General features: G+C 70.4%; 51 protein-coding genes, 1 other RNA gene and 2 pseudogenes. 39 read left to right on the top strand and 15 right to left on the bottom strand.

The genetic code is table 11. The features are described from left to right. Window positions 1–146: pseudogene (locus tag IEY73_RS33485) on the bottom strand (UDP-glucose 6-dehydrogenase); the annotation flags it as partial. A gap of 115 nt (window positions 147–261) precedes the next feature. Between IEY73_RS33485 and IEY73_RS10080 the strand changes: the two are divergent. Continuing rightward, window positions 262–1,416 (top strand): acyl-CoA dehydrogenase family protein, encoded by a 1,155-nt coding sequence (locus IEY73_RS10080; protein ID WP_189078871.1) that lies wholly within the window; start codon window positions 262–264, stop codon window positions 1,414–1,416. 67 nt (window positions 1,417–1,483) lie between these two features. Here the strand turns inward: IEY73_RS10080 and IEY73_RS10085 are convergent, their stop codons facing one another. After that, the gene (locus IEY73_RS10085; protein WP_189078872.1) at window positions 1,484–2,734 is read right to left on the bottom strand and encodes a hypothetical protein; all 1,251 of its coding nucleotides are present in this window, start codon (window positions 2,732–2,734) and stop codon (window positions 1,484–1,486) included. A 191-nt stretch (window positions 2,735–2,925) separates the two neighbouring features. On the opposite strand from IEY73_RS10085, the gene IEY73_RS10090 reads away from it, so the two are divergent. Next, window positions 2,926–4,869, top strand: a complete 1,944-nt coding sequence (locus IEY73_RS10090) for an acetoacetate--CoA ligase (RefSeq protein WP_189078873.1) — start codon at window positions 2,926–2,928, stop codon at window positions 4,867–4,869. A gap of 3 nt (window positions 4,870–4,872) precedes the next feature. Here IEY73_RS10090 and IEY73_RS10095 read toward each other — a convergent pair whose 3' ends face one another. After that, a complete protein-coding gene (locus tag IEY73_RS10095; protein WP_189078874.1) occupies window positions 4,873–5,616 on the bottom strand; it encodes a TIGR03089 family protein in 744 nt (247 codons plus the stop codon). Window positions 5,617–5,794: 178 nt separating this feature from the next. Between IEY73_RS10095 and IEY73_RS10100 the strand changes: the two genes are divergently transcribed. Continuing rightward, complete coding sequence (locus tag IEY73_RS10100; RefSeq protein ID WP_189078875.1) at window positions 5,795–6,949, top strand: glycosyltransferase family 4 protein; 1,155 nt, start codon at window positions 5,795–5,797, stop codon at window positions 6,947–6,949. A 25-nt stretch (window positions 6,950–6,974) separates the two neighbouring features. Beyond that, window positions 6,975–8,153, top strand: a complete 1,179-nt coding sequence (locus IEY73_RS10105) for a mannose-1-phosphate guanylyltransferase (RefSeq protein WP_189078876.1) — start codon at window positions 6,975–6,977, stop codon at window positions 8,151–8,153. A 538-nt stretch (window positions 8,154–8,691) separates the two neighbouring features. On the opposite strand, the gene IEY73_RS10110 is transcribed toward IEY73_RS10105, so the two are convergent. From IEY73_RS10110 to cofD, 3 genes are read right to left on the bottom strand one after another with little or no spacing between them, the layout of a single operon-like run. Next, window positions 8,692–9,252 (bottom strand): NUDIX hydrolase, encoded by a 561-nt coding sequence (locus tag IEY73_RS10110; protein ID WP_189078877.1) that lies wholly within the window; start codon window positions 9,250–9,252, stop codon window positions 8,692–8,694. Next, window positions 9,249–10,307 carry a coenzyme F420-0:L-glutamate ligase gene (locus IEY73_RS10115; RefSeq protein ID WP_189078878.1) on the bottom strand — a complete coding sequence of 353 codons (1,059 nt, stop codon included), beginning with the start codon at window positions 10,305–10,307 and terminating at the stop codon, window positions 9,249–9,251. Before IEY73_RS10115 ends, IEY73_RS10110 begins: the two co-directional genes overlap by 4 nt. Further along, entirely contained in the window at window positions 10,304–11,266 is a 963-nt protein-coding gene (cofD, locus tag IEY73_RS10120; protein ID WP_189078879.1) for a 2-phospho-L-lactate transferase, read from the bottom strand. The genes IEY73_RS10115 and cofD overlap by 4 nt, the downstream gene beginning before the upstream one ends. Before the next feature lie 117 nt (window positions 11,267–11,383). On the opposite strand from cofD, the gene IEY73_RS10125 reads away from it, so the two are divergent. The 3 genes from IEY73_RS10125 to IEY73_RS10135 all read left to right on the top strand — a co-directional run bounded on the left by IEY73_RS10125 (window position 11,384) and on the right by IEY73_RS10135 (window position 15,493). Beyond that, on the top strand, window positions 11,384–12,376 hold the full coding sequence (locus IEY73_RS10125; protein WP_189078880.1) for a hypothetical protein: 993 nt from the start codon (window positions 11,384–11,386) through the stop codon (window positions 12,374–12,376). A gap of 89 nt (window positions 12,377–12,465) precedes the next feature. Next, window positions 12,466–14,958, top strand: coding sequence for a bifunctional FO biosynthesis protein CofGH (locus IEY73_RS10130; RefSeq protein ID WP_189078881.1), 2,493 nt, complete (start codon window positions 12,466–12,468; stop codon window positions 14,956–14,958). A gap of 277 nt (window positions 14,959–15,235) precedes the next feature. Beyond that, the gene (locus IEY73_RS10135; RefSeq protein ID WP_189078882.1) at window positions 15,236–15,493 is read left to right on the top strand and encodes a WhiB family transcriptional regulator; all 258 of its coding nucleotides are present in this window, start codon (window positions 15,236–15,238) and stop codon (window positions 15,491–15,493) included. Here the strand turns inward: IEY73_RS10135 and IEY73_RS10140 are convergent. After that, a complete protein-coding gene (locus tag IEY73_RS10140; RefSeq protein WP_373292771.1) occupies window positions 15,490–15,975 on the bottom strand; it encodes a metallopeptidase family protein in 486 nt (161 codons plus the stop codon). The two genes, IEY73_RS10135 and IEY73_RS10140, sit on opposite strands and share 4 nt — an antisense overlap. A gap of 184 nt (window positions 15,976–16,159) precedes the next feature. Between IEY73_RS10140 and IEY73_RS10145 the strand changes: the two genes are divergently transcribed. The 5 genes from IEY73_RS10145 to IEY73_RS10165 all read left to right on the top strand — a co-directional run bounded on the left by IEY73_RS10145 (window position 16,160) and on the right by IEY73_RS10165 (window position 20,856). Beyond that, window positions 16,160–16,528 (top strand): DUF3499 domain-containing protein, encoded by a 369-nt coding sequence (locus IEY73_RS10145; protein WP_189078884.1) that lies wholly within the window; start codon window positions 16,160–16,162, stop codon window positions 16,526–16,528. A 243-nt stretch (window positions 16,529–16,771) separates the two neighbouring features. After that, window positions 16,772–17,998: a polyamine ABC transporter substrate-binding protein gene (locus IEY73_RS10150; protein ID WP_189078885.1), complete on the top strand. Its 1,227-nt coding sequence runs from the start codon at window positions 16,772–16,774 to the stop codon at window positions 17,996–17,998. Then, on the top strand, window positions 17,998–19,131 hold the full coding sequence (locus IEY73_RS10155; RefSeq protein WP_189078886.1) for an ABC transporter ATP-binding protein: 1,134 nt from the start codon (window positions 17,998–18,000) through the stop codon (window positions 19,129–19,131). The genes IEY73_RS10150 and IEY73_RS10155 overlap by 1 nt, the downstream gene beginning before the upstream one ends. Beyond that, entirely contained in the window at window positions 19,128–20,036 is a 909-nt protein-coding gene (locus IEY73_RS10160; RefSeq protein ID WP_189078887.1) for an ABC transporter permease, read from the top strand. Before IEY73_RS10155 ends, IEY73_RS10160 begins: the two co-directional genes overlap by 4 nt. A gap of 28 nt (window positions 20,037–20,064) precedes the next feature. Further along, the gene (locus IEY73_RS10165) at window positions 20,065–20,856 is read left to right on the top strand and encodes an ABC transporter permease (protein WP_189078888.1); all 792 of its coding nucleotides are present in this window, start codon (window positions 20,065–20,067) and stop codon (window positions 20,854–20,856) included. 18 nt (window positions 20,857–20,874) lie between these two features. Here the strand turns inward: IEY73_RS10165 and IEY73_RS10170 are convergent, their stop codons facing one another. From IEY73_RS10170 to IEY73_RS10180, 3 genes are read right to left on the bottom strand one after another with little or no spacing between them, the layout of a single operon-like run. Beyond that, entirely contained in the window at window positions 20,875–21,261 is a 387-nt protein-coding gene (locus IEY73_RS10170; RefSeq protein WP_189078889.1) for a DUF779 domain-containing protein, read from the bottom strand. Between the two features lie 9 nt (window positions 21,262–21,270). Beyond that, a complete protein-coding gene (gene exaC, locus IEY73_RS10175; protein ID WP_189078890.1) occupies window positions 21,271–22,794 on the bottom strand; it encodes an acetaldehyde dehydrogenase ExaC in 1,524 nt (507 codons plus the stop codon). A 36-nt stretch (window positions 22,795–22,830) separates the two neighbouring features. Next, window positions 22,831–24,111 (bottom strand): helix-turn-helix domain-containing protein, encoded by a 1,281-nt coding sequence (locus IEY73_RS10180; protein WP_189078891.1) that lies wholly within the window; start codon window positions 24,109–24,111, stop codon window positions 22,831–22,833. A 137-nt stretch (window positions 24,112–24,248) separates the two neighbouring features. Between IEY73_RS10180 and IEY73_RS10185 the strand changes: the two genes are divergently transcribed. The 16 genes from IEY73_RS10185 to hpf all read left to right on the top strand — a co-directional run bounded on the left by IEY73_RS10185 (window position 24,249) and on the right by hpf (window position 42,003). Continuing rightward, complete coding sequence (locus IEY73_RS10185) at window positions 24,249–25,628, top strand: phosphomannomutase/phosphoglucomutase (RefSeq protein ID WP_189078892.1); 1,380 nt, start codon at window positions 24,249–24,251, stop codon at window positions 25,626–25,628. A gap of 45 nt (window positions 25,629–25,673) precedes the next feature. Continuing rightward, window positions 25,674–25,859, top strand: coding sequence for a Trm112 family protein (locus IEY73_RS10190; RefSeq protein ID WP_189078893.1), 186 nt, complete (start codon window positions 25,674–25,676; stop codon window positions 25,857–25,859). Next, window positions 25,859–27,076 carry an SIS domain-containing protein gene (locus tag IEY73_RS10195; protein ID WP_189078894.1) on the top strand — a complete coding sequence of 406 codons (1,218 nt, stop codon included), beginning with the start codon at window positions 25,859–25,861 and terminating at the stop codon, window positions 27,074–27,076. Before IEY73_RS10190 ends, IEY73_RS10195 begins: the two co-directional genes overlap by 1 nt. A 40-nt stretch (window positions 27,077–27,116) precedes the next feature. After that, window positions 27,117–28,091 carry a cation diffusion facilitator family transporter gene (locus IEY73_RS10200; RefSeq protein WP_189078895.1) on the top strand — a complete coding sequence of 325 codons (975 nt, stop codon included), beginning with the start codon at window positions 27,117–27,119 and terminating at the stop codon, window positions 28,089–28,091. A 31-nt stretch (window positions 28,092–28,122) separates the two neighbouring features. Then, window positions 28,123–29,322, top strand: coding sequence for a mannose-6-phosphate isomerase, class I (manA, locus tag IEY73_RS10205; protein WP_189078896.1), 1,200 nt, complete (start codon window positions 28,123–28,125; stop codon window positions 29,320–29,322). A 304-nt stretch (window positions 29,323–29,626) separates the two neighbouring features. Continuing rightward, on the top strand, window positions 29,627–31,108 hold the full coding sequence (ahcY, locus tag IEY73_RS10210; RefSeq protein WP_189078897.1) for an adenosylhomocysteinase: 1,482 nt from the start codon (window positions 29,627–29,629) through the stop codon (window positions 31,106–31,108). Between the two features lie 180 nt (window positions 31,109–31,288). Then, window positions 31,289–32,158: a helix-turn-helix domain-containing protein gene (locus IEY73_RS10215; RefSeq protein WP_189078898.1), complete on the top strand. Its 870-nt coding sequence runs from the start codon at window positions 31,289–31,291 to the stop codon at window positions 32,156–32,158. 45 nt (window positions 32,159–32,203) lie between these two features. Further along, window positions 32,204–32,404, top strand: coding sequence for a DUF397 domain-containing protein (locus IEY73_RS10220; RefSeq protein ID WP_189078899.1), 201 nt, complete (start codon window positions 32,204–32,206; stop codon window positions 32,402–32,404). Window positions 32,405–32,591: 187 nt separating this feature from the next. After that, the gene (efeU, locus tag IEY73_RS10225; RefSeq protein WP_189078900.1) at window positions 32,592–33,461 is read left to right on the top strand and encodes an iron uptake transporter permease EfeU; all 870 of its coding nucleotides are present in this window, start codon (window positions 32,592–32,594) and stop codon (window positions 33,459–33,461) included. A 44-nt stretch (window positions 33,462–33,505) separates the two neighbouring features. Beyond that, window positions 33,506–34,642 carry an iron uptake system protein EfeO gene (gene efeO / locus IEY73_RS10230; protein ID WP_189078901.1) on the top strand — a complete coding sequence of 379 codons (1,137 nt, stop codon included), beginning with the start codon at window positions 33,506–33,508 and terminating at the stop codon, window positions 34,640–34,642. A 15-nt stretch (window positions 34,643–34,657) separates the two neighbouring features. Beyond that, the gene (gene efeB, locus IEY73_RS10235) at window positions 34,658–35,938 is read left to right on the top strand and encodes an iron uptake transporter deferrochelatase/peroxidase subunit (protein ID WP_189078902.1); all 1,281 of its coding nucleotides are present in this window, start codon (window positions 34,658–34,660) and stop codon (window positions 35,936–35,938) included. A gap of 50 nt (window positions 35,939–35,988) precedes the next feature. Next, window positions 35,989–36,678 carry an MtrAB system response regulator MtrA gene (gene mtrA / locus IEY73_RS10240; RefSeq protein WP_189078903.1) on the top strand — a complete coding sequence of 230 codons (690 nt, stop codon included), beginning with the start codon at window positions 35,989–35,991 and terminating at the stop codon, window positions 36,676–36,678. 68 nt (window positions 36,679–36,746) lie between these two features. Next, on the top strand, window positions 36,747–38,567 hold the full coding sequence (gene mtrB / locus IEY73_RS10245; RefSeq protein WP_229715724.1) for an MtrAB system histidine kinase MtrB: 1,821 nt from the start codon (window positions 36,747–36,749) through the stop codon (window positions 38,565–38,567). After that, window positions 38,564–40,381, top strand: a complete 1,818-nt coding sequence (locus IEY73_RS10250; RefSeq protein ID WP_189078904.1) for an LpqB family beta-propeller domain-containing protein — start codon at window positions 38,564–38,566, stop codon at window positions 40,379–40,381. The genes mtrB and IEY73_RS10250 overlap by 4 nt, the downstream gene beginning before the upstream one ends. Then, a complete protein-coding gene (locus tag IEY73_RS10255) occupies window positions 40,378–41,196 on the top strand; it encodes a ComF family protein (protein ID WP_189078905.1) in 819 nt (272 codons plus the stop codon). Before IEY73_RS10250 ends, IEY73_RS10255 begins: the two co-directional genes overlap by 4 nt. Before the next feature lie 186 nt (window positions 41,197–41,382). After that, on the top strand, window positions 41,383–42,003 hold the full coding sequence (hpf, locus tag IEY73_RS10260; RefSeq protein WP_189078906.1) for a ribosome hibernation-promoting factor, HPF/YfiA family: 621 nt from the start codon (window positions 41,383–41,385) through the stop codon (window positions 42,001–42,003). 69 nt (window positions 42,004–42,072) lie between these two features. On the opposite strand, the gene IEY73_RS10265 is transcribed toward hpf, so the two are convergent. Continuing rightward, a complete protein-coding gene (locus IEY73_RS10265) occupies window positions 42,073–43,203 on the bottom strand; it encodes a GNAT family N-acetyltransferase (protein WP_189079041.1) in 1,131 nt (376 codons plus the stop codon). A 221-nt stretch (window positions 43,204–43,424) separates the two neighbouring features. Between IEY73_RS10265 and secA the strand changes: the two are divergent. Both secA and IEY73_RS34520 read left to right on the top strand, forming a co-directional pair. Further along, a pseudogene (secA, locus tag IEY73_RS10270) lies at window positions 43,425–45,935 on the top strand (preprotein translocase subunit SecA); the annotation flags it as partial. A gap of 237 nt (window positions 45,936–46,172) precedes the next feature. Continuing rightward, a complete protein-coding gene (locus IEY73_RS34520; RefSeq protein ID WP_444543372.1) occupies window positions 46,173–46,328 on the top strand; it encodes an SEC-C metal-binding domain-containing protein in 156 nt (51 codons plus the stop codon). A gap of 63 nt (window positions 46,329–46,391) precedes the next feature. On the opposite strand, the gene IEY73_RS10275 is transcribed toward IEY73_RS34520, so the two are convergent. Continuing rightward, the gene (locus IEY73_RS10275; RefSeq protein ID WP_189078908.1) at window positions 46,392–47,042 is read right to left on the bottom strand and encodes an Rv3235 family protein; all 651 of its coding nucleotides are present in this window, start codon (window positions 47,040–47,042) and stop codon (window positions 46,392–46,394) included. Between the two features lie 187 nt (window positions 47,043–47,229). Beyond that, the gene (locus IEY73_RS10280; protein WP_189078909.1) at window positions 47,230–47,457 is read right to left on the bottom strand and encodes a helix-turn-helix transcriptional regulator; all 228 of its coding nucleotides are present in this window, start codon (window positions 47,455–47,457) and stop codon (window positions 47,230–47,232) included. Window positions 47,458–47,677: 220 nt separating this feature from the next. Between IEY73_RS10280 and IEY73_RS10285 the strand changes: the two genes are divergently transcribed. Then, entirely contained in the window at window positions 47,678–48,139 is a 462-nt protein-coding gene (locus IEY73_RS10285; RefSeq protein ID WP_189079042.1) for a DUF6912 family protein, read from the top strand. Window positions 48,140–48,145: 6 nt separating this feature from the next. Here IEY73_RS10285 and IEY73_RS10290 read toward each other — a convergent pair whose 3' ends face one another. Next, window positions 48,146–49,075, bottom strand: a complete 930-nt coding sequence (locus IEY73_RS10290; protein WP_189078910.1) for a hypothetical protein — start codon at window positions 49,073–49,075, stop codon at window positions 48,146–48,148. Between the two features lie 88 nt (window positions 49,076–49,163). Here IEY73_RS10290 and pruA point away from each other — a divergent pair, with 88 nt between their 5' ends. From pruA to ssrA, 8 genes are all read left to right on the top strand, one after another. Continuing rightward, window positions 49,164–50,792, top strand: a complete 1,629-nt coding sequence (gene pruA / locus IEY73_RS10295; protein WP_189078911.1) for an L-glutamate gamma-semialdehyde dehydrogenase — start codon at window positions 49,164–49,166, stop codon at window positions 50,790–50,792. Window positions 50,793–51,082: 290 nt separating this feature from the next. After that, window positions 51,083–51,598 carry a PadR family transcriptional regulator gene (locus IEY73_RS10300; protein WP_189078912.1) on the top strand — a complete coding sequence of 172 codons (516 nt, stop codon included), beginning with the start codon at window positions 51,083–51,085 and terminating at the stop codon, window positions 51,596–51,598. Window positions 51,599–51,649: 51 nt separating this feature from the next. Further along, window positions 51,650–52,762 (top strand): peptide chain release factor 2, encoded by a 1,113-nt coding sequence (prfB, locus tag IEY73_RS10305; RefSeq protein WP_189078913.1) that lies wholly within the window; start codon window positions 51,650–51,652, stop codon window positions 52,760–52,762. A gap of 100 nt (window positions 52,763–52,862) precedes the next feature. Further along, window positions 52,863–53,543, top strand: a complete 681-nt coding sequence (gene ftsE, locus IEY73_RS10310; protein ID WP_189078914.1) for a cell division ATP-binding protein FtsE — start codon at window positions 52,863–52,865, stop codon at window positions 53,541–53,543. A gap of 91 nt (window positions 53,544–53,634) precedes the next feature. Beyond that, complete coding sequence (gene ftsX, locus IEY73_RS10315; protein WP_189078915.1) at window positions 53,635–54,510, top strand: permease-like cell division protein FtsX; 876 nt, start codon at window positions 53,635–53,637, stop codon at window positions 54,508–54,510. 97 nt (window positions 54,511–54,607) lie between these two features. After that, window positions 54,608–55,849 (top strand): M23 family metallopeptidase, encoded by a 1,242-nt coding sequence (locus IEY73_RS10320; RefSeq protein WP_189078916.1) that lies wholly within the window; start codon window positions 54,608–54,610, stop codon window positions 55,847–55,849. 103 nt (window positions 55,850–55,952) lie between these two features. After that, complete coding sequence (smpB, locus tag IEY73_RS10325) at window positions 55,953–56,429, top strand: SsrA-binding protein SmpB (RefSeq protein ID WP_189078917.1); 477 nt, start codon at window positions 55,953–55,955, stop codon at window positions 56,427–56,429. A 90-nt stretch (window positions 56,430–56,519) separates the two neighbouring features. Continuing rightward, window positions 56,520–56,898, top strand: a transfer-messenger RNA (tmRNA) gene (gene ssrA, locus IEY73_RS10330). A gap of 203 nt (window positions 56,899–57,101) precedes the next feature. Here ssrA and IEY73_RS10335 read toward each other — a convergent pair. Next, entirely contained in the window at window positions 57,102–57,476 is a 375-nt protein-coding gene (locus IEY73_RS10335) for a VOC family protein (protein ID WP_189078918.1), read from the bottom strand. Between the last annotated feature and the right edge of the window lie 195 nt (window positions 57,477–57,671).

Raw genomic sequence — 57,671 nt, forward strand, 5'->3', positions numbered from 1 at the left:
ACCACCTCATAACCCAGCTCCGCGAAACAGATCGCATAAGTCGCACCCAGATAACCCGTACCCAGAAACGACAACCGCGGCCGCGACGCGCCGGAGGGGACGGCGACCTGCTGGGGGTGGTGTGCGGGGAGATACGGGATCGTCACGGAGACTCACTCTCTCATCGCCGGACCCGGCGAGCGCGTACGGGTGCCTGGTGATCTTCAATCGGAGCTGAGCGAAGGATAGTGCCGCCCGGCTACCTGCCAGTAACATGAGGGCATGACGGAGTTTGACGCGTACCGGCTGCCGGACGACCACGAGACCATCCGGGCCGCGGTGCGCGAGGTCTGCGATGCCCGCGTCGCCCCGCATGCCGCCGAGGCCGACGAGAGCGGCGAGTTCCCCAAGGCGTCGTACGACGCGTTGCGTTCGTCCGACTTCCACGCGCCGCACATCCCGGTCGAATACGGCGGCGCGGGGGCGGACGCTCTCGCCACCGCGATCGTGATCGAGGAGGTGGCCCGCGCCTGCGCCTCCTCGTCGTTGATCCCGGCGGTGAACAAGCTCGGCACCATGCCCCTGCTGCTGGCCGGCTCGGCGGAGCTGAAGCGGCGCTACCTGACGCCGGTGGCCTCCGGCGAGGCGATGTTCTCCTACTGCCTGTCCGAGCCCGAGGCCGGCAGCGACGCCGCCTCGATGACCACCCGGGCGGTCCGCGACGGCGACCACTGGGTGCTCAACGGGGTGAAACGCTGGATCACCAACGCCGGGGTGTCGCAGTTCTACACCGTTTTCGCGGTGACCGAGCCCGGCGCACGCGCCAAGGGCATCAGCGCCTTCGTGGTGGAGAAGGGCGACGACGGGGTCAGCTTCGGCGCGCCGGAGAAGAAGCTGGGCATCAAGGGCAGCCCCACCCGCGAGGTCTACTTCGACAACGTCCGCATCCCCGCCGACCGGATGATCGGCGCGGACGGCACCGGCTTCGCCACCGCCATGCAGACGCTCGACCACACCCGCGTCACCATCGCCGCCCAGGCGCTGGGCATCGCGCAGGGCGCGCTCGACTACGCGAAGGGGTACGTGCGGGAGCGGCACCAGTTCGGCAAGCCGATCGCCGACTTCCAGGGCGTCCAGTTCATGCTGGCCGACATGGGCATGAAGCTGGAGGCGGCACGCCAATTGACGTACGCGGCGGCGGCGCGCAGCGAACGCGGCGACGCGGACCTGACCTATTTCGGCGCGGCCGCGAAATGCTTCGCCTCGGACGCGGCCATGGAGATCACCACGGATGCGGTGCAGTTGCTCGGCGGGTACGGCTACACCCGCGACTACCCGGTGGAGCGCATGATGCGGGACGCCAAGATCACCCAAATCTACGAGGGTACGAACCAGGTCCAGCGCATCGTGATGGCGAGGCAACTCCTGAAGGATTAGTCCGGGCTGTCATCCCATCGATGGGGCATCCGTCGCCGCTGTCTTACCGTGGACTCCGTACGACCGGCTAGGTGTTGTCCGATGCCGTTGAGGATTCCTGTTTGTCGGGTGATCGGTGGTCCTCGCCGCTGCTACGTTGCTCCGGAATCCGGGGCGGCGGGTCTAGCCGGCGAGTGTCGTCGGCCGCCTCGTCGGCGGGGCGCTCCATGTCTTTGAAGGACGGTCGGGTGCCGGGCTGGTCCGCCTCGACCTTTCGGCCTGAACCGGCCGCAGTGTCTGCTGCGGTCGGGATCCGCAAGACCTGAGTGTGGTCTCCCGGCGGCTCGACGGTGCCAGAGCCAAGGTCGCCGGTTCCTAGCCCGTCGGCTCTCGGCCGGCCGGTGCCGGCCTTGCCGGAGGCGTCTGCACCGGACCGGAGCCCGAGGGCCTGCGTGGGCCCCTCATCGCCGTCCTCGCCTGGTGCGGTGGCCGGATCGGCCACCGGATCGGGGGTGATGACCTGCGTCGTCGTGTCGGCATCCGGTGCCTGAGCGAGAAGCTGGGTCTGGTCGCCCGCCATCGGCACCAGGTTGCCGATGACCTGGGTCTGGTCACCGTCGCGGCCCGCACGCCGGATCCGCTCGATGGGAATGACCTGCGTCAGCCCGCCCGGCCCCGCCAGATCAACGGTGTGGTCCGGCGACAGATCGTGTGTCTGGTCGTCGTCGGTCGCCGCCCCTTGCTCATCCGCAGCCTCGGACCCCGCCGCGGTGGGTTCGTCGCTCGCGAGGTCCACGGTCTGCATCTCGCCGGCCAGATCCGCGGTCATCTCCTCGGTCGGCGTCGCCTCCGTGGGTTCCTCGTCGCCGTGGACCGTCGAGTCCGCGCCACCGGCCGCCGCCGGGCTGCTCGGGGCGACCGCCGCCACCACCGTCACCCGGCCCGCGGTCGCGTCCGGTGCGACGAACGGCGGGGGACCCGGTCGGCGCCCACCGCGCCACGCCGCAGCGATCAGCGGCACCGTCAGCAGCGCCGCCACCGCATATCCCGGCCGGCTCGGATCGAGGGTGTCACCGCCGCCCCACACCCGCTCGTATGATCCCGGGGCGGCCAGGGCCCACACGCCCGCGCCGAAAAACGCCACGGCCGCGAGCAACGGCCCGGCGGGCGAGATCGGGGCGAACAACAGGACCGCGTACGCCGCCCCGGCGAGCGCCAGCAACGCGAAGTCGCCGAGTGCCGGCGCTTGGGCGGCGTCGTGGGTGAGTCCCGCGGCGGCCAGGATCCACACCACGGGGGCCAGTCCGACGGCGTACAGCAACGATCTGACGTGGCGCACGGCGACCCCCGGATGGCTCGATGCCCGCACGCTACCCGGCTGCGGCAACGCCGCGGAAGCATGCGCGCGGCGGGAGGGGCCGCCGGTGCCGCGCCGCCCGACGTACGGCCCTTCTCGGGCGCTGACCTGCGCGAAGGTTCGACGAACGTACGGTATGCCGATCCACCGTTCATCGATCGTAGGGTGGAGGGATGACGGGCAGGGTGTTGTGGTCGCCGCCGGCGAACGTGCGCGAGGTGTCGCGGATCGGTGACTACATGAGGTGGCTGCGGGAGCACCATGGACTCGACTTCGCGGACTACGCCGCGCTGTATCGATGGTCCGTCGCCGACATCCCGGCGTTCTGGCGTTCGATCTGGGATTACTTCGCCGTCGAAGCGCACGCCGAGCCCACCGCCGTGCTGGGTGAGGCATCCATGCCCGGCGCGACGTGGTTTCCCGGCGCCCGGCTGAACTACGCGGAACATGTGCTGCGGCTGCCCGGCCTCGCCGACGACGATCCGGTGGTGGTCGCGCATTCGCAGACCAGGGAGCCGCGCACGCTTACCGCCCGCGAGCTGCGGGCCGAGGTCCGCCGGGTGCGCGCCGGGCTGCTGGCGCTGGGTGTGCAGGCCGGCGACCGGGTCGCGGCGTACGCGCCGAACATCCCCGAGACGTACCTGCTGATGCTGGCCACGGCGAGCATCGGGGCGATCTTCTCGTCGTGCGCCCCGGAGTTCGGCACCCGCAGCGTGACCGATCGCTGGCGGCAGATCGAACCGACGGTGCTGGTGGCCGTGGACGGATACCGCTACGGCGCCAAGACCGTCGACCGGCGCGCGGAGGTGGCGGCGATCCGTGCCGCGCTGCCGTCGGTGCGACACGTCATCACGATCGGCTACCTGCACCCCGACGCCGAGGGCGACGGCGATCTGTCCTTCGCCGAACTCGGCGGCGACGATCCGCTGGAGTTCGCCGCCGTGCCGTTCGACCACCCGCTCTACGTGCTGTACAGCTCCGGCACCACCGGCTTGCCGAAGCCGATCGTGCACGGGCACGGCGGCATCCTGCTGGAACATCTGAAGATGCTCGCGCTGCACCACGACCTGGGGCCGGGCAAGGTGTTCTTCTGGTTCACCACCACCGGGTGGATGATGTGGAACTTCCTGGTCAGCGCGCCGGCCGTGGGCGCTTCGATCGTGCTGTTCGACGGTGACCCGGGCCATCCGTCGCTGTCCACGCTGTGGGAGCTGGCCCGCACCGCAGGGATCACCTATTTCGGCACCTCGGCGCCGTTCCTGATGGCCTGCCGCAAGGCGGGACTGTCCCCGCGCGTACCGCTGACCGGTCTGGGCTCCACCGGTTCGCCGTTGCCCGCGGAGGGATTCGACTGGGTGTACGAGCACGTCGACGCCCGCCTGCAACTGCAGTCGCTGTCCGGCGGCACCGACGTGTGCACCGGGTTCGTCGGGGGTGTCCCGCTGCTCCCGGTGATCGAGGGCGTGATCGCCTGCCGGGCGCTCGGCGCGCGGGTGGAGGCGTACGACCCGCAGGGCAAGCCGGTGATCGGCGAACTGGGCGAACTGGTGATCACGGCGCCCATGCCGTCGATGCCGGTGGGCTTCTGGAACGACCCGGACGGCAGCCGGTACCGGGACGCCTACTTCGACGTGTATCCGGGCGTGTGGCGGCACGGCGACTGGATCACCATCGGCGCGGACGGCGCCTGCGTGATCACCGGCCGGTCCGACGCCACGCTGAACCGGGGCGGGGTGCGGCTGGGCACCGCCGAGTTCTACACCGTGGTCGAGGGCATCCCCGAGGTGGTCGACTCGGTCGTGGTGCACCTCGACGAGCAGGACGAGCTGTTGCTGTTCGTGGTGTTGGCCGGCGGATGGGAACTGGACGACGAGCTGCGCGGCCGGATCCGCGCCGAGCTGCGCGCGGCGCTCTCGCCGCGGCACGTGCCGGACGAGATTCACCAGGTACGCGCGGTGCCGCGTACGTTGTCGGCGAAGAAGCTGGAGGTGCCGGTGAAGCGCATCCTCACCGGCACGCCGGTGGAGTCGGCGGCGGCCCGCGGCGCGCTGGCCGACCCGGACGCGCTCACCGCGTTCGAGCAGTTCGCCCGGCAGCGCTCGGGGGAGCGGGACTGACCCTCACACCAGGGTGACGGTCACCTTCTCGCTCTCCGCTCGCGCGGTCACCGCGGCACCGTCCAGGTTGGCGCAGAGCACCGTCGACGCCCCGGCGACCAGCGGGGCGAGGAGCCAGTCCATCGGATCCGGGTGGGCGCGGGTGCTCAGCAGCACCCGGTCGCCCGCGGAGATGCCCAGATCGGCCGCGCGCCGGCGGGCGGCGTCACAGACCGCCCCGTGGCGCAGCGGCGTGGCACCCGTGACGCCGGGGCCGAGCAGCGCGGGGTCGTCGGCCGATACCGGCATGCCGGGCTGGAAGTGGTCGCCGTGCACGCGTACCTCGGTCACGTAGTCGGCAAAGCCGGCCGGAACCTCGCGGACCGGCATGGCCAGCGGAAGCAGGCCGGTGACGAAGCTGTCGCCGGCCGTCCCGGAGGCCGCCACCGAGGCGTGCGGCGGATCGGTGAACAACACCGTCGCGGGCCGCGGCTCCGTGCCGAGGTCGACGATCAGCCCCGCCGCGGAGGCGCCGAGCAGGATCGCCGCGGTCTGCCAATGCGCCGGCAAGCGCAGCGCCACCGTGTCGCCAGGCTCCGTGCCGAGGCCGTCGACAAGCATGTTCGCCGTCTTCGCGACCCAGTTGTCCATGGTGGCGCCGGACAGTTCGGTGCGGTCGCCACTGGCGTCGTCATACCACGTGAGCAGCGGTGCGGCGGGGTCACGGGCGACGGCCGAGCGGACGGCGGCGGGAATCGTGGTGAGCATCGGCTCCGACGATAGCCGTGCCGAGACCCCGGCCCGTACGTCACGTTCCGTGATTGTGGTCGAACATCTCGGAAAGAACGGGCGAACCTCGTAACGAGGCGGTGTCGCGTTCTCCGCGCCGATGCAATCCCGGCGTACCCTTGCCAGTGGTCCGGACCACTGCCGAAGGAGCTGCCTCGTGACCGCCGGTCGCCCCCCGCGAGTGCTCGTCGACGCCACCAGCGTGCCCGCCGACCGAGGGGGTGTCGGCCGCTACGTCGACGGGCTGCTCGGCGCCCTCGGCATGTTGGACCCCGGTCGGGTGGACCTTGCCGTGGTGGCGCAGCGTACGGATGCGGAGCGTTACGCGCGCATGCTCTCCAGTGCGGAGGTCATCGCCGGACCCGCCGCGGTCGCGCACCGTCCCGCCCGGCTCGCCTGGGAGCAGACCGGCTTGCCGCTGCTGGCCCAGCAGGTCGGCGCCGAGGTGCTGCATTCGCCGTTCTACACCTGCCCGCTGCGCGCCGGTTGCCCGGTCACCGTCACCGTCCACGACGCGACGTTCTTCACCGAGCCGGAACACTACGACAACACCAAGCGCACGTTCTTCCGCAGCGCCATCAAGACGTCGCTGCGCCGGGCCGCCCGGGTCATCGTGCCCAGCAAGGCCACCCGTGACGAGCTGATCCGGCTGCTGGACGCCGACCCCACCCGCATCGACGTGGCCTACCACGGCGTCGACGCGGCGGCATTCCACGCGCCCAGCGAGGAGGAGAAGGCCAGGGTCCGGGCGCGGCTGGGGCTGGGTGAGGCCGGCTACGTCGCGTTCCTCGGGGCCAAGGAGCCGCGCAAGAACGTGCCGAACCTGATCCGCGGATGGGCGCGGGCGGTGGCCGACTGGCCGCAGCCACCCGCGCTGGTGGTGGCCGGCGGCCAGGGCCACGACGACGAGATCGACCGGGCGGTCGCCGAGGTTCCGTCACACCTGCGGCTGCTGCGGCCCGGCTATCTGCGGTACGCGGACCTGCCCGGTTTCCTCGGCGGCGCGCTGGTGGCCTGCTATCCGTCGTTCGGGGAGGGGTTCGGCCTGCCGATCCTGGAAGCGATGGCGTGTGCCACGCCGGTGCTGACCACCCCGCGGCTGTCCCTGCCCGAGGTCGGTGGCGACGCCGTGGCGTACACGACGGAGGACCCCGACCGGATCGCCGAGGACCTCGCCGACCTGCTGCACGACGAGTCCCGCCGGACCACGCTCGCCAAGGCCGGCTTCGACCGGGCGAAGGAATTCACCTGGCCTTCCAGCGCCGAGGTGCATGTGCACACGTGGAACCGGGTGTCGGCAGCGCAGTCATGACTGGCTGTCATTACCATCAGCGGGGATGAGCGAGCACACCGAACCCACCGTCGAGCGTTCCGCCCCGGTGCCCCAGGTCGGCCAGGCCGGCCAGGCCGGGTCGGGGGGCCTCTACGCCGTCATTCCCGCGGGTGGCAGCGGCACCCGCCTGTGGCCGTTGTCGCGGGCCGGCCACCCGAAGTTCCTCCACCCGCTCACCGGCACCGACGCGTCCCTGCTGCAGGCCACGGTGGAGCGACTGGACCCGCTGTGCGGGCCGGACCACGTCTACATCGTCACCGGAGTCGCGCACGCTGCCGCGGTGGCCCGCCAACTGGCCGGGCTGCCCGAGGAGAACATCCTGGTCGAGCCGTCGCCGCGGGACTCATGCGCGGCGATCGCGCTGGCCGCCGCGGTGATCGCCCGACGCGAACCCGAGGCGATCATGGGTTCGTTCGCCGCGGACCACCTGATCGCCGACGGCGGCAGCTTCGTCGACGTCATCCGGACCGCGATGAGCGGTGCCGAGCAGGGCCTGCTGATGACGTTGGGCATCACACCGACCCGGCCCGAGACCGGGTACGGGTACGTGCAATGCGGCGGAGTGATCGCCGACGGCTCGGTGCTGGCGGTGGAAGAGTTCAAGGAGAAGCCCTCCTACGACGTGGCCGAGAGCTACGTGAAGAGCGGAAACTACCTGTGGAACGCGGGCATGTTCGTCTGGCGGGTGGATGTCTTCCTGGCGGAACTAGCCCGCCAGCAGCCGCAACTCGCGGCGGGCATCAGCCGCATCGCGCAGGCCTGGGACACCGCGGCCCGGGAGGAAGTGATCGGCGAGGTCTGGCCGACGCTGCCCCGCATCTCGGTGGACTACGCGGTCATGGAAGGCGCGGCCACGGTGGGCCGGGTCGGCACGGTGCCGGGCGACTTCGGCTGGAACGACGTCGGAGACTTCCACACCCTGGGTGAGGTGCTGACCGCCGACTCCGCGGGCAACGTGGTGGTGGGCAGGGACGCCCTGGTCAAGCCGGGTGTCATGCTGCGCGAGACGGAGTCACTGGTCGTGGTGCCGAACTCGGGACGTCTGGTGGCTGCCCTGGGCGTGCGGGATCTGATCATCGTGGACACGGACGACGCGGTGCTGGTGTGCCCGCGAGACCGTGCTCAGGAGGTCAAGCACATCGTGGACGAGCTCAAGGAGTCAGGCGAAATCGGCTACATCTAACCCGGGCACCCCGCCCACCCGTCGCACCCGGCGAGTCCCATGCCGTCCCGTGCCCCGCGCGTCGTGCCCAGCGCGTCGAACTTGGACTTTGCGGTCCGACAAGTCGGTTCTGCCGCCACAAGTCGGGCACCTTAAGTCCAAGATCGACCCCGCTGGCCGGGCATCGTCCGCCGATCTTGAACTTAGTGTTCCGACATAACGGTGTCTAAGCGCCTCAATCGGGCACAGAAAGTCCAAGATCGACGAGGCCGGGGCCGGGGCGGGGCCGGGGGCGGGAGCGGGGGCCGGGCCGGGGCGGAGGCCGGGGTGTGGGCGGGGTGTGGGCGGGGCGGGCGTGGGTGGGGCAGGGGCTGGCTGGGGCGCCCGGGGCGGGGAGGGGCGCGCCTGGGGAGTGGCGCGCCTGGGGAGTGGGCGGGCCAAGGGAGTGGGCGGGCCAAGGGAGTGGGCGGGCCAAGGGAGTGGGCGGGCCAAGGGAGTGGGCGGGGGCTGGGGAGTGGGCGGGGGCTGGGTGACGGCGCCGGGGTGGAGGTGGCGATTTTCAGGCCAGCCGCGCCAGCGCCGGGGCGATCTGCGGCACCACGCCGTCCGCCAACGGCTCCGGGAGCGCCTCCGGCGTGAACCAGCCCAGCGCCTGCGACTCCTCGCTCACCCGTTCCTCCGCCCCGGCCGGCGCGAATGCCGCGAACCGCACGTCGAAATGATGGGTGGCGACCGCCGGCTCGCCGTCCGCCGGGCGGCATCGGACCGGGTGTACGTGCACGTCGATCGGCACCGGATCGAGCCGCAGGCCGGGGATGCCGGACTCCTCGGTCGCCTCCCGCAGCGCCGCCGCGGCCAGTGACTCGTCGTCGGGCTCGCAGTGGCCGCCGACCTGCATCCACATGTTCATCCGACCGTGCAGGCACAGCAGCAGCCGGCCGTCCGCCCCGACGATCATCGCGCTCGCGGTGACGTGGCCGAGCCGGTGTGCTCGGGTGGTCGCCACCGGTCCGTCGTCCAGCAAGGTTAGTGTCCGGCGGCGGGCCTCGTCGGCCGCCGCCGAGGTCGCGGTCCAGCGGGAGAGCAACGCCGTCGCGTCCGCGTGCAGGCGCGCGCTCATCGGACACCGCCGGCCGCCGACAGCGCCAGCAGCAGCCCGTCCTCGTGCGGCAGCGACGCCGAGGCTATCCCCTCCGCCGCCAGCGACGCGCGCAACCGCTGCGCGTCCGCACCCAGGCGGACCAGATCAGCGGCCGACGTGCCGGGCGGTGTCACCAGCAGCCCGGCCGTGGCGCCGTTCTCCGGCAGCACCTCGGCCGGGCGTACGAGCGTGCCGGGCGCGATCATCTCGGCGACGGTGACCAGCGCACGGTCGACGGCTTGCGGGTCCACGATGCCGCCGGGAAGCGTCTCCGGCATCGTCGCGGCGTCCCGCAGGCCCGCGGCGCGCGCCTCGGCCGTGCCCAACGAGAACATGTCGCTCGCGCCGTCGCGGAGCAGCGTCGCCGCCCCCACGCCGTCGTCCTGCCCGACGCCGGGGATGCCACGCACGACCGCGACCGGGACCTGATCGCTCTTGCCCTTGACCAGTTCGCCCGCGGACGCCAGCTCATCGGCGACCGCCATCTGGGTGAGTTGAAGCTCGTTGCCGTACGGGTCGATCTCTCCCCGGTGATCGCGAAGCGCGGGCAAGCCCGCGGCGCCGAGTGCCACATCGGTCAGGCCGTTGCGCCAGGCCCGGCCCATCGTGTCGGAGATGATCACGGCGACGTCCCGGCCGCGGGCGCGCAGCGCGGCACGTAACGCCCGTGCGGACGCGTCCGGGTCGGCGGGCAGCAGCACGAGATGCGTCTTGTCGACGTTGGAGGCGTCGATGCCCCCGGCGGCCATCACGAACCCGTGATGCGTCTGCACGATGACCGTGGGGCCGCGGCGAGCGACCACGCGCGCCGTCTCGGACTCCAACGCCTGCGCGCGGGCCGCCTCCCGTTCGGGGCCGTCGGCGGGCACCTCAACCAGGCGACCCTCCGCCTTGGAGACGACCTTGCTGGTCACCACCAGCACGTCGCCGTCGCGTACCCACGGCGCGGCACCGAGGATCAGCGCGGCCAGGTCGTCGCCGGGGGTGACATCGCCGATGCCGCGTACCGGAAGGATTTCCACACCGTCGGTCATGAGCTCCGCTGCCTCGCCAGATTCATCGCCTCGGCAACCATCTTCGCGGTGGCCTCCTCATCCGTCATCCACAACGGGGCCGCACGAACCGTGACTCCCGGCACCTCGGTCTCGCCGTCGGCGTTGTCCACCAGCCAACCGTCGAGCAGCCCGTCGGTGCCGCGCGGTCCGTAGAGTCCGCCCACCCCCGCCGCGCTCACCTCGACTCCCAGCGTCGCCAGGCAGCGGTCGGCCATGCCACGCACCGGCGCGCCGCCGATGATCGGCGACACCCCGACTACCGGGGCAGGGCCGCCCGCCACCGCTTCCCGGATGCCCGGCACGGCGAGGATCGGCGCGATGCTGACCACCGGGTTGCTGGGCGCGATCAGCACCACGTCGGCGCCCTCGATCGCCTCGATGACGCCGGGTGCCGGTTTCGCCGCGTCGGCGCCGACGAAGACGAAGCGATGGGTCGGCACGGCGCCCCGGTGACGGATCCACCACTCTTGGAAGTGAATCGCCCGGCGTTCCCCGTCGACGTCCGAGACCACGTGCGTCTCCAGCCGGTGATCGGTGGCCGGGATTAGCGTCATCCCCGGCTGCCACCTGTCGCATAGCGCGGCGGTGACCTCCGACAACGGATATCCGGCGGTCAGCATTCTGGTGCGCACCAGATGGGTCGCGGTGTCCTTGTCGCCGAGCCCGAACCAGGACGGTTCCGCGCCGTACCGGGCCAGCTCCTCCTTGACCACCCAGCTCTCACCGACGCGGCCCCAGCCGCGCTCCGGGTCGGCCGCGCCGCCCAGCGTGTACATCACACTGTCCAGGTCGGGGCATATCTGGAGGCCGTGCAGGCGCACGTCGTCGCCGACGTTGACCACCGCCGTCACCTCGGCGTCGACGGTACGGGCGTACGCGCGCACGCCGACCAGGAACCGGGCGCCGCCGATGCCCCCGGTGAGGACCACGATCCGCATCCGACCATCCTGACGCACCGCCGCGACGTGCCGGGCCGCCGGGTCCTCGGTGCGGGTGGCGGTGCGGGACTAGGCTGAGCCGGCTCTCGTTCGTTACCGTCTGTCAGGGAGAACTCCGTGACCAGCCAACCGTCGCCTCCGCCGGGTGGGCAACGATCCGTCATGCCGTTCCTGCGGCCGCTGCGTGATCTGGCCGCCTGGGCCCTCGTCGCCGCTCCGGCTGTGATGCTCTTCATCGCGGTGTTGCGCCTGCTGCCCGGCGGCGTCGGCGACGGCTTCTCCGGCCGTACGCAGAACAGCTTCGCCAACTTCGTGAACGTGCCGACGGTGTTCTTCCCGCTCGGCGCGGTCCTGTTGGCGCTGCTGGTGCAGCCGTGGCACGCCAAGGCCAAGCTGATCACCATGATCGCGGCGGTCGAGTACGCGGTGGCCGCGTTCTTCGGCGTCCTGTTCGGCTTTTTCATCGGCGTGGTGCAGGTGGCCGGGGTCAGCGTCCGCCTGGCCTTCGAGGAGTTCCTGGTGCGGCTGGCCTGGCTGGCCGTGTTCGCGGTGGCCGCCTTCGCGACATACCAGGTGTGGCGCAACCTGTTCCACACTCCCCGGCCGAAGGCGCAGCCGGGGACGTACGGCCAGCCGCAGTACGGCGTGCCGGGCACCTATCCGGGGCAGCCGGGCTACGGACCGCCGCCCGGATATCCGGGGCAGCCCGGATATCCGGGGCAGCCGGGTTATCCGGGGCAGCCGGGCTATCCCGGACCGCAGGGTCAGCAGGTTCCGCAGCCGCAGCAGGTTCCGCAGCCGGCCCCGCAGGTCCCGGGCGGCCAGCCCGCTTGGAACGCGCCGATGGGATGGCAGTCTCCGGTGCCGGCTCAGTCGTCGCCGAGCGCGCCCGCGCCGCCGGACCAGCACGCACCCGCCACGGACCCGCCGGTCATCCCGCCGCCGTCGGAGCGGCACACCCCGCCGGCCAGCCCGGCCGCCGGGCCGTTCTCCGAGCCCACCCAGGCGTTCCCGCGCCACCAGCAGGCGCAGGCGAAAGCCTCGGAGGGCGACGACCGCACCGAGGCGTTGGGCAACCGGGCCACCGATCCGGACCGCCCGCAAGGCTGATTCGCGGCAACGGCTGGCGTGTCACACACCACTGTGCGCCGGCCACCGCCGCGGCGGCAGCCGCCTCGAATCCGGCCTAGGCTGCTCAGGTGGTAGACGCAGGGAAACCGACCGAAGCCAGCATGCGCCGCGCGCTGCGGCGTGCCGCCGACGGGAAGGCCGTCGACCTCGACGAGGCGGCCGTGCTGCTGCAGGCGCAGGGCGAGACGTTCGACGAGCTGCTGGCCGTCGCCGCGGCCCTCCGCGACGCGGGGCTGCGGGAGGCCGGCCGTCCCGGCGTGGTGACGTACTCGCGGAAGGTCTTCATCCCGCTCACCCGGCTGTGCCGGGACCGCTGCCACTACTGCACGTTCGCCACCGTCCCGCACCGGTTGCCGGCCGCGTTCCTGGAACGTGACGAGGTGTTGGCGATCGCGCGGGAGGGCGCGCGGCAGGGCTGCAAGGAAGCGTTGTTCACGCTCGGCGACCGCCCGGAGGACCGGTGGCCCGCGGCGCGGCGCTGGCTGGATGAGCGCGGCTACGACTCGACCCTGGACTACGTGCGGGCCTGCGCGATCGCGGTGCTGGAGGAGACCGGGCTGCTGCCGCACCTGAACCCGGGCGTGCTGACCTGGGCGGATCTGCAACGACTCAAGCCGGTCGCGCCGAGCATGGGGATGATGCTGGAGACCACCGCCACCCGGCTGTGGTCCGAGCCTGGCGGGCCGCACTTCGGCTCGCCGGACAAGGAGCCCGCGGTGCGCCTGCGGGTGCTGGACGACGCGGGCCGGGTCGGGGTGCCGTTCACCACGGGCGTCCTGATCGGCATCGGTGAGACGCCGGCGGAACGGGCCGACGCCCTCTTCGCGATCCGGCGCAGCGCCCGCACGTACGGGCATGTGCAGGAAGTGATCGTGCAGAATTTCTGCGCGAAGCCGGACACGGCCATGCGTGGCATGCCGGACGCGGAGCTGCGCGAGCTGGCCGCCGCTGTCGCGGTGGCCCGGATCATCCTCGGCCCCCGGGCCCGGCTGCAGGCGCCGCCCAACCTCATCGACGCCGAGTACGACCTGCTACTGCGCGCCGGCATCGACGATTGGGGCGGGGTGTCCCCGGTGACGCCCGATCACGTGAATCCGGAACGGCCGTGGCCGCAGATCGACCTGTTGCGCCGGATGTCGGAACGGTCCGGGTTCCGGTTGCGCGAGCGGTTGACCATCTATCCGGAGTACGTGCGCCGCGGCGAGGGCTGGCTGGATCCGCGGCTGGCCGCGCACGTGGCGGCGTTGGCCGGGTCGGACGGGCTGGCCGACGAGTCGGCGGCACCGGTGGGCCGGCCCTGGCAGGAACCCGACGACGCGTACGGCGGTGGTCGCACCGATCTGTTCGCGACCATCGACACCCGGGGCCGCACCGGCGATCGCCGGGGCGACTTCGACAGCGTCTACGGCGACTGGGACGAGGTCGCGGCGCAGGTCGGGCAGGCTCCGGACAGCTCGCCCAGCGACGTGCTGGCCGGGCTGCGGCTGGCCGCCGAGAATCCGGCCGCGCTGCTGGAGCCGCGGCACGAGGACAAGGCGCTGGCCCTGTTCCACGCCGACGGCAGCGCGCTGGACGAACTCGCCCGGCTCGCCGATGACGTGCGCCGGGACGTCAACGGCGACGACATCACGTACGTGGTGAACCGCAACATCAACTTCTCGAACGTCTGTTATGTCGGGTGCCGGTTCTGTGCCTTCGCCCAGCGTGAGCGGGACGCCGACGCCTATCGGTTGTCGGTTGAGCAGGTGGCCGACCGGGCGCAGGAGGCGTGGCGGGACGGCGCCTCGGAGGTCTGCATGCAGGGCGGCATCGATCCGAAGATGCCGGTCACCGCGTACGCGGATCTGGTCCGGGCGGTGAAGTCCCGGGTGCCCGGCATGCATGTGCACGCGTTCTCACCGATGGAGATCGTGACCGGGGCGGCGAAGGCGGGCGTGAGCATCGGCGACTGGCTCGCCGAGCTGCGAGACGCCGGACTGGACACCATTCCGGGCACCGCGGCGGAGATCCTCGACGACGACGTGCGGTGGGTGCTGACCAAGGGGAAACTGCCCGCGGCCACCTGGGTGGAGGTGGTGAGCACGGCGCATCGGCTCGGCATCCGGTCCAGCTCGACCATGATGTACGGGCATGTGGATCATCCCCGGCAGTGGCTGGCGCATCTGCGGGTGTTGGCCGGTGTCCAGGACCAGACCGGCGGGTTCACCGAGTTCGTGGCGCTGCCCTTCGTGCACACCAACGCACCGATCTATCTGGCCGGCATCGCCCGTCCCGGTCCGACGTGGCGGGAGAACCGCGCGGTGCACGCGATGGCCCGGCTCCTGCTGCACGGCCGGATCGACAACATCCAGTGTTCCTGGGTCAAGCTGGGCGACGACGGCACCCGGGCGATGCTGGACGGCGGTTGCAATGATCTGGGCGGGACGTTGATGGAGGAGACCATCTCCCGCATGGCCGGTTCCGAGCACGGGTCGGCGCGCACGGTCGCCCAACTGAAGGAACTGGCCGCGACCGCCGGTCGGCCGGCGGTGGAGCGTACGACGGTGTACGCCCGACGTTAAGTTACAAATCGGACTAAAATTGGCACGACTCGCCCGTTTTGCGTTACCTGATGGTGGTCCGTGGAGATAGGGCGGACAGGGACCGAGGCGCGAAGGCTTGCGTAGGGGAAGTGGCCACTTATCAGGTTCGGCTTGACGACGCACGTCTTACACGCGTGTAATTTCCGTGGGGTTGCGGGCGGGGCAGGAGGAAATCGGTCGTTCCCGCAAGAAACACGCCGCGTGCGTGGGGGGTCAGCGTCGGCGTCACGCCGGCGCGGGAAAAGGAGGCACGCCGATGGAGACGCAGGTTGAAGGGGTGGACCTGCTGGGGGACGCGCCCGAGTGGCAGGAGCGAGCGCTCTGCTCGCAGACCGATCCTGAGGCCTTCTTTCCGGAGAAGGGCGGTTCGACGCGCGAGGCGAAGCGCATTTGTGGCCGCTGTGACGTGAAAGCTGAATGCTTGGAGTACGCGCTCGGTCACGATGAGCGCTTCGGCATTTGGGGCGGACTGTCCGAGCGTGAGCGCCGCAAGCTGAAGCGTCGCGTCGCCTAGGTCAGCTCGTCCGGATCCATTCCCAGCAGGTTCGCCACCTGCTCAATGATCACGTCGTGGACGAGGTCGGCGAGGTCCTCGCGGTCCATCGCCCGGAATTCCAGCGGACGCCGGTAGAGCACGATCCGCGGCGGCAGTTCCTGGCGACCGGGCCGGCCCGGCAGCAGCCGCGCCAACGGGACCTCGCCGTCCTCCAGCACATCCGAGTCATAGACGTTCAGTTCCGGCGGCACATCCTCCACCGCGAACTCGACGCCGGCGAGTTCCTTCGCGTACCGCCGCTCCAGGCTCTCCACGGTGTCCAGCACCAGATCGTCGAAGACTTCCGCCTTCGTCCGGGCCAGCGGCACGGTGGCCGGCACCAATCTCCCGCGGAGACCGCGCCCATGCCGGTCTCGCCGCGCCGGCCGGCCGGGCCCGGCGCCACGCGCGCTGCGTCCCGGTTCGGGGCGGCCCGATTCGGTGCGGTGTCGGTCGGGAATCGTGGTCACCGAGCCAGCGTAGTCCTCCGACGGCATCTTCCGTGCTCAGGAGGTGTCGAGCGCGTTTCGGACGCGCGAAATCGCCCGCACGGGACGGCGTGTCGGCTGCCGCCGTGCAAAACAACATGCTTCGCGGGTCGGCGTGTCGCGACCGTACGGCGTGCCGGGGAGATAACGTGCCGCCGTGAGGTCACCACGGCGCTGCTCTCGGAACGGCTGTCCCCGACAGGCGGTCGCCACCCTCACCTACGTCTACAACGACTCCACTGCCGTGGTCGGCCCGCTCGCGGCCTTCGCCGAGCCGCACACGTACGACCTCTGCGAACCCCACGCCCGCAGCCTCACCGCCCCCCGAGGCTGGGAACTCGTCCGGCACGACGGCGACTTCGCCCCACCGCCGCCGACCACCGACGATCTGGTGGCGCTGGCGGAGGCGGTGCGCGAGGCGGCCCGCCCCCTTTCACCCCCGCCGCACCCGGAACCGGACCGAGCCGGCGACCCGGGCCAGCAGGTCGGCCGCCGAGGCCACCTACGCGTCATCCCGCCTAGCTGACACCCACCACCTGCTCCCCAGTGCGCCGCGGGCGTTACCCGGTTCGTGCGGGCTGCCGGTTCGTGCGGCGAGCCACCCCGGGCCCTTCGCAACTTTACGTGTTCGTAGGATCTACGCATTGATGTCGATGCCAACGGCGTGACATGATTTGCGCCCTCGCACGCCGCAACCGAGGCACACGCCGCAACCGAGGCACACGCCAGACCTGAGGCACATGCCGGATCCGAGGTACAGGAGCTCGCGATGCGCCGCCCCCCGCTTGATCCCGAGACCCGTGCCCTGCTCGCCGCCCTCACGCCCCGGCCCGCCGCGAAGCGGACGACCAGCCGGCGTGCCGTGCTCGCCGGCTTCGGCGCCGCGGCGCTGGCTGCCGTCGGCGGGTGCGGCACCGAGGGGACTCAGCAGACCGAACAGAGCTGCACCAGCACGGACACCTCGGCCACCGACAAGAAGCTCGCGTTCTCGAACTGGCCGCAGTACCTCGACGTGGATGATGCCGACGACAACCGGCACCCTACGCTGGACGCCTTCGAGAAGCAGACCGGCATCCGGGTGACGTACCACGAAGAGATCAACGACAACGATCAGTTCTTCGGCAAGATTCAGAACCAGCTCGCGCACTGCCGTCCCACCGGACGCGACATCATCGTGCTGACCTCGTGGCTGGCCGGCCGGTTGATCTCGCTCGGCTGGGTGCAGGAGCTGGACCCGGCCAAGATCCCCAACGTGCGGGCCAATCTGCTGCCCAGCCTGCGCAGCCGGGCCACCGATCCGGGCGGGCGGCATGCCGTGCCGTGGCAGGGCGGGCTCACCGGGCTCGCCTACAACGCCTCCGTGACCAAGGAGGTCCGCACCGTCGACGAGCTTCTCACCCGCCCCGACCTCAAGGGCAAGGTGACGATGCTGACCGAACTGCGCGACACCATGGGGCTGATGCTGCAGTCGCTGGGCCACGACCCGGCCGAGTTCACCGAGGCCCAGTTCGACGCGGCGCTCGACAAGCTGCGCACGGCGGTGGACTCCGGGCAGATCCGCCGGTTCACCGGCAACGACTATGCCCCGGAACTGCAGCGCGGTGACATCGCCGCGTGCGTCGGCTGGTCCGGCGACATCATCCAGCTCTCCGCCCAGGACGACCGGATCTCGTTCGTCGCGCCGGACTCGGGCATCATGCTGTTCACCGACGACATGATGGTGCCGAACCAAGCCGCGCACCGCAGCAACGCCGAGGCGCTGATGAACTACTACTACGAGCCGGAAACCGCGGCGAAGCTGGCCGCCTACGTCAACTACATCTGCCCGGTGCAGGGCGCGCAGGACGCGATGACCAAGGTGGACCCGGACCTGGCCGACAATCCGCTCATCTTTCCGACGCCCGACCTGCTGGGCAAGGCCAAGGAGTTCATGCCGCTCACCGAGGCGCAGTCGCGTACGTACAACGAGAAGTTTCAGACCGTGATCGGCACCTGATGGCGGATCTGCGGCTCACCGGCCTGACCAAGCGCTTCGGCGCGCTGACCGCGGTCGACGATCTGCACCTGGAGGTGCACAGCGGTTCGTTCTTCGCACTGCTCGGCGCGTCCGGCTGCGGCAAGACCACCACGCTGCGGATGGTCGCCGGGCTGACCGAGCCGACCGGCGGGCAGATCCGGATCGGCGACGACGACATCACCCGTCTGCGTCCGTACCGTCGCCCGGTGAACACGGTGTTCCAGAGTTACGCGCTGTTCCCGCATCTGAGCGTGCATGAGAACGTCGCGTTCGGGCTGCGCCGTCGCCGCCAGCGGGACATCGACCGGCAGGTCGCCGACATGCTCGCGCTGGTGCAACTGGACGGCTTCGGCCCGCGCCGGCCTGCCGGGCTGTCCGGCGGTCAGCAGCAGCGGGTCGCGTTGGCGCGGGCGCTCATCAACCACCCGCGGGTGCTGCTGCTCGACGAGCCGCTGGGCGCCCTCGACCTGAACCTGCGCCGCCGCATGCAGATCGAGCTCAAGCGCATCCAGACCGAGGTCGGGGTCACGTTCGTGCACGTCACCCACGATCAGGAGGAGGCCATGACGATGGCCGACACGGTCGCGGTGATGAACGCCGGGCGGATCGAGCAGCTCGGCCCGCCGGCGCAGCTCTACGACCTTCCCGGTACGCCGTTCGTGGCCACCTTCCTCGGTCAGTCCAACCTGCTCGCGGCGCACAGCGAGCCGGGCGGAGAGAACGGCGAGCTCCCGGTCTCCGCGTACGGCGGGCGGTTCACCGTGCCGCGGGACCGCTGCCGGGCCGCGACCGCGACCGTCTACCTGGGCGTACGCCCGGAGAAGCTGCACCTGGCCGGGTCGCCGGACGCGGTGCCGCCGGGGCATCAGCACGTCGCGGGCGTGGTCACCGACATCGCGTACGTGGGGGTCAGCACCCAATACCTGGTGCGTACCGGATGGGGGACCGAGCTGTCGGTGTTCGCGCCCAGCACCGGCGCGGAGGAACGGCCGGAGCTCGGCGCGCCGGTGGTCGCGTACTGGCACTCCCGGCATGCGTTCCTGCTCGACCGGCCGGACGGCGCGGGGGACCGGACCGCGCCTGCCGATCTGTCCGTGGACGTCCGGGCGTGACCGCGCCCGCCGATCTGCCCACGGTCGCCGTCCCGCCACGGACCCGGTCGCGGAGTCGAACCCTGGTGCCGTACCTCTTGATCCTCCCGGCCGGGCTGTGGCTGATCGTGTTCTTCGTGGTGCCCGCGGTGCAGCTCTTCGCGACCAGCCTGTACGACCCGTCCGGCTCGCTGGCGACCGGGTACGCGATGACCGGGGATCTCGGCAACTATCCGCGCGCGCTCGGGGACTATTGGCCGCAGCTTCTGCGGTCGCTGGGCTATGCCGCCGTCGCCACGCTGGCCTGCCTGGCGCTGGGCTTCCCGCTGGCGTACGCGATCGCGCTGAAGGCCGGCCGTTGGCGCAACATGCTGCTGGTCGCGGTGATCGCGCCGTTCTTCACCAGCTTCCTGATCCGCACGCTGGCTTGGAAGACCATCCTGTCGGACACCGGCGTACTGGTCGGCCTGCTGCGGCACGCGCATCTGCTGGGCGCCGACGGGCGTCTGCTGGCCACCCCGTTCGCGGTGGTCGCCGGACTGACGTACAACTTCCTGCCGTTCATGGTGCTGCCGCTGTACGCCAGCCTGGAGCGGTTCGACAGGCGGCTGCTGGAGGCGGCCGGTGACCTGTACGCAGGTCCGGTGGCCGGGTTCCGCCGGGTCACCTTGCCGCTGGCGGCGCCGGGCATCGTGGCCGGCACATTGCTGACCTTCATCCCGGCGGCCGGCGACTATGTCAACGCTCAACTGCTCGGCACGCCGCGCACGGCGATGATCGGCAACGTGATCGACTCGGCGTTCCTGGTGCGACTCGACTATCCCTCTGCCGCGGCGCTGTCGTTCGTGCTGATGTTCGCGATCCTGGTGCTCACCGTCGGGTACCTGCGCCGGGTCGGCGCGGGCGCGCTGGACGCCGTCTCGTGAGGGCGGCACGTCTCGTGACGGCCGCACCGTGAGGCTGGGTCGCTGGCTCGCCGACCATTGGGTGCTCGGCGCCGGGCTGGTCGTGCTGGCGTACCTGCTGCTGCCGGTGGCGGTGGTGGCCGGGCTGTCGGTCAACCGAGCGTCGTCACGCCTGTCCTACGACTTCCATGAGTTCACCCTCGACTGGTGGGCCCATCCGTGCGGCTCGCCGGGGATGTGCGCGGCGGTGGTCCGCAGCGTCCAGATCGGATTCCTGTCCACCCTTGTCGCCACCGTGCTCGGCACGTTGATGGCGTTCGGACTGACCCGCCACCGGTTCGCCGGGCGCGGCGCGACGAGCATCCTGGTGTTCCTGCCGATGGCCACCCCGGAGGTGGTGATGGGGTCGTCGCTGCTCGCGCTGTTCGGGGCGGCGCGCGTCCCGCTCGGGTTCGCCACCATCGTCATCGCCCACGTCATGTTCTGCGTGTCGTTCGTGGTGGTCACGGTGCGGGCGCGGCTCGCCGGACTGGACCCGCAACTGCTGGAGGCGGCGGCGGACCTGTACGCCGGGCCGTGGCAGGCGTTCCGCCGGGTGACGTTGCCGCTGGCGCTGCCGGGCATCGTCGCGGCTGCCCTGCTCGCGTTCAGCCTGAGCTTCGACGACTTCATCGTGACCAACTTCAACGCGGGCACCACGACCACGTTCCCGATGTACGTCTGGGGCGCGGCGCAGCGGGGCATCCCGCCACAGGTGAACGTGATCGGTACCGCCATGTTCCTGATCGCGTTGCTGCTCGTGGCGCTCACCATGCTCCGCCCGCGCCGCGCCCGGTTCTGACGCCCCGGCGCGGGCGGTTCAGCCCGGCTCGGCCGGCTCCAGCTCGGCCAGTTCCTGCTCGGTCAACAGGCGGCTGCGGATCAGGAAGCGCACCCCCTCCGGCGCCTCCAGGGAGAAGCCGGAGCCCCGGCCGCGCACCACATCCACCGTCAGGTGGGTGTGCTTCCACCGCTCGAACTGGGCGGCCGACATCCAGAACGTCACCGGTTCCGTGATGCCCTCCACCCGCAGCGACTCCAGCAGCACGTCGGAGGCGCCGGTGCGGAATTCCCCGTCGATGTAGCACATCGGCGAGCTGCCGTCGCAGCATCCGCCGGACTGGTGGAACATCAACGGACCGTGCTGCTCCCGCAGCCGCCGCATGAGGCCGGCAGCCGCGGGAGTCACGTCTACCCGAGTAGCCATGGCCGGGACTCAGAACAGCCCGGCGGCGCCGGTGGAGTACGAGACCAGCAGGTTCTTGGTCTGCTGGTAGTGCTCCAGCATCATCTTGTGGTTCTCCCGCCCGATGCCGGACTGCTTGTATCCGCCGAACGCGGCGTGCGCCGGATACTGGTGGTAGCAGTTGGTCCACACCCGGCCGGCCTTGATCTCCCGTCCCGCCCGGTACGCCTGGTTGATGTCCCGCGTCCACACGCCGGCGCCCAGCCCGTACAGGGTGTCGTTGGCGATCTTGACGGCGTCCGCGAAGTCGGAGAACGAGGTCACCGAGACCACCGGGCCGAAGATCTCCTCCTGGAAGACCCGCATCGAGTTGGCGCCCTCGAAGATGGTCGGCTGCACGTAGTAGCCGCCGGACAGGTCGCCGGGCATGTCCGCGCGGGCGCCGCCGACCAGCACCTTGGCACCCTCCTGCCGACCGATGTCCAGGTAGGACAGGATCTTTTCCATCTGGTCGTTGCTGGCCTGCGCGCCCACCTGGGTCTCGGTGTCCAGCGGGTTGCCCTGTTTGAGGTTCTCCACCCGCTTCACCCCGGCGGCCAGGAAGTCCGCGTAGTGGCCCTGCTGGATCAGCGCCCGCGACGGGCAGGTGCACACCTCGCCCTGGTTCAGGGCGAACATCGCGAAGCCCTCCAGGGCCTTGTCCATGAAGTCGTCGTCGCGGGCGGACACGTCGTCGAAGAACAGGTTCGGGCTCTTGCCGCCCAGTTCCAGGGTCACCGGGATCAGGTTCTCCGACGCGTACTGCATGATCAGGCGTCCGGTGGTGGTCTCGCCGGTGAACGCGACCTTGGCGACCCGGTTGGACGAGGCGAGCGGCTTGCCGGCCTCCACGCCGAATCCGTTGACGATGTTCAGCACGCCCGGCGGGATGAGGTCACCGATCAGCGACATCAGGTAGTGGATCGAGGCGGGCGTCTGCTCGGCCGGCTTGAGCACGACCGCGTTGCCGGCCGCAAGCGCCGGGGCGAGTTTCCAGGTCGCCATGAGGATCGGGAAGTTCCAGGGGATGATCTGCCCGACCACGCCCAGCGGCTCGTGGAAGTGGTAGGCCACCGTGTCGTCGTCGATCTCGCCGAGGCTGCCCTCCTGGGCGCGCAGCGCGCCGGCGAAGTAGCGGAAGTGGTCCACGGCCAGCGGCAGGTCGGCGGCCAGCGTCTCGCGGACCGGCTTGCCGTTCTCCCACGCCTCGGCGACCGCGAGCTTTTCGAGGTTCTCCTCGATCCGGTCGGCGATCCGGTTCAGCATGGTGGCGCGTTCCGCGGCGGCGGTGCGGCCCCAGGCCGCCGCGGCGCCGTGCGCGGCGTCCAGTGCGCGGTCCACGTCCTCGGCCGTGCCCCGGGCGATCTCGCAGAAGTCCTGGCCGGTCACCGGGGAGGGGTTGGTGAAGTACTGGCCTTTGACCGGCGGCACGTACTGACCGCCGATGTAGTGGTCGTACCGGGTCTGGTAGGCAACGATGGCGCCCTCGGACCCGGGCGGGGAGTAAATGGTCATGGTCGGCCTCCGTACCTGGTTTCGGTACTGGCGAAGCTAGTTACGCGGACGTTGCAGTGACGTTGCAAGGCCGTACTCGGCGGCGAGCTGCGCCACGCGATGCAGCGCCAGCGGGTGGGCCGGGGCGCCGGGCGGCAACATCGTCGCGTAGGCCTGCCACATCTCCAGGTCGTCGGCTCCCCACGGGGCGTGCACCCAGGTGTGGATCAGGCCGCGGTCGGCGCTGGCCAGGACCGCCGCCCGCACCTGCCCGTCAAGCATGCGCCGGAGCCGGACCACACCGGGCGCGTCCGATGCGGGCAGCAGCGGTCCCGCGTACGTGCTGAGCGCGTCCCGGACCCGGCCCAGCTCCAGCAGGCGGAGCACCGCCGAGAAGTCGGCGTCGACGTCGGTGTGCAGCCGATAGGGGCGCGAGTCCAGCAGGTGCGGCCCGAGGATGCGGCGCAACCGGGACAACTCCGCGCGGATCGTCACCGGGTTGAGGTCGTCGGCGTACAGATCCACGCCCAACTGGTCGCCGGTGCGGCCCTCCGGATGCGCCAGGAGCAGGACCAGCAACTCGGAGTGCCGGCGCCCGAGCCGGATCCGGTTGCCCCGCACCGACAGCAGCGCCTCGTCGCGGCCGAGCGCGGTCACCGTCGCATGGCCGGCGTGCGGCGCCCGGCCGCTGCCGAGGAACGCCTCCGCGGCCAGCGCGGTGGCCCGGACCAGTGCCAGGCTGTGCGGGTTCGCCAGATGGTCGCCCCCGGTGACGTCGATGGCGCCCAGCAGCCGGCCGGTGACCGGGTCGTGGATCGGCGCCGCGGCACACGTCCACCGTTGCACCGGCCGGCTGTAGTGCTCGGTCGCGAAGATCTGCAGCGGATGATCCACCGCCAGCGCCGTCCCCGGTGCGTTGGTGCCCGCGTGGGCCTCGTCCCAGCGTGCTCCGGGCACGAAGTTCATCGAGGCGGCGCCGCTCAGGATCGAGGCGTGGCCCTCCACCCAGAGCAGTCGGCCGTCCGCATCGCACACCGCGATCAGATGGTCGCCGTCCTCGGCCAGCCCGCCGAGCAGGTCCCGGAAGATCGGCAGCGCCCGCGCCAGCGGATGTGCTTCCCGGTACGCCTCCAGGTCGTCGGTGGCCAGTTCGATGGGCGCGGTGCTGTCCGCGCTGAGCCGGGCGCCCGCGGACCGGCGCCACGAGTCGGCCACCACGCCACGGACCTGTGCCACGGCGCGGCCCTCGGTGACGAACCGTTCGTGCGCCCGCGCGACCTGACGGATCCGCTCCAGAGGGTCGGCGTCGTGGTCGAGGGCGAGCCATGGATTCGACATGCGCACCTCCCGCTCCCCCATCGTGGCCTGCGTCACGGCAGGGGACAACCGGTCGGTGGCTCGTCCGTCGTTTGCGACGGTAACGGCACGAGTGCTCCGTTAGTCTCAGCGCAAAGCAACGTGGCTGAGGAGTTAGATTGTCTGATCTGTCGCAGATCGTGAAGGCGTACGACGTGCGCGGCACCGTCCCGGACCAGCTCAATGAGCCGGTGGCGCGGGCGCTGGGGACTGCCTTTGTGGAGATGTTGCGCGAGTCCGGCGACGACGCGGACACCCTCGTCATCGCCCACGACATGCGCGACTCCGGTCCGGCCCTGGCCGCGGCCTTCGCCTCCGGCGCCAACGCGGCCGGCGCGGCCGTGATCAACATCGGCCTCGGATCGACCGACCAGCTCTACTTCGCCTCCGGATCGTTGAATCTGCCGGGCGCGATGTTCACCGCCAGTCACAACCCGGCGCGGTACAACGGCATCAAGCTCTGCCGCGCCGGCGCCCGACCGGTGGGTCAGGACAGCGGCCTTGCCGTGGTCCGTCAGCGGGCGCAGGAACTGCTCGCCGACCTGGCCGCGGTCGCCGACGGCCCGGCCCGGGTCGAGCGGCGCGACCTGCTCCGCGAATACGCGGTCCACCTGCGGTCCCTGGTGGACCTGACCGGCATCCGCGAGCTGACCGTGGTGGTCGACGCGGGCAACGGGATGGGTGGGCACACGGTGCCCGCGGTGCTCGGGGACCGGATGCTGCCGGCGCTGCCGTTGCGCATCGAACCGCTGTATTTCGAGCTTGACGGCAGCTTCCCCAACCACGAGGCGAACCCGCTGGAGCCGGCCAACCTGGTCGACCTGCAGGCCGCGGTGCGCGAGCGCGGCGCCGACCTGGGGCTGGCCTTCGACGGCGACGCGGACCGGTGCTTCGTGGTGGACGAGCGGGGCGAGCCGGTGTCGCCGTCCGCGATCACCGCGCTGGTGGCCACCCGGGAACTGGCCAAGTTCCCCGGCAGCACGATCATCCACAACCTGATCACCTCGGCCGCGGTGCCGGAGATCATCGTCGAGCACGGCGGCAAGCCGGTGCGCAGCCGGGTCGGGCACTCCTTCATCAAGGGGCAGATGGCCCAGACGAACGCCGTCTTCGGCGGCGAGCACTCGGCGCATTACTACTTCCGCGAGTTCTGGTTCGCCGACACCGGGATGCTGGCGGCGATGCACGTGCTGGCCGCGCTCGGCGGGCAGGAACGGCCGCTGTCGGACCTGGCCGCGGAGTTCGAGCGGTACGCCGCCTCGGGCGAGATCAACTCCACCGTGCCGGACGCGGCGGCCAAGACCGCTGCGGTCCGGGCGGCGTACCCGGATGCCGAGTTCGACGAGTTGGACGGGCTGACCGCGCGGCTGCCCGACGGCGCCTGGTTCAACCTGCGCGCCTCGAACACCGAACCGTTGCTGCGCCTCAACGTGGAGGCGGCCAAGCCGGATCGGATGGCCGCCCTGCGCGACGAGGTGCTCGCCGTCATTCGCGGATAGGATCTCCTCGCCCGAGTTTCCGCACAACAGCAAGGAGCCGCGCCGGTGGCCCTCGATCCGCAGTTGCTGGACATCCTGGCCTGCCCGGACACGCACCACGCGCCGCTGCGCTACGACGCCGACGCGCAGACGTTGACCTGCACCGAGTGCAGGCGCGTCTTCGAGGTGCGCGACGACATCCCGGTGCTGCTCCTGGACGAGGCCAGGCAGCCGACCGAGGGCGCGTCCTGATGGCGGCGGTGGAGGGGCACCGGGTGCCCCAGGAGGCGCTGCTCGACGACGAACAGGCGATGCTGGACAAGGATCCGGGCGGCATGCTGCGGGCCACCGCATCGTCCGGCGCCCAGGTGCGCGAGTCGGCGGCGCTGGCCGCGGAGGCGAACCTGGGCCTGCTCAGCGACGACGGGCGTCCCCGTGCGGTGGTGGTCGCGGGCATCGGCACTGCCGGTCTGACCGGCAGCATCCTGGCCACCGTCGCCGGGCCGCGCTGCCCGGTCCCGGTGATCGGGCACCGTAGCGCCGGCGTGCCGGGCTGGGTTGGTGCCGCGGACGTGGTGATCGCCGTCTCGGCCAGCGGGCGCAGCCCCGAGGCGCTGGCCGCGGCCGACGCCGCCGCCCGGCGAGGGGCGCGCCTGGTCGCCATCGGCAACCCCGACTCGGAACTGCAGGCGATGGCCGAGCGGGCCCGCGCGCCGTTCGTGCCGGTGCCCCGCCGGGCGCCCGCGCGGGCCAGCCTCTGGGGCCTGGCCGTGCCGGTTCTGCTGGCCGGGCGTCACCTGGGCCTGGTCAAAGTCAACGAGGCCGACCTCGCGGAGACCGCGTCCCGCCTGGACGCCGATGCGGAGCGCTGCCGGCCCGCCGCCGAGTCCTTCGTCAACCCGGCGAAGTCGCTCGCGCTCGGTCTGGCCGGCTCCATCCCCATCGTCTGGGGGTCGTCCCCGCTGGCCACCGTGGCCGCCCGGCGGTTCGCCGACACGCTGGCCGCCAACGCCCGTTACCCGGTGATGGCCGGGGCGCTCGGCGAGGCTGGCCGTGGTCGCGTCGGGCTGCTCGACGGCCCGTTCGGCGGTCTCGCCGAGTCGTCGCGCGACATCTTCGCCGACCCGGACGACGAGGCGGACATCACCACCCGGTTGCGGCTGGTGGTGATGCGCGACGGTGGCCTCAACCCGGAGGACGAGGCGGACGAGCCGGTCGCGGTCGAGGAACGCCGCGCCGACGCGGTGGTCGCCCTGGCCGAGCGGCGGGGCGTGCGATGCGACGTGGTGGTGGCCGAGGGCGGCTCCTCGTTGGAACGCCTCGCGTCCCTGGTCGCGATGCCCGACTTCGCCTCGATCTACCTGGCCATGGCGCACGGCCTGGACCCGATGGCGGTGCCGGCCATCGACGAGATGAAGGAACTGAGCCAACCGCTCCCGGGTCAACCGCTCCCCGAGGGCCTGTCATGATCGAACGCCGCGTCGTCGGCGCACGGAAGGGAGCACCGGCGTGAGCGCGGGCGGCGGAACAAAAGCGATCATCGCGGCGCTGGGCGCCAACCTCGGCATCGCAGTCACCAAGCTTGTCGCGTGGCTGCTGACCGGCTCCTCGTCGATGCTGGCCGAGTCGATCCACTCGGTCGCCGACTCCGGCAACCAGGCGCTGCTGCTGCTGGGCGGCAAGCGCGCGGACCGCAAGGCCACGCCGGAACACCCGTTCGGGTACGGCCGGGAGCGATACATCTACGCCTTCATCGTGTCCATCGTGCTGTTCAGCCTGGGTGGCCTGTTCGCGCTGTACGAGGCGTACCACAAGATCCAGCATCCGGAGGCGATCGAGGATTGGCAGTGGGTGCCCATCGCGGTGCTGCTCATCGCCATCTGCCTGGAGGGGTACTCGTTCCGGACCGCCGTGCACGAGTCCAATCAGACCCGCGGCAACGCCTCCTGGATGCAGTACATCCGCCGGGCCAAAGCGCCGGAGCTGCCGGTGGTGCTGCTGGAGGACGCCGGCGCGCTGCTCGGCCTGATGTTCGCCCTGGTCGGCGTGGTGCTGACGCTGATCACCGGCAACGGCGTCTGGGATGGCGTGGGCACCGGCGCCATCGGTCTGCTGCTGGTCACCATCGCGATCATCCTGGCGGTGGAGACCAAGAGCCTGCTGGTGGGGGAGAGCGCCACACCCGCGGCGGTGGCGAAGATCGCGCGGGCGATGCTGGACGGTCCGGGTGTGGAACGCATCATCCACATGAAGACGATGCACCTCGGCCCGGAGGAACTGCTGGTCGCCGCGAAGATCGCGGTGCCGCGCACCGAGGTGGCCGAGGAGGTGGCGATGCACATCAACGAGACCGAGGCCCGCATCCGGGAAGCGATGCCGATCGCGCGGGTCATCTATCTCGAACCGGACATCTACCGCCCGGAGAAGGCACCCACCGCCCAGCGCGCGGCCGAGGAAGCCGCCGCGCCCCCGATCACCTCATGATCGTCGATGTGACGCGACCGGAGTCGTCCCGATGAGTGTCTCTCCGTTGACCGGTGCCATCCGCCCGTACGCCTGGGGCTCTCGCACCGTCCTGGCCACCCTGCAGGGCCGCCCGGCGCCCACCGCAGAGCCGGAGGCCGAACTGTGGCTCGGCGCGCACCCCGGCGACCCGTCGCGGGCCGGCGGCGAGAGCCTCGCCGAGCTCATCGCCGCGGAGCCGGAGGTCCACCTCGGTGCGCCCGTGCTGGCCGAGTTCGGCATCCGGCTGCCTTACCTCATGAAGGTGCTGGCCGCGGAGACCCCGCTGTCGCTGCAGGCCCACCCGGATGCCGCCTACGCGGCCCGCGCGTATGCGGCGCAGCAGGCCGACCCGTCGCTGCCGCGTAACTACACCGACGCCCACCACAAGCCCGAGATGCTGGTCGCCATCACGCCCTTCGAGGCGTTGTGCGGCTTCCGCGACCCGGCGGTGTCCGCCCGGGTGCTGGAAGAGTTCGGGCTGCCGCAGTTGGCGCCCGTGGTCGAGGCGTTGCGCACCGGCCCCGCCGGGATCGAGCAGGCGGTGCGGACCCTGTTGACCTGGCCGGAGTCGGAGCGGCCGGGGCTGATCGACGCGGTGGTCACATCCGCCCGGCGCTGCTGCGGCGCGGACTCCGCGTCCGGCGACCCGGCGATCGTGGCATCGGCGCGGTTGGCGCTCACCCTCGCGGAGCACTATCCCGGCGATCCGGGCGTGCTCGTCGCGCAGTTGCTCAACCATGTACGGCTGGCGCCGGGCGAGGCCATCTGGATGCCCGCCGGGAACCTGCACGCGTACCTCCGGGGCGCCGGCGTCGAGATCATGGCGGCCAGCGACAACGTCCTGCGTGGCGGGCTCACGCCCAAGCGGGTGGATGTCGGGGAGCTTCTCCGGGTCTTGCGGTTCACCGTGCTGGACGATCCTCTGCTGCCGTCCCGGGCGGTGGCGCCGGGCGTGGTCACCTGGCCCGTGCCGGTCCGCGAGTTCGCCCTCTTCCGGGTGTCGCTGGACGGTTCCGGGACGCCGGTGGAGGTGCCCGGCGCCGGCCCGCGGATCGTGGTCGGCACGGCGGGGAAGGCCACCGTGAGCGCCGGCGGCGGCTCGCCGGTGGACGTCACGCCCGGCGTGGCGGCGTACGTGCCGGACGCCGCGGGCGCGCTCGTGCTCGTCGGTGACGGCGAGGTGTTCGTGGCGACCGTTCCCGCGCACTGACGTCGCGTATCCACTAAAAAACCGAAATTTCCCGATTTGCTTGACGGAATGATCGCGGAGTGTGATTCTTAGAACACGCAGCGTCATGGGGATCGGGGGGTCCCATTGGCGTTCGTGGTACCAAACCGGGGGGATGAACGGGGCGGCGGGCAATTGCCTGTCGTCCCGTTCGCGGTTCCCGGGTCTCCGGCAGCGTTCGGCGAACGCCTGCGTCAGTGCGAGGCGAATCGGCCGCCGTCGTGGCGCGTAAAATCGGACATCGCGTCCCGGATCGCAACTGTTCGCCTCACCGTCAGGAGCATTGATGACCAGCACTCTCCCGGCCGGCGCCGACCGGCCCGCCACCGTTGCCGGCGGCGACTACAAGGTGGCTGATCTGTCGCTCGCCGCCTTCGGGCGCAAGGAGATCGAGCTCGCCGAGCATGAGATGCCCGGCCTGATGTCGCTGCGCCGGGAGTTCGGACCGCAGCGGCCGCTGCGCGGTGCCCGGATCACCGGCTCGCTGCACATGACGATCCAGACCGCCGTGCTGATCGAGACCCTGACCGCCCTCGGCGCCGAAGTCCGCTGGGCATCCTGCAACATCTTCTCCACCCAGGACCACGCCGCCGCGGCCATCGTGGTCGGCCCGGACGGTACGCCCGAGGCGCCCGGCGGAGTTCCGGTGTACGCGTGGAAGGGCGAGTCGCTGGAGGAGTACTGGTGGTGCACCGAGCAGGTGCTGCGGTGGCCGGACGGCGAGGGCCCCAACATGATCCTCGACGACGGCGGCGACGCCACGCTGCTGGTGCACAAGGGCGCGGAGTTCGAGAAGCTCGGCGCGGTTCCGTCCGCCGACACCGCGGACTCGGAGGAGTACGCGGTGATCCTCCGCCTGTTGGCCCGCAGCCTGGGCGAGGACGAGCGACGCTGGACCCGCCTCGCGGCCGGCATCAAGGGTGTCACCGAGGAGACCACCACCGGCGTGCACCGCCTGTATGAGATGCAGCAGGCCGGCACGCTGCTCTTCCCCGCGATCAACGTGAACGACTCGGTGACCAAGTCGAAGTTCGACAACAAGTACGGCTGCCGGCATTCGCTGATCGACGGCATCAACCGGGCCACGGACGTGTTGATCGGCGGCAAGGTCGCGGTCGTCTTCGGGTACGGCGATGTGGGCAAGGGCTGCGCCGAGTCGCTGCGCGGGCAGGGCGCTCGCGTGGTGATCACCGAGGTCGACCCGATCTGCGCGTTGCAGGCCGCGATGGACGGTTACCAGGTGGCCACGATCGACGACGTGGTGGAGACCGCCGACATCTTCGTCACCGCGACGGGCTGCTTCAACGTGATCACCCACCAGCACATGGCGCGGATGAAGCACCAGGCGATCGTGGGCAACATCGGCCACTTCGACAACGAGATCGACATGGCCGGGCTGATGAAGCGGGCGGACACCACGCGCATCAACGTCAAGCCGCAGGTCGACGAGTGGCGCTTCGACGACGGCCATTCGATCATCGTGCTGTCCGAGGGCCGGCTGCTGAACCTGGGTAACGCGACGGGTCACCCCTCGTTCGTGATGAGCAACAGCTTCTCCAATCAGACCATCGCGCAGATCGAGCTGTTCACCCGCACGGATGACTATCCGGTCGGGGTGTATGTGCTGCCCAAGCATCTGGACGAGAAGGTCGCGCGGCTGCACCTGGGGGCGCTGGGCGCGAAGCTGACCGAGCTGACCAAGGAGCAGGCGGCCTATCTGGGCGTCGCGGTCGAGGGTCCGTACAAGCCTGACCACTATCGATACTGAACACCGGTACGCGAGATCGGGCCCCGTCCTGGTGGGACGGGGCCCGATCTTCGCGTGGGTCGAGCAGTTGCCGCTGCCCGGCCACTCCACGTCTCCATCTCATTACGCCATGCGGTGGACATGCGCTGCAAGTGCACCGGACTCGTGCAACTTGCACTGGTTGCGCAGTAACGTGGTGTGGTGGCGAGGCCAACATCCACGGCACGACAGGAGCTGGGCGAGGAGCTGCGTCGGCTGCGCGGCACCGCCCGGGGTGCCGACGTTGCCGCCGGTCTGGGCTGGTCGGAGTCCAAGCTGAGCCGGATCGAGACGGGGCGCACCGGCATCACCGAGTCCGACCTGGAGCGGCTGCTGACCTGGTACGGCGTGACCGCGCCAGTGGGCTCGCGACTGCAGGGCCTGGCACGGCGGGGCCGGACCCGTGCCTGGTGGACGCCGTATCGATCGGCGCTGCCGGCCCCGTACGACGAGTATGTCGCGCTGGAGGCCGAAGCGGTCGCGATGTGCGAGTGGGAGGCCCAGATCGTCCCCGGCCTGCTGCAGACCGACGAGTACGCGCGGGCGGTCATCGGCGCGGGCGCGGGCATCGCGGACGCGGCGACCGCGGATCGCCGGCTCGCCCTTCGGATGGCCCGGCAGGCGGTGCTGACCCGTGATCCGCCGCCGCGCCTGACGGTGGTGCTGGACGAGTCGGTGCTGCACCGCGAGGTCGGCGGGCCGGGCGTGCTGCGCCGCCAGCTTCAGCACCTGGTCGACGCCAGTCGCCGTCCCGGCGTGGAGTTGCGCATTCTGCCGTTCCGGGCGGGCGCCCATGCGGCACTCGCCGAATCGTTTGTGATATTCGATTTCGAGGGGCATTCCCGGGCTGCGGTCGTGCACAGCGAGGGGATGACCGGTGGACTCTTCAGGATGAAACCGGACGATGTCAGGATCTATCGCGATGGCTTCGCCGATCTGCACAAACGCACGCTTTCGGTGGAAGAGAGCCGGGCGGCAGTCGCCCGATGGAGCGATGGTGTTGGATCTTCGGTGACGGGAGCCTTGTCCTGAGACGAGCGGCGGAAACGGCCGTCGATGAAGGAAAGGTAGTCAACCGTGCACGGGAACGAATTGAGCTGGCGCAAGAGCACCCGCAGCGGCGCTGCGGGCCACTGTGTCGAGATCGCCGACACGCCTGCCGTGGTGCTGGTGCGTGACTCGAAGGACGCGGCGGGACCGGTGTTGAGCTTCGGGCGCAACGACTGGGCCGGCTTCGTTGCCGGCGTGCGGGCGGGAGAGTTCGACCCGCCTCGCTGAAAGCTCGCTGATAGATGGCGTGAGCGCCCGTCCACCCTCGTGTGACGGGCGTTTCACCCCCGTGGCTTGACGTCCGCGCCTCTCGGATGCTTAAGGTATGGCGAACCTTAGTTAGGAATGCCTTAGCAAACTGTCGGGCCGTTGCGACCTCCCCGGCAGCCCGGCGGACGTCCAGCAACGGAGTGCCATGCTCGCCACGTACCTCATCGGCCTGCGCGAGGGTCTCGAGGCCACCCTGGTGGTCAGCATCCTCATCGCCTTCCTGGTCCGGTCGAACCGTAAGGATCGCCTGGTTCAGGTCTGGTCCGGTGTCGGGCTGGCGGTGGCGCTCTCGGTCTTCTTCGGGTGGCTGCTCAACTACACCTCGACCGCGCTGCTCCAGAAGTCGGAGCAGCGCGAGCTGTTCGAGGCGATCACCTCCATCGCGGCCGTGGTGTTCGTCACCTGGATGATCTTCTGGATGCGCACCGCCGCCCGCACCATCGCCGGCACGCTGCGCAGCAAACTCACCGACGCGCTCGCCGTGGGCTCGGTCGCGGTCGCGGTGATGGCGTTTCTCGCCGTGGTCCGCGAGGGCCTGGAGACCTCGCTGATCTTCTACTCGGCCGTGCAGGGCGCCGCCATCGACGGCAGCCCGCTCTACGCGCTCATCGGCGGCGTGCTGTCCGCGGTCGCGATCGGCTACCTGATGTACGCGACCGCCGTCCGGATCAATTTGTCGGTCTTCTTCACCTGGACCGGCGCACTGCTCATCCTGGTCGCCGCGGGCATCTTCAAGTACGGCGTGCACGATCTGCAGGAGTCGGGTGTGCTGGCCGGCCTGAACACGCTGGCCTACGACATCAGTGGGGTTCTGGACCCGGGCGCCTGGTACACCGCCCTGCTCACCGGGATGTTCAACGTCACCCCCACCGCGTCCGTCCTGGAAGTGGTCGCCTGGGTGGCGTACGGCGTGCCGGTCCTGCTGCTCTTCCTGCGCCCCGCGCGCAAGGTGCCGGCGCCGAAGCCGGTCACCCCGACCACCCCCGCACCGGCGGCGCCCCAGCCGCAGTCGTAGCCGTAGCCGTAGCCGTAGCGACGCCTCCAGGAGCACCCATACCCATGCGTACCACCAAGATCATTGCGCTCACCGCCGCCGGGCTGCTCGGCGGCACCCTCGCCGCGTGTGGCGGCGACGACGGCGGCACGGGCCAGGGCGACTCCACCGGCTCGATCACGGTCAAGGCCACCGACACCTCATGCGAGGTGGATCGCAACACCGTGGACGCCGGCACCAGCGTCTTCTCGGTGACGAACTCGGGCAGCAAGGTCACCGAGTTCTACGTGTACGCCGCGGGTGACCGGGTGATGGGCGAGGTGGAGAACATCGCCCCCGGCCTGTCCCGCCAGCTACATGTGGAGCTGCCCGCGGGCGCCTACCAGGCGACCTGCAAGCCCGGCATGATCGGCAAGGGCATCCGCACCGCCCTGACGGTCTCCGGCTCGTCGGCGCCGCTGACCGACGACGCCAAGGTCGCCGCGGCCACCGACAGCTATCAGCGCTATGTGCGCAGCCAGACCGGCGCGCTGCTGGACAAGACCGAGGAGTTCGTGACCGCGGTCAAGGCCGGGGACGTGCAGAAGGCCAAGAGCCTCTATCCGGTCGCCCGCACGTACTGGGAGCGGATCGAGCCGGTCGCGGAGGTCTTCGGCGATCTGGACCCGCGGATCGACGGCCGGGAAGAGGTCACCGAGGAGGGCATGACCTTCGGCGGGTTCCACCGCATCGAGAAGGACCTGTGGACCACCGGTGACGTCTCCGGCGACGCGGCCATCGCCGACCAGCTACTGGCCGACGTCAAGGAGATCGTGACGAAGGCCAACGCCGAGAAGCTCTCCCCGCTCCAGCTCGCCAACGGCGCGAAGGGGCTGTTGGACGAGGTGGCGTCCGGAAAGATCACCGGCGAGGAGGACCGGTATTCGCACACCGACCTGTGGGACTTCAACGCGAACGTGGAGGGTTCCAAGGCGGCCATCGCCGCGTTGCGACCGGTGCTCTCCGAGCGCGATCCGGCGCTGGTGAAGACGCTGGACACCGAGTTCGCCAACGTCGACGCGGAACTGGCGAAGTACCGCGACGGGGACGGCTGGAAACTGCACGACGAGCTCACCGAGGCGCAGCTCAAGGGGCTGTCCGACGCGATCAACGCGTTGGCCGAGCCGATCAGCAAGGTGGCCGCCGTGGTGGCGCAGAAGTAAGGGCCGGGAAAGGACATGTCGGAGAACTCCCTGTCGCGGCGTCGTGCCATCGCCTTGGCCGGCGCCGGTGTGGCCGGTGTCGCGGGCGCGGCTGCGGTCGGCAGCGCGGTGGTCCGCGAAGCCGCGGGCCATGACCGGTCGCCGAGTGCGTCCTCCGGTGCCGTCGAGTTCACCGGCGCGCACCAGGCCGGCATCGTCACACCCGCGCAGGACCGGTTGCATTTCGTCGCGTTCGACGTGATCACCAAGGACCGCGATCAGTTGGCCGGTCTGTTGGAGGAGTGGACGGCCGCGGCGGCGCGGATGACCGCCGGGCACGACGCCGGGGCGATCGGCGCCGTCGCCGGGGTGCCCGAGGCGCCGCCGGACGACACCGGAGAGGCGATCGGCCTGCCGCCGTCCGGGCTCACGCTGACCATCGGGTTCGGGCCGTCGCTGTTCCGCGACGCCACCGGCAAGGACAGGTTCGGCCTGGCCGCGCGGCGCCCGGCCGCGCTGGCGCCGCTGCCGCTGTTCACCGGGGACGCGCTGGAATCGTCGTTGTCCGACGGCGACATCTGCATCCAGGCGTGCGCGAACGACCCGCAGGTGGCGGTGCACGCGATCCGCAACCTGGCCCGGATCGGGATGGGCGTGGTGAGCGTGCGCTGGTCGCAGCTCGGCTTCGGGCGGACCTCCTCGACCACCGAGGGTCAGGCCACCCCGCGCAACCTGTTCGGCTTCAAGGACGGCACCGCGAACCTCAAGGCCGAGGAGACCGCCCTGCTGCGCGACCATCTGTGGGTGCAACCGGGCGACGGCCCGGACTGGATGACCGGCGGCAGCTACATGGTGACCCGCAAGATCCGAATGAGCATCGAGACCTGGGACCGTTCGTCGCTGGCCGAGCAGGAGCAGATCATCGGCCGCCGCAAGGGCACCGGTGCGCCACTGACCGGTCAGAAGGAATTCGACGAGATCGACCTCACGGCGGTCGGTCCGGACGGCGAACAGGTGATCCCGTCCACCTCACACGTGCGCCTGGCGCATCCGGACACCAACGCGGGCGCGCGGATCCTGCGCCGCGGCTACAACTTCGTGGACGGCTCGGACGGTCTGGGCAGGTTGAACGCGGGATTGTTCTTCATCGCCTACCAGCGCGACCCGCGCACCGGCTTCATCCCGGTGCAGCGCAGCCTGTCGCAGCGTGACGACATGAACGAGTACGTCCGGCACGTCTCCAGCGCGTTGTTCGCCTGCCCGCCGGGCGTACGGGGCAACGGGGACCACTGGGGAACCGGACTCTTCGGCGCATGATCGGCCCCAGGTGACATGGGTTGGCGGGGGACAGTGCAATATTGGACCGCATGAGAGCCCGGGTACTCGTTGTCGATGATGATCCAGCGCTCGCGGAGATGCTCGGCATCGTCCTGCGCAGCGAGGGATTTCTGCCGTCGTTCGTGGCCGACGGTGAGCGGGCGCTGGCGGCGTTCCGGGAGAACCGGCCCGACATCGTCCTGCTCGACCTGATGCTTCCCGGCATGAGCGGCATCGACGTGGCACGCGCGATTCGCACCGAGTCGGGCATCCCGATCGTCATGCTGACCGCCAAGAGCGACACCGTCGACGTGGTGCTGGGCCTGGAGTCCGGCGCCGACGACTACGTGGTCAAGCCGTTCAAGCCCAAGGAACTGGTGGCCCGGATGCGGGCGCGGCTGCGGCGGGGCGAGGACGCCGCGCCCGAGTTGCTGACCATCGGGCCGCCCGGCAACCAGATCACCATCGACGTCCCGGCGCACACCGTGGCCCGCGACGGCGCCGAGGTCAAACTGACGCCGCTGGAGTTCGATCTGCTGGTGGCGCTGGCGCGTAAGCCGCGCCAGGTGTTCACCCGCGAAGTGCTGCTTGAGCAGGTGTGGGGGTACCGGCATGCGGCGGACACCCGGCTGGTCAACGTGCACGTGCAGCGGCTGCGGGCCAAGATCGAGCCGGACCCCGAGCGGCCGGAGATCATCTTGACCGTGCGGGGCGTCGGTTATAAGGCCGGCACCGGCTGATCGGTGTGGGGCGGCGGGCGGCGCCCGGTTAGTCTTTCCCCGGTATGCGCGCTCCGAGCTGGCTTCCCATGCCCGTGCGTCGCACCCTGCGGGTGGTGCGGCGGCACTGGCGCGTGCTCGCACGCCGGACCTCCCGGGCGGTGGCGCCGGCACGGCGGGAGTGGCGGCGGTCCCTGCAACTGCGGGTGGTCGCGCTGACCCTGGTCGCCTCCAGCCTCCTGGTCGGCGCGTTCGGCTGGTTCGTCGCCGCGCAGAGCGCCAACATCCTGCTCAATCGCGCGCAGGACGAGGTCTATGCCCAGCTACGCGGGAAGGTCGACTACGCATACAGCCAGCTCGGCATCTTCCCGTCGCCGTACGACACGAAGCTGCCCGGCACGCTCAGCACCACCCTCAACTACCTGGCCGACGGCGAGCCCGCGGAGAACGGCGGCGCGATCGTCTCGATGCGTGCCGAGCGGTGGCCCACGCTGGAGCCGGTGACCTCCACCGGCACCGACATCTCCGCCCTGATCACCCCGGACATGGTGCACGCGGTGGCCACCGAGGGCCGGGTGGCGCGGCAGATCCGCACCGCCACGGTCGGTGGCCTCACCGCCAAGTACCTCGTCTACGGCTCGCCGGTGGCCACCAAGTTCGGCCACGTCGAGCTGTACTACATGGTGCCGCTGACCACCGAGGACCGCGCCGCCAACCAGATCCGCACCATGGTGCTGGTCACCGGGCTGGCGCTGGTCATCCTGCTGGGCGTGGTTGCCGGCCTGGTGACGCGGCTGGTGGTGACGCCGGTGCGGGTCGCCGCGCGGACCGCGCAACGGCTCTCCGCCGGCCTGCTGGACCAGCGCATGAAGGTCGACGGCGAGGACGATCTCGCGCTGCTCGCGTCCGCGTTCAACCAGATGGCCTCCAACCTGCAGCGGCAGATCGTGCGGCTGGAGGAGATGTCGCGGCTGCAGCGCCGCTTCACCTCCGACGTCTCGCACGAGCTGCGGACCCCGCTCACCACGGTGCGGATGGCCGCCGATCTGATCTTCGCCGAGCGGGACGAGTTCGAGCCCGCGGTGGCCCGCAGCGCGGAGCTGTTGCAGGCCGAGCTCGACCGGTTCGAGAGCCTGCTCACCGACCTGCTGGAGATCAGCCGCTTCGACGCGGGGTTCGCCGCCCTGGACGCCGAGCACACCGATCTGGTGCCGATCGTCGAGCGGGTCGCCGATCGGCTCGCCGGCCTCGCCGAGCGGGTCGGCGTCCGCATTGAGCTGCATCTGCCGGACCAGCCGGTGATCGCCGAGGTCGACCCGCGCCGCGTCGAGCGGGTGCTGCGCAATCTGGTCGGCAACGCCGTCGAGCACGGGGAGCACAAGCCGGTCGAGGTCACCATGGCCTCGGACGGTGCCGCAGTAGCCATCACGGTGCGTGACCACGGCGTCGGTCTCAAATCCGGAGAGGAACTGCTGGTGTTCAACCGGTTCTGGCGCGCGGACCCTTCGCGCGCCCGGCAGACCGGCGGCACCGGCCTGGGCCTGTCGATCAGCGTCGAGGATGCCCGCTTGCACGGCGGCTGGCTGGAGGCGTGGGGGATGCCGGGTGAGGGCGCCCAGTTCCGCCTCACCTTGCCGGTGCGCGCGGGCGACCGGCTTGTCGCCGCGCCGCTGCCGCTGGTGCCCCGGGACCGTCACGCGGTGGTCGAGCCGGAACCCGGCGACGGCCCAGCGACGCTGCCCGCCGGCTCCACCGCGGCGGCACTGCCGCCCGGTGCAGGAGACGACCCGGCCGATGCGGGCCCGGCTGATGCGGGGCGGGCCGATGCGGGCCCGGCTGATGCGGGCCCGGCCGAGGCGGGCCCGGCCGAGGCCCCTGCCGCCGACGGTGTGATGGAGGTGCGGCGGTGAAGCGGCGAGCGACCTTCCTCCTGGCGGTCACGGCCGCCGTGACGATGGCCGTGGGCGGCTGCGGCATCCCGGACGAGACTCCGGTGCTGACGGTCGAGGCGGGGCCGACGCCCGGTCCGGGCACCGGCGACGCCGCCGCGCCACCGCGCAACAACCGGCAGGACACCAGCGACCGGGCGACGTTCGTCAAATACTTCCTGGAGGCGGCCGCGGGTGACCCGGACGGCGCGGTCGACCGGGTCAAGCAGTTCCTGTCGCCGACGGCACAGACGTCGTTCAAGCCCTCGGCGTCCGTCACCGTCATCCGGCTGACCGAGGAGCCGCTGGTCAACCAGGGCAGCGACGAGATCACCTTCGGGGCCCAGGAGATCGGGCAACTGGCACACAACGGGATCCTCTCGCCGACCACCGACGACACCGTGAAGCACTACAGCCTCACGGTGAAGGAGGTGTCCGGCGAGAACGGCTTGTTCGTCACCAAGACACCCCAGGTCATGCTGATCAGCGACACCGCGCTGCAGCAGTTCTACGAGCGCCGGACGATCTACTTCTGGAACACCGAGCACACCGCGCTGGTGCCGGACGTCCGCTACCTCGCCCTCAGCGTGCCGCCCGAGCAGCGCCCGACGGTAGTGCTGAACTGGCTGGTCGAGGGCCCGGCGGCCTGGCTGCAGGACGTCGCCGAGGAATTGCCGGACGGAACCACGCTGATCGGCAACGTGCCCGCGGTCGACAACGGGCGGCTGCAGATCAACCTCAGCGATCAGGCCGTGCCGGCCAACGACCGCGCCGCCCTCGACCGGCTGCGGCGCCAGTTGATGTGGTCGCTGCGCCCCGACCTGCCGCGCACGCTCGAACTCAAGGTCGGCCACCAGGCGGGCGGCAGTTGGAGCAGCGCCGATTATCTGGCCAGCAACGCCTCGTACCGACTGAGCAGCGATCCGGAACGCTTCGTCCTCTACGCGGGGAAGATCAACCGGCTTGCGCTGTCCGCCGACGCGGGTCAGCCGGTGCCGGTGCTGGAGTCGGACGCGAACAAGAACGTCGCGGCGGCCGCATTTGCCGGCTCGGAGAACCGGACGTACGCGGCGGTGGTCACCGGCAGCGGCGGCTCGCAGCAACTGCGCGTCGCCGGTGCGCGCGCCGGCGAGCAGGCCGAACTGCAGCGGGTCACGATGCCCGCCGGATCGATCGGCCAGCCGGTGTGGGCGGTGACGCCGGAGGAGGGGCCCGAGGGTGCCGTGGGACTGGTGACCGTGGGCGGCCGGATCTACGGATTCACCGCCCGCGGCGGCGCCGCGCACCTGGTGGAATGGCCCGGCCCGGGTGGGTCGGTGACCGCGGTCGCGGTGGCCCCGGACGCCCGCCGGGTGGCGATGATCGTCTCCGGGCACCTGTATGTCACCACCCTGCTGACCGGCGCGGACACCCCTCAACTGGGGACGCAGCCGGTGCGGGTGCCGACCCCGCCGATGCCCACCATCACGGCACTCGACTGGAGCAGCGAGGGCTGGGTCGTGGTGGCCGGCACGCGGGCGGACAACAAGCGTGTGGCGGTCATGGACACCACCGTCGACGGCGCCCAGCAGTCCATGCGGCTGCCCGACCTGGGTAGCGAGGCCATCAGCTACCTGTCCGCGTACCCCGCGTCGCCCACCGGGCCGGAAACGTCCGGATCGGTCGCCTACGTTGCCGGTAGCCGGGCGTACGACGTGCTGGCCGACCCGTCGCACATCGGCGTCGACGACCTAGCCAAGCCGGTCTCCGATCCGCCGTCCGGGGTGCAGCCGACCAAGCCGTTCTTCCTGCGTTGAGTGCTTCGTGGTGGACCGCCTTCCGGGACGGCCTCACCGACCTGGTCCTGCCGACGGACTGCGCCGGTTGCGGCGCCGAACGCGTGCCGCTGCGCATCGGGGTCTGCCCCGCCTGCGTCGTCGCCCTGGAGGGGCTGACGCCGTTCCACACCGCGCCGTCGCCCCGGCCGGCCGGCTTACCTCCGTTGGTGGCCATGGGGCCGTACGCCGGTCCGCTGCGCGGCGCGCTGCTGGCGTACAAGGAGCGGGGGCACCATCGCCTCGCGCCGCCGATGGGCGCCCTGCTGGCGGTCGCCGTCGCCGAGCTGACCGCCGCCGCGAGCGACCAGCCGGTGACGCTGGTGCCGGTGCCGTCCACCCCGAGCGCGGCGCGCGCCCGCCACGGTGATCACATGATGCGCCTGGCCGGACACGCGGTGCGACGACTGCGCGCTACTGGGCGTCATGCTGAGCTGGTCCAGCCGTTACGGGCCGGTCGTCGGCCCGACTCCGCGTCACTGGACACCACGGAACGCGTCACGGCTGCTGAGAGTTCGCTGCGAGTCCGTGCCGCTGGTATTTCCGTTTACCGACATCGGCCGATGATGAGGGGCACCCTGGTAGTGGTCGACGACATCGTCACCACGGGAGCCACGCTGGCGGCCGTCACCCGCCGGCTTCGGGAGGCGGACATGCAGGTTGCAGGTGTCGCCGTCCTCGCCGCCACGCGGCTGCGCCGGTCGGCACGCGAGCGCCGAAGGACTCCTCTGCCAGGGTCGCAGGTCAACGATTCACTATCCCGAACGAGGGATGACGGCCGAGCGTCAGCAGGTTAGCGTCAGGATGACGAGGGTAATCGTCGTCACTCACCCGATGTCGGGGGCACGGGCCGGTCCGCCGGTCCGCCGCACCGGAAAGGAGTCTTCCCGTTCGCAGCTCGGCCGCGCCGGATCACTCCGCGAATCCGCCCGCAGCCGACGCCGACAACCGCATCACAGCAGGTCACGTTGGGGAGGTCACGAGTGGACATTGTCGTCAAGGGCCGCAACGTTGAGGTTCCTGATCACTATCGGGAACACGTCGCCGACAAGCTCAGCAAGGTCGAGCGCTATGACCAGAAGTTGATGAGGGCGGACGTGGAGCTGTTCCACGAACGCAACCCGCGCCAGGCGGACACCTGCCAGCGCGTCGAGATCACCGTTCGCACGCGTGGTCCCGTGATCCGGGCCGAAGCGTGCGCCAAAGACTTTTATGCCGCCTTGGACTGCGCGATCAACAAGCTTGACGCGCGCCTGCGCCGATCGGCCGACCGCCGTCGCGTGCACCGAGGCCGGCATGCCCCGATCTCCGTGGCCGCAGCCACCGCAGGGTTGCCCACCGATCTGCCCTCCGTTGCCCCCGCAGACGACGCCGAGCCGTACGCGGCGGAGCCGACCGAGCATGAGGACCGCCAACCGTGGCGGATCGTGCGGGAGAAGGAACACCCGGCGGACCCGATGACCGTGGACGACGCGCTGTTCCAGATGGAACTGGTCGGGCACGACTTCTACCTGTTCAACGACAAGGAGAGCGGTCGGCCGAGCGTGGTTTACCGGCGCCGCGGCTACGACTACGGCATCTTGTCCCTGGAGAGCACCGGCTAGGCGGGGGGCGTCACCGCGGGCGTCGCGGGGCGGCTTGGAGCAGCCGTCCCGCGTGGGTCGCTCCGTGCGTCAGCCGTCCAGCCGTGGCCCCTCGCGGGCCAGGTCCTCGGCCAGCAGCACGTACTGCACGTCGTCGATGCGTTCGCTGCCCGGACCGGGCAGCCGCGAGCGCAGGTAGGCCTCCTCACGGAAGCCGGCCTTCTCCAGGACGCGGCGGGATTTCCGGTTGCTCGGCATCGCTCCGGCGATCAGCCGGGCGATGCCGGTCTCCGCGAAGGCCCACAGGGCCAGCAGTTGGGCCGCCCGGGTCGCGTAGCCGCGTCCCCGCCACGCGGACGACATGCTGTAGCCGATCATGGCCTGGGCGGTGGGCGGCTCCTGGTAGAAGAGACCGATGTGCCCGGTCGCCGCGCCGGTCGCGCTGTCGACGATGACCAGGTCCGCGCGGGTGCCTTCGAGCCAGTGCGACTCCGCCCAGTCGCATCGCCGGCGCACGTCCTCATGGCTGGGCGGGACCGGCGGCACGCTGGTGGCGATCACGTCCGGTTCGGCGTGCAGTTCGGCGTAGAAGGCGGCGTCGCCCGGTCCCAGCCGCCGCAGGGTCACCGTGCCGTCGGTCAGTTCGCCCCCAGGCAGGTCCGGCAACAGGCGGGTGGCCGGGCCCGGGGCATCGCCCGCGAGCCGCGCGTACGCGATCAGGTCGGCACGCCGGGTGCTGCGGTCCGGCAGCGCCCCGCGGCGTACGCCTTCCCGCCGGAACCCGGCGGCGAGCGCGACTCGCTGGCTCGGACCGTTCTCGGCGTGGGTCAGCAGTTCGAGCCGTTGCATGCCGGAGGTCAGGGCGTGGTCGGTGAGCGCGCGCACCGCGGCGGTGGCCACTCCCCGGTGGCGTGCCCACGGGCCCACCCAGTAGCCCATCTCGGCCTGCCGGCGGGCGGGTATGACGCGGTCCAGGCCGACGCCGCCGAGCAGCCGGTCGGTGTGTGGATCGGCCACCGCGCAGAGCGCGCCGCCGGCGGCGAAGGTCTCCGGCACGCCGCGTTCCAGATACCACTCGCCGGCCGAGCGGGTGAACGGCGACGGCAGGGCCGGCAGGAAGCGCTGCGTCAGCGGATCGTCCATCCCGGCGACCAGGTCGTCCAGGTCGTCCGGGCGCAGGGGCCGCAGGCGCACACCGTCACCGCGGATCTCCGGCACGATCATGCAACGGCTCCTTGCTCGTGAGGGTCTGTCCGGGGCCATCCTGCCGCACGGCCCGGTACGGCAACCAACGCCCGCCCGCGGCACGTCGTGGTCCGCTGTCAGCGAACGAGTGGGGGTGTTTTGCGTTCTTTGCCGTTTTGACCGGAGGCTCGGCTGACGGAGGCGACCGATGGACGCCTACGATGGTTCCCGCAGACCGTCTAGGGGAGCGTTGACCCGTGTCGATTTTGGAAAAGGTCCTCCGCGCCGGAGAAGGCCGCATGCTGCGCCGCCTCAAGGCGATCGCCGATGCGGTCAACTCGATCGAGGACGAGTACACCGATCTCACCGATGACGAGCTGCGGGCGCAGACCGACGAGTTCAAACAGCGGGTGGCCGACGGCGAGCCGCTGGACTCGCTGCTGGTCGAGGCGTTCGCGGTGGCCCGTGAGGGCGCTCGCCGGGTGCTCGGCCAGAGGGCGTACGACGTCCAGCTCATGGGCGGCGCGGCGCTGCACTTCGGCAACATCCCGGAGATGAAGACCGGTGAGGGCAAGACGCTGACCGGCGTCTTCCCGGCCTATCTGAATGCGCTCAGCGGCGAGGGCGTGCACATCATCACGGTCAACGACTATCTCGCGCAGCGCGACGCCGAGTGGATGGGCCGCGTGCACGTGTTCCTCGGGCTCACCGTGGGCGTCATCCTGCCCAACCGGCCCGCCGCCGAGCACCGCGCCGCCTACGCGTGCGACATCACGTACGGCACGAACAACGAGTTCGGCTTCGACTACCTGCGCGACAACATGGCCTGGTCCTCCGGCGAGCTGGTGCAGCGCGGGCACAACTTCGCGATCGTCGACGAGGTCGACTCGATCCTCATCGACGAGGCGCGCACCCCGCTGATCATCTCGGGTCCGGCGGAGCACTCGGCGCGGTGGTACTCCGAGTTCGCCACGCTGGTCGGCCGGTTGCAGCGCGGCAAGGACGGCGAGGGTGACTACGAGGTCGACGAGGCCAAGCGGACCGTCGCGATCACCGAGCGCGGCGTCTCCCGCGTCGAGGACCGGCTGGGCATCGACAACCTGTACGAGTCGGTGAACACGCCGCTGGTGGGCTACCTCAACAACGCGATCAAGGCCAAGGAGCTCTACAAGCGGGACAAGGACTACATCGTCAGCGAGGGCGAGGTCCTCATCGTCGACGAGTTCACCGGCCGCATCCTGCACGGCCGCCGCTACAACGAGGGCATGCACCAGGCCATCGAGGCCAAAGAGGGCGTCGAGATCAAGCAGGAGAACCAGACCCTGGCGACCATCACGCTGCAGAACTACTTCCGGCTTTACGACAAGCTGGGCGGCATGACCGGTACGGCGCAGACCGAGGCCGGTGAGTTCAACAAGGTCTACAACGTCGGCGTGGTGACCATCCCGACGCACCGCCCGATGATTCGGGTGGACCACCCGGACGTCATCTACAAGACCGAGAAGGCCAAGTTCAACGCGGTCATCGAGGACATCGCCGAGCGGCACGCCACCGGCCAGCCGGTGCTCGTCGGCACGGTCTCGGTGGAGAACTCGGAGATCCTGTCCCAGTTGCTGCGCCGCCGCGGGATTCCGCACAGCGTGCTGAACGCGAAGTTCCACGCGCAGGAGGCGCAGATCATCGCGCAGGCGGGCCGCAAGGGCGGGGTCACCGTCGCCACCAACATGGCCGGTCGCGGCACCGACATCCTGCTCGGCGGCAACCCGGAGTTCCTCGCCTCGGCCGAGCTGCACCAGCGCGGCCTGGACCCGGTGGAGAGCCCGGAGGATTACGCCAAGGCGCTGGACGAGGTCCTGCCCAACTGGAAGGAGTCGTGCGAGGAGGAGGCCGCCGAGGTCATCCAGGCCGGCGGGCTCTACGTCCTGGGCACCGAACGGCACGACTCCCGGCGCATCGACAACCAGCTACGCGGTCGTTCCGGCCGGCAGGGCGACCCCGGCGAGTCGCGGTTCTACCTGTCGCTGCAGGACGACCTGATGAAGCGGTTCCGCGCGGGCGCCGTCGAGGCGGTGATGGAGCGCTTCAACATCCCGGAGGACGTGCCCATCGAGTCGAAGATGGTCACCCGGCAGATCCGCAGCGCGCAGACGCAGATCGAGGGTCAGAACGCGGAGATCCGCAAGAACGTCCTCAAGTACGACGAGGTCATGAACAAGCAGCGCCAGGTGATCTATGCCGAGCGTCGCCGGGTCCTGGCCGGTGAGGACATGCACGACCAGGCGCTGCACATGATCACTGACGTGGTCGGCGACTATGTGCACGCGGCCACCAGCGAGGGCTACGCCGAGGACTGGGACCTCGACCAGCTATGGACCAACCTGAAGCGGCTCTTCCCGATCAGCCTCACCGTCGACGACATCATCGAGGAGTCCGGCGGCGAGCGCAGTGCGATCGACCACGAGTTCCTGACCGCCCGGCTCACCGAGGACGCCCAGCAGTCGTACGCCAATCGCGAGACCGAGCTGGGCGAGGAGCCGCTGCGCGAGCTGGAGCGCCAGGTGCTGTTGGCGGTCATCGACCGCAAATGGCGCGAGCACCTCTACGAGATGGACTACCTGCAGGAAGGCATCAGCCTGCGGGCGTACGCCCAGCGTGACCCGGTGGTCGAGTACCAACGCGAGGGCTTCGACATGTTCAACCAGATGATGGAAGGCATCAAGGAGGAGGCGGTCGGGTTCCTGTTCAACCTGGAGGTCCAGGTCGAGGAGCAGCCGACGGTCACGGTCGACCCGAGCAAGGCGGTGCCGCTGCCCGGCTCGACCACTTCCGACCCGTCCGGCGAGGGGCAGCACCAGGTCGGTGTGCACGCCCGTGGCCTGGGCGGCGGCAATCGTCCGCAGCGGTTGCAATACACCTCACCGGCCATCGACGGCGCGGCGGGCGACGGCGCTCCGGTGATCGAGCACGGGCAGACCGCTCCGGCGCTGGGGATCGGCGACTCGCCGGTGCCCGCCAACCCCGCGCACGCCGGCGCCAGCCGCAGCCCCCGCCGGACCGCTCAGGCCGAGTCGAGCAACGGCCCGTCTCGCAACGCGCCGTGTTACTGCGGGTCCGGCAAGAAGTACAAGCGCTGCCATGGCGCTCCGGGCGGCCCGCAGTAGACCGAGGACGCGGCCGGGCTCTCCGCCCGGCCGCGGGGCCCGAAGGTGCGACCCGAGCTCCGATCAGATGAGTTGCAGGCACACCGCGGCCCAGTCCTGCTGACGCAGCTCCAGCCGGATCGCCATGGCGCGGGTGCGCTCGCCGTGCACCAGCAGAACCGCCGCCTCCACCGCACCCGGCCGCGGTTCGCAAAGCCGGACCCGCACCACGCCCACCGGCGCGGGTCTGCGCATGCGGCGGCCGGCCGCGCGGGCGGCCCGGCCGGACTCGGCGATCTGGCGTGCCGCGGTGACCGCCTGCCTGATGATCCGTGCCGCATCACCGGGGGCGCTCACCTGCCGAAGATGCGCGGCCGGTCGATAGCCGTTGATCACCTCGACGCACAGCGCGACGAACCGGCGCACGGCCAGCCGGGCGTCACCGGACGCCCCAGCGGGCGCGGCCGGGGGCCTCGGGCCGGTGGCGGGCGTGGCGGACCCGTCACCGCCGGGGGACATGCCGTCGGCGAAAGCGGGGTTGGCGGACGTGTGGGAGCCGGACGGGCCCGACGTGGTGACCCGCGCCCCAGCACCGGCCACCGTGACGCCTCGCAGGTCCAGCGCCAGTTGCCGGGCCGGCGCCCACACCTCGGGCGAGAGCTCGTCATCGAACGGCGGATCGGACGCCGGGACTCGTCTCAGCCGGATCGGTGGCTGGGCACCTCGCGGCGCCATCTGCGCAGTCGGCATCGTGCACCGGCCTCTCCGCCCGCAGGCTCTCGATCCAGGAGGCCCAATGCTTGCGTTTGCCTTCGTTTGCCTCCGTTGGATTGAGTTTTGCGGAGCCTCGTGGCGGCGTCAACGCGTCACCGTCGGCCTGTGGACAACCTGCGCCGACCGACAAAAAGGGCGGCGAGGGGCCTCAATCCGCGTCGCGCTCGGTCAGTGGGTTCTGTCGCACCCAGTCGGCGGTCTCGGCGTATCTCCCGGCGATGTACTCCTCCAGCTTGCTGCGCTCCACACGCCATTGCCCGCGACCGCCGATCTTGATGGCGGGCAGTTCTCCGCTGCGCACCATGTGATAGACCTGCGAATCCGACACGTTCAGCTCGGCGGCCACCTCGGACAGCAGCAGAAACCTCGGTTCCATCCGCTCACCTCGCTCGCTGCCGTTTGGGTCGTGCCGTCTTCGTTGAGTTTGCTGCTGTTTGCCTGCGACAGCGCCACCCTACCCTAGTCGGACGACAAGGTGAACCTTGACCGGTACGGGTGACAGCCGACCGTACGAACCCCGACGGCTTGCCGATGACTACCCTGACGGTGTGCCGACAACCGACCTGGTCCGGGTCTACGTGCCTGCCACCGTCCCGATGCTCGCGCGGCTGCGCGCCGACGGGCACCTCGGCGACGGGCCGACCGCCGCGCACGCGGTGACGCCCGCCCTGCGCGAGTGGTACGCCGAAGGCGACGAGGAGGAACTGGAATACGTGGCGTTCACCCGCGCCGCCCAGGCCGCCCTCCAGTTGCTGCGGCACGACCCCGACGCGCCGCGGCGCCGGGTGGTGGTCTCCGCCGACGTGCCGGGCACCGCGCTCGCACACGAGGACGTCGAGCTGGGTTCCAGCGCGGTGCGGCTGCCCGTCGCGGTGTCCCTCAAGGACGTGGCCTCGGTGCACCTCGACGGGGCCGCCGCGGCCGAGGACGTCGCGTCCGCCGCCGAGGTGGTGGAGGAGGCGCTGGCCGGCGATCCGGACGCCCAGTTCACCGTGGACGGGGCTGAGGATCACGAACTGGAGTGGTACGCGGTCTCCGAGCTCGACCAACTGGTCTGAGGTGCCTCAGCCGGCCGGCTGGGCGGCGTCCTCGTCGTCCGGCTCGGCGGACGGGCCGAGGGTCCGGCCGATCAGGATGATGGCGGTGATCGCGCCCACGAAGAGCACGATGAGCGCGTTGTTCAACCGCGACCCGCTGAGCATCTGCTGCACGGCGAGCTCAAGCTCGCTGACCCGGCCGGCGAGTTCGAGCACCCGGGATCCGGCGGTGCGCGCCAGGATCTCGGCGATCACCAGCAGCAGGCCCGGTCCCGCGCCGGCCAGGGCGTACCGGGTCCAGCGCGGGCCCGAGCCGTCCCGGCGCCGATGCAGCACCAGGAACGCGACGGCGCCGGCCGCCAGCCCGCTGAGCAGGCCCTGGGTGAGCGAGAACCAGTCGGCCGCGCTTGCCCGGGAGGCCGAGGTGTCGCCCGCGCCGAACAACCTCAGCAGCGGGTCCTGGACCACGTTGAGCGCGAAACCCACGGCGAACACGGCGATCGCCGCCCAGCAGGTCGCGGTCACCACACGCGACTCCGGGAACCCGGCGATCGCGCCGCCCACCGTGGCGGCGGCGGCGACCGTGCCGCCGACCACGGCGTACACCCATCCGTCGGTGTTGATGGTGATGAAGCTGAGCGCGGCCAGCGCGCCGAGCACCAGGCCGGTGCCGGTGGTGACGGCGAAGCGGACGGTGGGACTGAAGGCGCGGGAGCGGCCGGCGAGGGCCAGCACGGCCAGTGCCACGGCGGCGCCGCCGACCAGGGTGGCGGAGATCGCCCCGGGCAGCGCGTACGCCGTGGAGGTCACCTCCATCTCGGCGTCCGCGCGGCCGGTGATGGTGGCCCGCGCCGAATAGAGCAGCCCGGCCATCCACAGCAGTCCGGCCGCGGCGAGCACGATGCCGGGGTAGCGCTGCCGCCGGGCGGAGTCCGGTGTGGCCTGGGCGACGTTCATGCGGTTGAGGGTACGCGCGCAGGCCCTGAACGCTCGTTCGAGGCGTGGGAGGATGAGGGCGAACCCGTCAGAGGAGGAGCCGAGACCGATGGACGCCCAGCTAGCTTTGCCGGTGCCGCAGAACGAGCCGGTGCGCGGGTACGCGCCGGGCAGCCCCGAGCGAGCCGCCCTGCAGGACCGCCTCGCCGCCATGCGCGGTGACCGAGTCGACCTGACGATGACCATCGGGGGCGCCCGGTCGATGGGCGGCGGCCCGGCGATCGAGGTGGTGCAGCCACATCGCCGTCGCGAGGTGCTCGGCGTGCTCGGCAACGCCACCAAGCCGGATGCCGCGGCGGCGGTGGCGGCGGCCAAGGAGGCGGCACCCGGCTGGCGTGCCTTGCCCTACAGCGAACGGGCGGCGGTGTTCCTGCGCGCCGCCGAGCTGCTCTCCGGGAGCTGGCGCGACACGCTGAACGCGGCCACCATCCTGGGCCAGTCCAAGTCCTGTTACCAGGCGGAGATCGACGCGGCCTGCGAGCTCATCGATTTCCTGCGGTTCAACGCGGCGTACGGCGAGCGGATCCTGGCCGAGCAGCCGAACTCCAGCAAGGGGGTGTGGAACAGGTTCGACCACCGCCCGTTGGAAGGCTTCGTCTACGCCGTCACGCCGTTCAACTTCACCGCCATCGCCGGGAACCTGCCGGCCGCGCCCGCCCTGATGGGCAACACGGTGATCTGGAAGCCCTCGCCGACGCAGACGCTCGCGGCGTACTGGACGATGCGGCTGTTCGAGGCCGCCGGGCTGCCGCCGGGAGTGATCAACATGGTCACCGGCGACGGGCTCGCGGTCTCCGACGTGGTGCTGGCCGATCCGGACCTGGCCGGCATCCACTTCACCGGCTCCACGGCCACCTTCCGGCACCTGTGGCGCGAGGTGGGCGCCAACATCGAGCGCTACCGGTCCTATCCGCGGCTGGTCGGCGAGACCGGCGGCAAGGACTTCGTGATCGCGCACTCCAGCGCCGACCCGGACGCGCTGCACACCGCGCTGGTCCGTGGCGCGTACGAATACCAGGGTCAGAAGTGCAGTGCCGCCTCTCGCGCGTACGTCCCGCGGTCGCTGTGGGACGGTGGGCTGCGGGACCGGCTGGCGGCGACGGTGGCGTCCATCCAGTACGGCGACGTCGGCGACCTGTCGGTGTTCGGCGGTGCGGTGATCGACGGGCGCGCGTTCGCCAAGCACGCCGGCGCCCTCGACCGGATCAAGAACGGCGATTCCTGCACCGTGCTGGCGGGCGGCACGGCCGACGACAGCGAGGGCTGGTTCGTCGCCGCCACGCTCGTCGAGTCGACCGACCCGACGCACGAACTGTTCTCCACCGAGTTCTTCGGACCGATCCTGGGTGTGCACGTCTATCCCGACGACGGGTTCGACGACATGATCGCGCAGGCCGACGCGGTCTCGCCGTACGCGTTGACCGGCTCGATCTTCGCGACCGATCGTCGTGTCATCGACGCCGCGTCGCACGCGCTGCGCGAGACGGCGGGCAATTTCTATGTCAACGACAAGCCCACCGGCGCGGTGGTCGGTCAGCAGCCGTTCGGCGGGGCGCGCAACAGCGGCACGAACGACAAGGCCGGGTCGATTCTGAACCTTCAGCGGTGGGTGTCCCCGCGAACCATCAAGGAGACCTTCGAGCCGCCGGTCGACTGGCGGTATCCCCACATGGGCTGAACGTCCGCTTCTGCGAAGTTTGGATTTTTGTGCGGGTCCGGGGCGTCATCCCGGACCCCACATTTGCCCCTCGGCGTGCCCGTTTTCGGATGCTTGATCACCGGCATCGCCGTCTGGGCGATTCGATGATCCATCTTACCCGCCGAAGCCGTCGCTCGCGGAGGGAAAACGCGAGCTCGTCATACTCGTGGTCGGACTGTCTGTGCGGGACAGTCGCATGTGGAGACGCAAATTGGACGGATCGGGCGAAATGCTGGACGCCGAAGCCACAAAGTGGCAGCTTAGAAGGCATGCCCGACTCTCAAATCAATCCCACGGCTGCCGCGCTGCTCGGCCTGCTCCACGAAGGGCCGATGACCGGCGGACAGCTCATGGCGGCTGCCGAACGCCGCCTCGGGCCTTACTGGTCGATGACGCGGAGCCAGGTCTACCGCGAACTTCCCGTTCTCGCCGAGATGGGTTACGTCCGGCTCGGCAAGCCCGGTCCACGGTCCAGTCAGCCCTATGCCATCACCGCCGCCGGCAAGCGTGCCTTCAGCCGGTGGCTTGCCGAGGCACCCGGCCGCGATTCCTTGCGCAACCCGATCGCGCTCCGCGTCGCCTTTGGTGAGCAGCATTCCGGTAATCAATTGAAGTCCCTTTACACCGGCGCCAACGAATATCATTCCGAGGCGCTGTCCATGGCACGGGAACAGGCCAAGGAGGCCAAGAAGGCGGGCGACGCTTACGGCGCCGCCGCGCTGGAGTTCGCGGTCGCGTACCACAAGGCGGCCCTGAACTGGCTGAAGGCCGCCCCGGCGGAATAGCGGCAGGCCGCCCGGCCGGGCGACCGGCCGGGCGGCGTAGTCTTGATTGTCGTGACCGCTGCCGACTTCCCTGAGCGACTCAAGGCCCTCGACGCCACCCTGCGCAATATCGAGAACGTCCTCGACGTCGCCAAGCTGCGCCGTGACCGCGCCGAGCTCGAGGAGCAGGCATCTGCCCCGGATCTCTGGGACGACCAGGCGCGCGCCCAGGAGGTCAATTCGCGGCTCTCCTACGTCTCCGGCGAAATCAACCGGTTGGAGAGTCTGCGCAGTCGGCTGGACGACGCGGCGCTGTTGCTGGAGCTGGCCCAGGCCGAGGAGGACAGCGACTCGCTGGCCGAGGTCGGTGACGAGATCACCGTGCTGACCAAGTCCATCGACGAGATGGAGGTCCGCACGCTGCTCTCCGGCGAGTACGACACCCGTGAGGCGCTGGTCGCCATCCGGGCCGGCGCGGGCGGCGTGGACGCCGCGGACTTCGCCGAGATGCTGATGCGGATGTACCTGCGGTGGGCCGAGCGGCACGGCTATCCCACGGAGGTCTACGACACCTCGTACGCGGAAGAGGCCGGGCTCAAGTCGGCGACGTTCGCCGTCAAGGTGCCGTACGCGTTCGGCACGCTCAGCGTCGAGTCCGGCACACACCGGCTGGTGCGGATCAGTCCGTTCGACAACCAGGGCCGACGGCAGACCAGCTTCGCCGGCGTCGAGGTGATGCCGGTGGTGGAGCAGACCGACCACATCGACATTCCGGAGAACGAGGTCCGGGTCGACGTCTACCGTTCGTCGGGTCCTGGTGGACAGAGCGTGAACACGACGGACTCCGCCGTGCGCCTCACGCACATTCCCACCGGCATCGTCGTCACGTGTCAGAACGAGAAGTCGCAGTTGCAGAACAAGGCCTCCGCCATGCGGGTGCTGCAGGCCCGGCTGCTGGAGCGCAAGCGTCAGGAGGAGGAGGCGAAACTCGCCGGCCTGAAGCAGGACACCACCGGCTCCTGGGGTGATCAAATGCGCTCCTACGTGCTGCATCCCTATCAGATGGTCAAGGATCTGCGGACCGAGTTCGAGACCGGGAACCCGTCCGCGGTGTTCGACGGCGACCTCGACGGATTCATCGAGGCCGGCATCCGCTGGCGCAAGCAGATGCAGACCGGCAACTGACCGCCGGCCGGGGCGTGACGCCCGAGGTCGGACGCCCGCGTGCAGATGATGGAGACCGCCGGACTTGGCGATTTCGTCACACCGCGTAGACTCCTCTCCCGTGATTCAGCTCGAGAGCGTGACGAAGACGTACCCCAAGGCGTCCCGGCCGTCGTTGGACAATGTCAGCGTCGGTATCGAGAAGGGTGAGTTCGTCTTCTTCATCGGCCCCTCCGGTTCCGGCAAGTCGACGATCATCAAGCTTCTGCTGCATGAGGTTGCCCCGAGCACGGGCAAGGTCGTGGTGAACGCCAAGGACGTGACGTCCCTGCGGTCCTGGAAGATCCCGCACTTCCGCCGGTCGATCGGCTGTGTGTTCCAGGACTTCCGGCTGCTGCCGAACCGGACGGCGTACGAGAACGTCGCCTTCGCGCTCGAGGTGATCGGGAAGACGAAGGCGGTCGCCCGTCGCGTCGTTCCCGAGGTGCTCGAACTCGTCGGCCTCGGCGGCAAGGAGCACCGTTATCCGCACGAGCTCTCCGGTGGTGAGCAGCAGCGGGTGGCGGTGGCGCGGGCCTTCGTCAACCGGCCGCTGATCCTGCTGGCGGACGAGCCCACCGGAAACCTCGACCCCGACACCTCCGTCGAGATCATGCGGCTGCTGGACCGGATCAACCGGACCGGCACGACGGTCGTCATGGTCACCCACGACTCCAACATCGTTAACCAGATGCGCCGCAGGGTCATCGAGATCGAGAGCGGCCGGATCGTTCGCGACCAGGCCCGTGGCGTGTACGGCTGATGCCCCACCCCGTCGTGTCCATAACCGTGAGTAAAGCCTTCATCCCCGTGCGTAGAGCAGCCGGACGCGAGGTCCCGGAAGGAACCCCCCGATGCGCGTGAAGTACGTCTTCAACGAGGTCCTGGTCGGACTGTGGCGAAACGTCACGATGACCGTCGCCATGATCATCACGATGTCGGTCTCGTTGACCATGCTCGGCGCCAGCGCCCTGCTATACATGCAGGTCAACCAGATGAAGGACTACTACTACGGCGAGATTCAGGTCTCCATCTTCCTGCGTGAGGACGTCACCGACGCCCAGCGCACGGCCATCAACCAGGCGATCGACTCGAACCCGCTGGTGCTGAACAAGACCTACGAGACGCGGGAGCAGGCGTACCAGAAGTTCCTGGTGCTGTGGCGCGACTCGCCCGACTTCATCAAGTCGGTCGGCCCGGACAGCCTGCCCGAGTCGTTCCGGGTCAAGCTGAAGGATCCGGAGAAGTACAAACAGTTCGCCGATCAGATGCAGGGCATGGCCGGCATCCAGGACATCGTCGATCAACGCGAACTGCTCAACAAGGTCTTCGACATATTCAATTCGATCCAGGTCATGGCGTTGGTGGTGGCCGGTGTCATGGCGCTCGCCGCGTTGCTTCTGGTCGGCAACACCATCCAAGTCGCGGCGTACAGCAAACGCCGAGAAGTGGCGGTGATGAAACTGGTCGGTGCCTCCAACTGGTTCATCCAGTCGCCGTTCGTCCTGGAGGCGGTGGTGGCCGGCCTGGTTGGCTCCGTCCTCGGCTTCGTGGCGCTGTTCGTGGGCAAGGTGGTGCTGCTCGACGGCCGCCTCCAGGCGCTCACCAACGTCTTGACGCCCATCCCCAACGGCAACGTGTGGCTGATGCTGCCGCTGCTGGCCGGGGTCGGCGCGGTCGTCAGTGCCGTCACCGCCTGGGTGACCCTCCGGTTCTACCTGCGGGTCTAGTTTCGTCGTCGACGCATCCGAGGGCCGCCACGCGCGGCCCTCGGGCGTTTGAAGTGATTTGCCCAATAGCTCCGGATAGTCGTTGTACCGTGCCCGGGTGGGTTCTTACCGACGACATCGCCGGATATCTGCGCTGGTGACCGTGCTGAGCGTGGCAGGCGTCACGCTCATCGGATCGCCGCCTGCCGTGGCCGACCAGCGCGACGCCGCGAAGGCGGCACGCCGCGCCGCCGAGCGCGCCGAAGCGGTCCTGGAGAACGCCACCGCCACCGCCCGCATCGCGGCGCGCCGGCTGGAAGCGGCCACCGCCGCCATCCCGGCGACCCAGAAGAAGATCGCCGTGGCGCGCGGCGCGGTCGCCGCCGCCCGCGCCGAGGCCAACAGCGCCCAGCGGAAGGCCGACCGCACCCGAATCTCGTACGTCCATGTCGCGCACCGCTTCGAGGCGGCGCAGAAGCGGGTCGACGTCGCGCGGGACCGCGTCGGTGAGATCGCCTCGGCGAGCTACATGGGCGCCAACTTCGCCGCCCTCAACGTCCTCGTCGCGGCCACCGGCCCGCAAGATGCCCTGGCCCGGCTCGACCTCATCGGCCAGGTCATGCAGAAGGGCCAGGACGGCCTCGACCGGATGGCGCAGGCCCGCCGCGAGGTGCGTATCGCCCAGGACAAGGTCGGCCTCGCCAAGCGCGCCGCCGAAAAGGCCGAGCGCCGCGCCGCCGACAAGCTGCTCAAGGCCAAGATCGCTCGGGCGGCGGCCGTCCGGGCGCAGATGCAGGCGGTCAAGCTCGCCAAGATCCGTCGTTCCGCGCTCGCCCTCGCCGAGTCCCAGCGTTCCGCCGTGCTCGCCCGGTACCGCCAGGCCAAGGGCAACGAACAGCGCATTCGCGCGGCCCTCGCGGGCGGTGACGGAGTGTCCGGCACGCTGCGCGGGGCGGGTCTGCTGATGCCGGTGCACGGCTGGAAGACCAGCAACTTCGGCAACCGCTACGACCCGTACTACCGGGTCTGGCAACTGCATGCCGGCACCGACTTCGCCGCGCCCGGCGGCGCTCCGATCCGGGCCGCCGCCGACGGCAAGGTGGTCCAGGCCGGGTGGAACGGCGGGTACGGCAACTACACCTGCATCAGCCACGGCACGTACCACGGGCAGAGCTTCTCCACCTGCTACGGCCACCAGTCGAAGATCTCCGTTTACGTCGGCCAGCGCGTACGCCGCGGGCAGGTGATCGGACGGGTCGGCAGCACCGGCGCCTCCACCGGATACCACCTGCACTTCGAGACCAGATTCAGCGGCGTGCCGCGCAATCCGCTCAACTATCTGCCGTCCTGTCTGTGCTGACGGGCGAGTACGCTGGACGGGTCCGGTCGCCAGCGGCCGGGCCCTTTTCATGTCCGCGTCTTCATGCCCGGGTTGAGCGGGCGTATCGAGGGGAGTTGTCGGCATGCCGCGCGAACAGGGGCGAAAGGTCGTGGCCTCGAACCGCAAGGCACGCCACGACTACGCCATCCTCGACACGTACGAGGCAGGCATGGCGCTGACCGGCACCGAGGTCAAGTCGTTGCGGGCCGGCCGCGCCTCGCTTGTCGACGCGTTCGGCCACGAGAGCAACGGCGAGATCTTCCTGCACGGCATGCACATCCCCGAGTACACCCAGGGCACCTGGACCAACCACGAGCCGCGCCGGGTGCGCAAGCTGCTGCTGCACCGCGAGGAGATCCAGAAGATGATGGGCCGGCTGCGGGACACCGGCGTCACCCTGGTACCGCTGTCGGTCTACTTCCACAACGGGTACGCCAAGGTCGAGCTGGGCCTGGCCAAGGGCAAGAAGAGCTACGACAAGCGGCAGGATCTGGCCGCCCGGGACGCGCAGCGGGAGATCAGCCGGGCGCTGGGCCGGCGCAACAAGGGCATGGACTGACCCGCCGGCGGGGCACGGCGATACCGGGATGAGGGTCGCGTGCTGGCAGGTTATTCTTGGTGCGGTGCGCCGCTGTGGCGCCACCGTCGAGGGGGTGACTGGTTTCGACTTTGTCAGTGGAGACAGGGGAAGCGAGCCGAGGAAGCCGACGTCGTCTCGTGAATCGGTCGTCGGAAAACAATAAGCGCCAAGCACGATAGCGCTGACTCTTACGCTCTCGCCGCCTGAGGCGAGTAGCGGAGTCTGTCGGTCTGGGAGCGCCTCCGACCCAGCCACCGGCATCAGCTAGGAGGCTGGCCAATCGGTCCCGGTCGCGGGGACCGTGCGGCGAGATCAATCAGCGACTGGGCCCGTCACACCAACTTGCTCACGTGATCGGTGGGGCCGAGTAGAGGCATAGTGAGCTGCGCTCGGAGAAGCCCTGACAAAGCGACGAAGGACCCGGGTTCGATTCCCGGCACCTCCACGAGAGGCAGGGGCCGTGTGTCCGCGGAAAGCGCGGACCGCGGCCTCTCGTCATGTCTGCTCCGGGGCCGAGCCCCGGACACCCCACGGTGCGATGTTTCCGGTTGGGCGGCCGGGTTCAAGTAGGCGGTCGTTGCCTCCACGGTTGGCGGCCCCCTGTTCGCGGAATGCGCGAACAGGGGGCCGCTCCGGCCCGGCGAGCGCCGTCTACAGGTAGGGGCGGGTGATCAGTTCGATGGCGTGACCCGACGGGTCCTTGAAATAGACACCGCGGCCGCCGTGCTCGTGGTTGATCTCGCCCGGCCGGCGCATGTGCGGGTCCGCCCAATGCTCGACATGCTGCTCGCAGAGCCGCCGGTAGGCCCGGTCGAACAGGTCATCGTCGATCAGGAAGGCGTAGTGCTGCATCTGGATCTCCACCGGCGGCTCGGCGAACTGCAACAGCACGCCGTCGGTGAGCTGGATGTTGGTGAAGATTCCCCAGGACGGCGCTTGCGGGAGCTCCAGCAGTTCGCGGAAGAACCGCGCGGACTCGGCGCGATCCTTGGCGGCGATGATGGTGTGGTTGAAGCTGACGGACATGACGTGACCTCTCGGTGCTCGACGCTGGAGTGGGCATGACGACGCACCAGCGTCGGGAGGTCCACGGGCCGAGCGGTCGAGGCGCCATCCTGGCGCTCGCCCCGCGGTCAGTCGTCCACCGGCAACGCAATCCGTGTGTGGCGCAGGGCCGGTCCGGTGTTCACGTCCGCCGACTCTACGCCCCTTGTCGACGCG

Source organism: Mangrovihabitans endophyticus (genome assembly GCF_014646155.1).
GTDB classification, from domain to species: Bacteria; Actinomycetota; Actinomycetes; order Mycobacteriales; family Micromonosporaceae; genus Actinoplanes; species Actinoplanes endophyticus.

Coding starts and splice junctions, on each gene's coding strand:
- exaC (WP_189078890.1), bottom strand. CDS start 22,794: ATGACCATTTACTCCCCGCCCGGGTCCGAGGGCGCCATCGTTGCCTAC.
- smpB (WP_189078917.1), top strand. CDS start 55,953: ATGCCGCGCGAACAGGGGCGAAAGGTCGTGGCCTCGAACCGCAAGGCA.
- ahcY (WP_189078897.1), top strand. CDS start 29,627: ATGACCAGCACTCTCCCGGCCGGCGCCGACCGGCCCGCCACCGTTGCC.
- IEY73_RS10110 (WP_189078877.1), bottom strand. CDS start 9,252: ATGAGCGCGCGCCTGCACGCGGACGCGACGGCGTTGCTCTCCCGCTGG.
- ftsX (WP_189078915.1), top strand. CDS start 53,635: ATGCGCGTGAAGTACGTCTTCAACGAGGTCCTGGTCGGACTGTGGCGA.
- IEY73_RS10135 (WP_189078882.1), top strand. CDS start 15,236: ATGGAGACGCAGGTTGAAGGGGTGGACCTGCTGGGGGACGCGCCCGAG.
- IEY73_RS10280 (WP_189078909.1), bottom strand. CDS start 47,457: ATGGAACCGAGGTTTCTGCTGCTGTCCGAGGTGGCCGCCGAGCTGAAC.
- IEY73_RS10170 (WP_189078889.1), bottom strand. CDS start 21,261: ATGGCTACTCGGGTAGACGTGACTCCCGCGGCTGCCGGCCTCATGCGG.
- efeU (WP_189078900.1), top strand. CDS start 32,592: ATGCTCGCCACGTACCTCATCGGCCTGCGCGAGGGTCTCGAGGCCACC.
- IEY73_RS10095 (WP_189078874.1), bottom strand. CDS start 5,616: ATGCTCACCACGATTCCCGCCGCCGTCCGCTCGGCCGTCGCCCGTGAC.
- mtrB (WP_229715724.1), top strand. CDS start 36,747: ATGCCCGTGCGTCGCACCCTGCGGGTGGTGCGGCGGCACTGGCGCGTG.
- IEY73_RS10090 (WP_189078873.1), top strand. CDS start 2,926: ATGACGGGCAGGGTGTTGTGGTCGCCGCCGGCGAACGTGCGCGAGGTG.
- IEY73_RS10290 (WP_189078910.1), bottom strand. CDS start 49,075: ATGAACGTCGCCCAGGCCACACCGGACTCCGCCCGGCGGCAGCGCTAC.
- IEY73_RS10105 (WP_189078876.1), top strand. CDS start 6,975: ATGAGCGAGCACACCGAACCCACCGTCGAGCGTTCCGCCCCGGTGCCC.
- IEY73_RS10115 (WP_189078878.1), bottom strand. CDS start 10,307: ATGACCGACGGTGTGGAAATCCTTCCGGTACGCGGCATCGGCGATGTC.
- IEY73_RS10300 (WP_189078912.1), top strand. CDS start 51,083: ATGCCCGACTCTCAAATCAATCCCACGGCTGCCGCGCTGCTCGGCCTG.
- efeB (WP_189078902.1), top strand. CDS start 34,658: ATGTCGGAGAACTCCCTGTCGCGGCGTCGTGCCATCGCCTTGGCCGGC.
- manA (WP_189078896.1), top strand. CDS start 28,123: ATGAGTGTCTCTCCGTTGACCGGTGCCATCCGCCCGTACGCCTGGGGC.
- IEY73_RS10195 (WP_189078894.1), top strand. CDS start 25,859: ATGGCGGCGGTGGAGGGGCACCGGGTGCCCCAGGAGGCGCTGCTCGAC.
- IEY73_RS10285 (WP_189079042.1), top strand. CDS start 47,678: ATGCTCGCGCGGCTGCGCGCCGACGGGCACCTCGGCGACGGGCCGACC.
- IEY73_RS10180 (WP_189078891.1), bottom strand. CDS start 24,111: ATGTCGAATCCATGGCTCGCCCTCGACCACGACGCCGACCCTCTGGAG.
- cofD (WP_189078879.1), bottom strand. CDS start 11,266: ATGCGGATCGTGGTCCTCACCGGGGGCATCGGCGGCGCCCGGTTCCTG.
- IEY73_RS10150 (WP_189078885.1), top strand. CDS start 16,772: ATGCGCCGCCCCCCGCTTGATCCCGAGACCCGTGCCCTGCTCGCCGCC.
- IEY73_RS10335 (WP_189078918.1), bottom strand. CDS start 57,476: ATGTCCGTCAGCTTCAACCACACCATCATCGCCGCCAAGGATCGCGCC.
- mtrA (WP_189078903.1), top strand. CDS start 35,989: ATGAGAGCCCGGGTACTCGTTGTCGATGATGATCCAGCGCTCGCGGAG.
- IEY73_RS10275 (WP_189078908.1), bottom strand. CDS start 47,042: ATGGCGCCGCGAGGTGCCCAGCCACCGATCCGGCTGAGACGAGTCCCG.
- IEY73_RS10155 (WP_189078886.1), top strand. CDS start 17,998: ATGGCGGATCTGCGGCTCACCGGCCTGACCAAGCGCTTCGGCGCGCTG.
- pruA (WP_189078911.1), top strand. CDS start 49,164: ATGGACGCCCAGCTAGCTTTGCCGGTGCCGCAGAACGAGCCGGTGCGC.
- IEY73_RS10080 (WP_189078871.1), top strand. CDS start 262: ATGACGGAGTTTGACGCGTACCGGCTGCCGGACGACCACGAGACCATC.
- efeO (WP_189078901.1), top strand. CDS start 33,506: ATGCGTACCACCAAGATCATTGCGCTCACCGCCGCCGGGCTGCTCGGC.